Origin of the sequence: Acinetobacter sp. YH12094, from assembly GCF_013419295.1 — a bacterium.
Lineage (GTDB): Bacteria > Pseudomonadota > Gammaproteobacteria > Pseudomonadales > Moraxellaceae > Acinetobacter > Acinetobacter amyesii.
The window spans coordinates 1-57,671 of record NZ_VPAK01000021.1 but is presented as its reverse complement, the minus strand read 5'-3'; the positions used below and the strand labels follow the sequence as shown (position 1 = coordinate 57,671).

Genomic DNA, 57,671 nt, shown 5'->3' with positions numbered 1-57,671 from the left:
GGTCGTATAATTTGGCTTCAACACAAGTTCTGGGTAATGCTTCAATGTCTGACACCCACGCATCCCATACCTCATTGAATGCGGCATAATCCTGTTCAATATCTTTCAGATAAATGGTCACTGACATAATCTGGCTTTTATCTGTGCCGGCATCTGCAAGAAATTGATCAATGATCTCAAATGTTTGCTGTGTTTGTCCTTTGATGTCTAAATCAAGGTCTGTTGCCAATTGACCTGCCAAATGGATCAATTGACCGGAAATAGCGATTTCGGAGAAGCGTTTTGAAACATGCAGGCGTTGGATGGTCATGCGGAATATCCTGAAAGCAAAAAGGTCACTTAATCTTGAGTTTTAGGCATTGTAGCTGCAACTAAGGCCGTCAATAAACAGCCGACAGCAAGGTAAATTGCCACATAATGCCATGAACCATCACCCCAAATCACCAAAGCTGCTGCAATCATTGGGGTAAAGCCACCACCGATAATACTGGCCACTTGATAGCCGACACCTGCGCCACTGTAGCGATAGGCGGTACCAAACAAGGAGGTAAAAATCGGCTGGTGTACACTCACCACCATATCATGGGCAATATTGGCAAGGAAAATTGCACCGACAATAATCAGCCAAGTATTTTGAGCATCAAGGGCCATGAAGAATGGAAAGGCAGAAAGCGCACCAATTAAGCCACCCAGCACACACATCTTACGATGATCAAATCGATCTGCTAGCCACGCAAAGAGGGGAATGCTGAAGCAGCTAATTGCACCAACCATTAAGGTGATATTCAGGAAGAACTGCTTGTCCATACCCAATTGAGCGGTGGAATAATTCAGTGCAAAGTTCGTCACCAAATACATGGTGAGTAACTCGGTCAGGCGCAGCGCAATAATGTAAAAAAAGGCTTTGGGGTGTTGGCTAATCGCTTGCAGAATCGGTAATTTTTGCGGCGTTTGTCGAGCTTTGACCACATTGTCGATGAATTCTTGTGATTCGTCTTGATCACGTCGAATCCACATCGCGATAGCCAGCAAGACAATACTGGCAATAAAGGGAATTCGCCATGCCCAATCAGCAAAAGCATCTTCGCCCAAAGTGGCAATAATCAAAGACACAGCGCCTGTTGCCAGAACGAGTCCTACGCCATAGCCAATTTGTACACCACTGCTGTAAAAGGCTTTTTCGCCTTTCGGGGCATTTTCTACAGCCATCAGGGCAGCGCCGCCCCATTCTCCACCAACCGCAAAACCCTGTATTGCTCGAAGTGTCACGAGCAGGATCGGGGCCCACCAACCGATGGCCGCAAAATTGGGTAATAAACCAATGCCGACCGTCGAAATACCCATCAGGATGACGGTGAGCACCAACATTTTTTTCCGACCCAGTTTGTCACCAAAGTGTCCAAATACAATGCCGCCTAAGGGGCGGAACAGGAAGCCGACGCCAAAGGTCGCCAAGGCTGCCAAGGTTCCCATATTGTTGCCAATACTGGGGAAAAACTGATCTTTGAAAATGAGTGCGGCAACAATGCCATAAAGTAAAAAATCGTACCAATCGACTACGGCACCAATGAAGCTACTTAATGCGGCTTTACGCGCACGTTGTTCTTGATTTTGTGAAATATTTTGAGGATTTGGAGCAGATTTTGCAGAAGGCATACAGCGGGGTATTCCATGATTGACAACAGAGTTGCCCTGTAATATTCGGATTTGATCGTCACGCCAATCACAGGACAGCATGCTGAAAGTAAAGGTGATTTTCAGCATCTCAGCGCATACACGGATAATGTAGTGCGCTGATAGAGTACTCTAATTTTAGGCTTTGTGAATAGAAAATTGCTTTAAATTTGTTCTTCTGCCTAAATCTTAAGCAAATACGATCTTCATGAAGTTTTTAGAGCAGCGAAAGTTGTGTTTCTTGGTTTTGCGCACTTAATTGATAGACCCCTACGCCAATCAGGCGAAATTGATCTTCCTCAGAAATATGCATTTCATGCAGTAATTGCTGTAACACCTGCGCAAGGTCTTCACGATGATTCAGTGAAGTTTTAAAACTTTTACTGTGCTGTAGCACTTGGAAATTCTTCAGTTTTAATTTGGCCGATACACCGCGTGCGCTTAACTGCTTTTTTTCTAAACTAGACCAGACTTGATCAATCAGTTTGGGCCAATAGGGCTGACATTGGCTCAGGGTGAGATCATCATCAAAAGTGGTTTCTTTGGAGATCTGTTGACGTTCACGGCTAGATTGGACCGGTCGTTCATCAATCCCTTGTGCATACAGATAGAGTTGTCGGCCATATTTACCGAAATGATGAATCAGAACGGCTTCTTCAATTTGTTGTAAATCACCCAATGTATTGAGTTGCATGGCTTTTAATTTTTCTTGAGTGACTTTTCCCACACCAGGAATTTTTTTCAGTGCCAAGTCATGGATGAAATGCAGAACTTGTGAAGGTTTGATAATACAAATGCCATTGGGTTTGTTCCAATCAGAAGCGACTTTAGCCAAAAATTTATTGGGCGCGACACCTGCGGAGGCAGTTAAACCAGTGCTTTGTAAAATCTCTGCCTGAATTCGCATAGCGACTTCGGTGGCGCTCAGAATGTGTTGTAAATTTTCTGTGACGTCCAAATAAGCTTCGTCTAAAGATAGCGGCTCAATCAGAGACGTATAGCGTTGAAAAATGGCATGAATTTGCGCCGAAACAGCACGATATTTTTCAAAATTAGGTTCGATCACCACGACCTGTGGGCAGAGTTTACGGGCCTGTGCCATCGACATTGCAGAACGTAAACCAAATTCACGTGCAGGATAGGACGCGGCACAGATGACCGCACGAGGGTGATGTGAAGACACAACAACAGGAAGCTGTTTGAGTTCGGGGCGTTCCCGCAGCTCTACTGATGCAAAGAATGCATCCATGTCGATATGTATGATTTTCCTCATGCCTAGTTAGATCAGTGCCTAAAAATTGAATGTCAGTATCGCACAGTCAATCTAGCGCTTTCCTCAATTTTTTAACTCGAACGACACAGGTTGACTGAGTAAAACCACCTTGGTGTTTTGAGCTGCTGCCGACTGTATTAATAGATTTAGGCTTTGAGGGGTGTCATCGGCAAAGCGAGGCAAAAATTCGAGCTCTGGATTCAGTGGTTTGAAAAAATTATCCCAATGAATTGGAATCACGGTGCTGGGTTGAAGAGTCGCTAAGGTTTCTTTGAAATATTGCTGTTGAAACGCTGTCGTTTGCTTGGAAAGCTGAGCGATGCCTAAAAATAAGGTATCGACTTTTAGTTTTTGCAACTGTTTGGGCACAGCACCTGTACTGGCTTTGACTAAACTGTAATGCGGCCCATGTTGGATGAGATAGTCATATGATCCACCTTCTTTAAACTGACTAAAATGTGCAGGGAGTTGCAGTGGCTGCGAAATTTCTTCCCCCAAATCATCATTAACGGCCGTTGGCGGAGTATGTTGCGCGGGGATGGCAGTAATGGTGAATTTACCGATTTGCATCGGCTGCCAAGCTTGAACTTCGTGCAATTGTGATTCAGCGATTGGCATTGCCCGTGCGATATTTAAGGTGCTTTTAGAGCCGACAATCATGGCCTTGGGGAGCTGGTGGGCCAACATTGGAATATCGAGCGCATGATCATAATGTGAATGAGTCACGAAAATAGCACGAGTGCGTTTTAAGTCGTATTGGTCGATATAGTTGTGTAATAAAGGCTGATCACTTTGAATCTGAGTGAATATGGTCTGACTGAGCGATGGCCGACTAAAAAAGCCATCGATGAGGACTTGCTCTTGGCCATCGTCAAACAGTAAGGTCGAAACGCCAAAGAACTTTACGTGATAGGGCGCCGCTGAGTGAGTATCTGTAGTGCTTTGTGCGGGATGTTGATAATGCCACGTTTTAAACGCTGCCAAGGTCCCTGAAGGTTGGATCAAATAAGCCAATATCCCGATGGCGAGGATCATAAAGACTGAAAATATAATAAGAAAAGTTTTTAAAATACGCATCCTGCGACTCAGTTTTCATGGATTATTTGCTTCGATGTTGTCCTGAGTCGGAGAATAAATCAACGGGGTTTGATCGGGGAAACGCCATTTTTGTCTAAAAAATCAGTCCATGCCTTGGCATCACCTGAAAATACATTTAAATCGACAGTGGTCGAGATACCTTGAATTTGTCCTTGATTGGTATGTTGCCAAATCAGCCATTTCGGATTGTTTTTTAGATCGGGTGGGCCTTTATATTCACGGACCCACAGCGGCGTCTGTTTAAACTCGCCAGCTAAGACAATATTATAAAAAGACTTCGAGGTATAAAAAATCGGTTGTTTGCCATAATGGTGGTGCAAGCGATCATGCATATAAGTGATTTCTTTGAGTAACTGCTCTTTGCTGTAGGTGTTAATGCAGTTGGTGTCATATTCCAAATCAATCACTGGGGGAAGGGCATCGGCTTTTTTCGGCACGGAAGCAATAAAATTTTCTGCCTGAATCCTGCCATCACGGCACAGACGGTAAAAATGATAGGCCCCAACTAAAAAGCCGTTTTCCCGCGCTTGCAGCCAGTTATCTTGAAATTTCCGATCTTTAAAATCACCACCTTCTGTGGCTTTGAGATAAACGAATTGGTATTTTTTAGGTGAAATTTTTGACCATTGAATATCTTTTTGATGATGGGAAACATCAAAACCTTTGACTGGATATTCTTCTGCAGATGCAGGGCGATGCGGCATAACGGCTAAATAACCCAGTCCTGCCACCACCAAGACGCCGCTGATAGCGCTGAGTGCAATAATCGGGCTGTATTTTTTGAGTGAACTTTTTGTGGTACGTGATTTGGCTTTTTTAGGCATGAAAATGTATCCAAGTATCTCTTTTATCATAACCCTTTAATGGCTGATCTGTCATAGATTTGCCCGATGACACGGATTTAGACATCCACATGTTTAGGAATCTGCCAAAAAATCGCTGCGGTAATCAGGTTAATGCAGCCGAGTAAAATCAAGGTGCTATGGAATGCTGTTTCGATTTGTGCAGCACCATAATAGGCCGTAAACACGTTGACTAAAGTCCCAGCCAAAGCCACACCGATACTCATCGACACCATCATAATCATCGACAAGAAACTGTTGCCACTGCTGGCATCTTGTTGGGGTAAATCTTTGAGGGTTAAGGTATTCATCGAAACGAATTGCAGCGAATTTAAAATACCAAAAATAAAAAAGTGTAAGGCACGTAACCACGTGGGGGTCTCAGCCGTAGAGAGCGCAAAACTGCAAATACAAGCGCCGACCAAGAAGGTATTTACCAATAACACTTTGCGATAGCCAAAGCGTTGAATAATTTGACGAATAATCGGTTTAGATGCCAATGAGCCGAGTACAGTCGGTATCATCAATAACCCTGTGATAAATGGCTCAAAGCCAAAAGCCACTTGTAGCATTAAGGGAATCAAAAATGGCATGGCATTGCCGCCAAGGCGGGCAAAGAAGTTGCCGATAATGCCGATGGCATAGATCCGATTTTGAAATAATTTACTGCGAAACAGCGCATTGGCGTGGGTATGTGCATGAAAGGCATAGATCAAACTGGCGATGATCCCCGCAGCGACTAATAGCAGGCTCCACCATAGCGGCAGATGCGGGCTAGCAAAGTTTTCAATGCCTAACGATAAACCCACCATGGCGATGACCAATAAGAAAAAACCCATAAAGTCGAAGCGTTGTACGCTCGGTTCGGTCACATTGGGCATGGCTTTAAAGGTAATAAGTACTCCTAACAGTCCCATTGGAATGTTTATTAAAAAGATCCAATGCCATGTTGCGACTTCCACCATCCAACCGCCAAGGGTAGGACCAATTAAGGGGCCCATTAAACCAGCAAGGCTCATCAGACTCATAGCCGATAAAAACTGTGTCCGAGGAATCACTTTGAGCATCGCCAAACGCCCAACAGGCAGCAGTAATGCGCCACCTATACCTTGAATTACCCGATAAACCAGCAGCTCATTCAGGCTATTGGCCATGCCGCAGCCTAGCGATGCTAACGTAAAAATAATAATGGCTGTGAAATACGTATTTCGTACACCAAAACGATCGGCCAACCAACCACTTAAAGGAATACACGCCGCAACGGACAAGACATAGGCCACGACCACACTATGCATTTGTAGCGGGTCTTCGCCCAAACTTCTTGCCATCGCTGGGATTGCTGTATTGACGATGGTCGTATCCAGCCCTTGCATAAAAAAGCCAATAGAGACCAATAGCACAAGAAGTCTAAATTCGGGTTGTAAAGCCTGATGCGTTGGCGTGCTATTCATAAGTCAATAAAGCTGAGATTTTTAAACAGTTTAAATGAATATTGCCATTCGGATGTAGTAAAAGCTTTGCATAATTGAGCCAAAAAATTGCAAGAAAAATGCAATGAAAGTTTCATCTCTATGCAACCTAATGTTTATAAATTGGTCATATTTTAATAAAAGACGAATGAAAACATGAAACTACAAATTTCGGCGCTGATGTGTGCCATGTTGTCTGTGGGGCTAGTGGCGTGTAATGACAGCAATGATGATGCGCAAGTGCAAACACCTCCTCCAGTGGTCGAAGAAGTCACGCCAAACACTATCGTGTTGGAACAGATTGGGCGTTATGAATCGGGTATTTTTGGCGCGAGTGCAGCAGAAATTCCTGCTTATGATGCTCAAAGTCAGCGCGTATTTGTGGTCAATGCCAAAGCTGGTGTGGTTGATGTACTGGATTTAAAACAACCAGCACAGCCTACATATTTACAATCTTTAGATGCTAAAAAATATTTGGCCGATTCTGAAGTGAATAGCGTTGCTGTACACAATGGCATCGTGGCACTCGCGGTGCAAGCGGCCGATAAAACGCAGCCGGGCATCGTGGCCTTTTTTAAAGAACAAGATTTAAGTTTTATCAGTCAGGTCGAAGTTGGGGCTTTGCCAGACATGCTGACCTTTAGCCCAGATGGCAAAAAAGTATTGGTCGCTAATGAAGGCGAACCAAATGAAGGTTATGCAGTCGACCCTGAAGGTTCAGTCAGTATTATTGATCTTAGCCAGATTGAAAAGCCAACGGCGAAATTGGTGGATTTCCGTGCGTGGAATACACGAAAACAAGAGCTAATTGATGCGGGCGTTCGCATTTTTGGACCCGACACCGCACAGTATGCCGATGTGAAAACGCAAGGTGTACAAACCACGAGTGTGGCTCAAGACTTAGAGCCAGAGTACATCGCGGTGAGCCAAGATGGTCAAACGGCATGGGTGAGCTTACAAGAGAACAATGCGATTGCCGTGCTCGATCTAGTGAAAGCGGAATTTATCGATATTTTTCCGATGGGTTATAAAGATCACAGCTTGCCTGAAAATGCACTCGATGGCAGTGATCGTGATTGTGTGATTGGTGCGACAGACAGCTTAGGTCGTCAGGTCGAGAGCTGTGCAAAAGATGCAGGGATGATCAATATTCAGGCATGGCCTGAGCTGTATGGTATGTATATGCCTGATGCCATTGCACATTATCAAGCGGATGGAAAAAGTTATTTGGTCACCGCCAATGAAGGTGATGCCCGAGAGTGGTTAAAAGACGAAACGCAGTATTTTACTAGCGATGATTTAAGCCAAGGTTATGCTGAAGAAATTCGAGTTAAGCATTTGTTTAAAAAAGCCGGCTTTGATGCAAAAGGGGATTATGCAGCCCATTTACGACATCTAGTACCTGGTGTCGTTGGTGCAAAGCTCGACCCGAGTGTCTTTAAACCTTGTACCACCACAGCATCGACAGAAATTTGTGCGGATAACTTAATCAAAGATGCACAGATTGGCCGTTTAACCATCAGTTGGACACAAGGTTTTAAACGTGATGCTGCCGGAAAACCTGTATTGGAAGACGGTAAGTTGGTTTATGACAAACTGTACAGCTATGGTGGGCGCTCGTTCAGCATCGTCGATCCAATCAGTCGAAAAATTGTTTGGGATTCTGGCAGTGAGTTTGAACGCAAAATTGCTGAATTGTTCCCAGCCCAATTTAATAGTAATCATGAAGCCTTTAAATTTGATGACCGCAGTGACAATAAAGGCCCAGAGCCTGAAGGCATCACACTCGGTAAAATTGGCCAAAAAACCTATGCTTTTATCGGACTAGAGCGGGCTAGCGGGATCATGGTGTATGACATCACACAGCCGCAACAGGCGAAATTTGTTCAGTATTTTAATACACGGGATATTGCGCAAACCGATATAACTAAGCAGGGCGATTTAGGGCCTGAAGGTCTGATTTTTATTGCGGCCAAAGATTCGCCCAATGCTCAACCTTTGTTGGTGGTTGGAAATGAAGTGAGCGGTAGCACTGCGGTTTATCAGATTAAATTGAAATAATTAAAGTTTAAAGCATTTGTTTTATTTGAGGTTTTTATTTTATTGTCGAGAAAAGCACGGCACGAAATTGTATGAACGCCAGATAAACTGTCATAATGCGCTCAAGTCCTTCATTTATTGGAGGGCTTTTTCTTTATGGCAAAGGTGTTTTGTTTTCATGACAATCGAAATTCTGATGGTCATAGGCTTCTGTCTCGCGGCCTATTCTATTGTCGGTAATGATGTGCCACAGACATTGGGAACCTTTATTTCATCCAATGTACATCGCCCTTGGTGGCTGTTGTGGATCTATGTCAGCAGTATTTTAGCCATTGTATTGGTTTATGGTTGGTACAGTTCTGGCGTGGGGGATGCATCTTATGGTCGTTTAGAAACGATTCCATTTCCCGCAGAAGGGGTCACGTGGCTCTATATTGTGCCACCGATCTTACTGATCATTTTGACTCGCTACGGGATACCGGTCAGCACCACATTCTTAGTGTTGACGATTTTCTCTCCGAGTAGTCTCGGGTCGATGTTAACCAAGTCGATGATGGGTTATGCGGTTTCTTTTGTTGTCGCGATTATTATTTACCGTTTTGTGATTAAAGGCATTTCGGTTTATTTCAGTAAAACACGTGATGAAACACCCTCGAATATTTGGATTGGACTACAGTGGGTTTCGACGGCATTTTTATGGAGTCAGTGGCTGATTCAGGATTTGGCCAATATTTTTGTCTACGTCCCTCGTCAGGTACCGCTGGAGTTCCTGATTTTTGCAATTGTGGTGTTTATCGTACTGCTTGGGATCATTTTGTACCAACGTGGTGGGGCGATTCAGGGCATTATCGACACCAAAACGGGTGTGGCTGATATCCGCTCGGCAACCATTATCGACTTTATGTATGCCTTGATTTTATTGGTGTTCAAAGAGTGGAGTAATATTCCAATGAGTACCACTTGGGTGTTCTTGGGCTTACTCGCAGGACGTGAATTTGCCATGTCCATGCATTTACATGAAGTGAATAAATATCGAACTTCACGAAATGTCAGCAAAGATGCGATGAAATTGATGCTTGGTTTGTTGATGAGTATTTTCTTAGCGACAACATTGCCATGGTTCTATCGTGTGGTGTCGGGTTAAGTCGGCACGATCTCGATTTGAATTAGGACATCGAGCAATAAAAAAAGGGGAATAATTTATTCCCCTTTTTGACATCTAAAATACAGTTAAACCACGAAATTTTTCGGGCAATCTAAATTTTTCAGTGCACTAAAGATCTGCTTCGAAGAATTACATACGATCAGTTTGGCACGATGCTGCGGCGGCAAGAAACCTTCAGCGACCGCATGGTCTAATTGTGCAATCAGTGCATCATAGAAGCCATTGACGTTATAAAGCATCATCGGCTTTTGGTGTTGATTCAACTGTCCCCAAGTGGCGATTTCTAGAATTTCTTCGAATGTACCGAGACCACCGGGCAGGGCAACAAAGGCACTTGCACGTTCTGCCATCATGGCTTTACGCTCATGCATACTGCGCACGACGTGTAGTTCAGTCAAATGATTATGTGCAATTTCATAATCCAACATAAACTCAGGAATCACGCCAACGGCTTCGCCGCCATGTTCGACCACAGCGTCAGCGACTTGACCCATCAGGCCAATACTGGCTCCACCATAGACCAGACCAAAACCATGTTCAGCCAAGCCTTGCGCTAATGCGATGGCTTTTTCTTGATAAATTGGATTGTTACCAGAGCGGGAGCCGCAATACAGTGCGATTAAAGGTTGTGTTGTAGCAGGAGAAGGATTACCACGTTTTTCTGTCATTTTTAATCCGCTATTCATTACGTTTTAATTTTACCTTAGCATGTTATTTTTTATGACACTACATTGGCAGCTAAATATGACAATTTAATGTCATCACTGGGTTTAAATTCTTCCATACTGAGATTGTACTTTGGTAAAAAAGGGTGAATTTTTACCTTAACTTGCTATACTTAAAACTTCATTTCAAGCTAAAGAACCGTCATGGGTAGTGGTTGTTGTCACTCAGCACACATCAAAATATTAGAAAGAACGCCATTAAAAGCGTTTGCGCATGTCCAATGCATATCATCTTCAAATCAGCATGATCCACGTGTGAATAACATTCAGGAGATACAACCATGATCTTTGAATGGATGTCCGATCCTTCTGCATGGGTGGGTTTATTGACACTGGTGGTGCTTGAGATTGTTTTAGGTATCGATAACCTGGTTTTTATTGCGATTCTTGCGGAAAAATTACCGCCAGAACAGCGTAATACCGCACGGATTGTCGGCTTATTGCTTGCACTGTGTATGCGATTGGTCTTACTGGCCTCAATTGCATGGGTGGTGACTCTAACCAATCCACTGTTCCATATTTTCGACCATCCATTCTCCGGTCGAGACCTAATCTTACTGTTTGGTGGGGTGTTCTTGCTATTTAAAGGCACCATGGAACTGCGTGAACGTCTTGAAAACAAGCCTATGCTAAAGGAAGAAAATCCTGTGCATGCGACGTTTTGGATGGTGATTGTGCAGATTGTGGTGCTCGATGCCGTGTTCTCACTCGATAGTGTGATTACCGCTGTCGGGATGGTGAAACACCTGTCGGTCATGATGATTGCGGTCATTATTGCTGTCGGCATCATGCTGTGGGCATCTAAGCCGCTGATGAACTTCGTGAACCGTCATCCAACGGTGGTGATTCTGTGCCTGTGCTTCTTGATGATGATTGGTTTCTCGCTCTTAGTCGAAGGCTTTGGTTTCCACATTCCAAAAGGCTACTTATACGCAGCCATTGGTTTCTCCGTCCTGATTGAGTTCTTGAACCAAACCATGCGTCATAATCAGGAAAAAATGGTGACAACCACAGACTTACGTTATCGCACTGCCTCAGCGGTGATGCGTATGCTCGGTGGGAAAAATGTTGCAGACAATCAAAATGAAAATGAAGATGTGCTTGCAACACGTGCCTTTGCTGATGAAGTCTTTGATGAAGACAACGGGGTTTACCACAGTGTCATGGTACAAGGTGTACTGGGTTTATCTGAACGTCCAGTGAAGTCGGTGATGACACCTCGTCCTGAACTGGAATGGATTGACTTGGATGAAGCGCCTGAGGCGATTCGTGCTCAATTACTCAGTACCACGCATTCACGTTTGATTGTGGCACACGGTGAGTTAGACAATATCGCGGGTGCGGTACTGACTCATAAAGTCATGAATGACTATATTGAAACAGGCGTACTCGATTTTGAAAAGCATCTCCGTGAGCCTGTGGTGGTACATGAAAATGCACAAGTCTTGATGGTGATGGAACAACTGCGTCAAGCGCCGTTGCAAATGGCCTTGGTGTTGAACGAATACGGTTCAATTGAAGGGATTGCAACACCAATTGATGTCTTAGAAGCGATTGCTGGTGAGTTTCCCGATGAAGATGAACCGGAGACAGCAGCAGAAAGCCTCGATGATGGTTCATTGTTACTCGATGGCTCAACTGACATTCGTCATGTGTCTTTATTGTTGGGGCGTGACTTGGTGGATGATGCTGAACAGTATTCGACACTGTCTGGATATATCTTATTCCATTTGGGTCGTTTACCGGCCAATGGTGAAAAATTCAAAGCGGATGAACACATTTTTGAAGTGGTCACGATGGATGGTCATAAGATTGAAAAAGTGCATGTCATTCCCATGCCAACTGAAGATTAAGTTGCGTATCGGGGGGTAATCTATATAGATCACTGATGTTACGCACGTAAAAGTAATTACGCATTTTTAAAATGATTTTTAAGTCTATTCGACGGAGTCTTACATCTAGGGTTTAAATAAAGGGATTAGCCTTCGGCTGGAGGTACTTTTGTTTCGGCAAAAGTACCCAAAACCATTGTCATCCGCAAAACTCGTTCACTACCGTCAAATTATTCAAAGCATTGCAAAAACATTTTTGATTAGAAGTAGTCCTGTCTCAAACACTTGCGGATGACCTTACCGTGTATCATTCTTTTATTTGAATCGATACGGATCTACTGATGAAAATTGTGTGGAAAGATCCGTTAAAATAGCCTGCATTGTCAGGCTATTTTTTTATGGAAACAAACATGTCACAAGTCCAATGTCCATGTGGCAAAGGTGAGTATGCCAACTGTTGTCAGCCCTTACATGCGGGGCGTGAAAATGCACAGACTGCAGAGCAATTGATGCGTTCACGTTATAGTGCATTTGCACAACATGAGATTGATTATATTGTACAAACAACTGCGCTTGGACAGCAGCAAGCCTTGGATGTGAGTGCCATTGCAGCGTGGAGTCAGGCCAATCAATGGTTAAAGCTCGAGGTTGTTCAAGCCCAAGAAAAGCTCGATAAAAACCATGCTCAAGTTGAATTTAAAGCGCATTATCACGATGGGCAGCAAGCGCAAGTACATCATGAAATTTCACACTTTGTGAAGTTCGAGCAGCGCTGGTATTTCCTTGATCCGACCACAGAGATGCTAATCACCATGAAGCAGCCGTGTATTTGTGGTTCTGGACGAAAATTTAAACAATGTTGTGCGCAATTTTTATAACATTTGAGCAGATTTAGCTTAGAATAGCGCGCATCTCAACCCTCAGTGGAAGAAGGGCGATGTTACTTACCGTTATTTATATTATCGCAATCACGGCAGAAGCAATGACAGGTGCATTGTCTGCGGGTCGGCGGAGTATGGACTGGTTTGGGGTAACATTGATTGCCTGTGTCACGGCACTGGGGGGTGGTTCGGTTCGTGATGTGCTACTTGGGCACTATCCACTGACGTGGGTTAAGCATCCCGAATATCTCATGCTGACCTGCTTTGCTGCATTTGTCACCATCCTGATTGCAAAGTGGATGCGTCATCTTCGTAATATCTTCTTGGTTCTCGATGCCCTTGGTCTCATTGGTTTTACCATTATTGGCTGTCAAATCGCTTTAGAAATGGGACATGGTTTTGTGGTTTCTGCGGTAGCAGGGGTACTAACTGGTGTCTCTGGCGGTATTTTACGAGACATTCTATGTAACGATGTCCCGCTGGTGTTCCGTCGTGAACTTTATGCCAGTATTTCTTTTGTGTCCGTGATTTGTTATTGGCTCTGTATTGAGATTGGCTTATCGCTAGAATTGACCGTCATTGCGACGCTCATTTTCGGTTTCACCTTACGTCTGATCGCCATTTACTTTGGCTTAGAAATGCCTAAATTTATTTATAAAGATGATGATGATCAGTCAGTATCTTCAAAAGATTTGTCGTAGCCGCGTTGCTATAACATCACATTAAAATGCTAAAAAGACGGATCAATGGTCGGTCTTTTGCATGGATCTATACTAAAAAACGCAAAATCATACATCCTGTTGGGAAAGCAGTGTTCATCCTTCCACCAGTTCAGAGATCTTGTTATGGACTTAGTCTCACGTATACAACGCTTACCCATCGGTAAGTTTCACTACACTTTACTTTGGGTTATTGGCCTTGGCTGGATGTTTGATGCCATGGATACGGGACTCATTTCCTTTATCTTAGCGAAAATGGCTGAAGATTGGGCCATGACGCCAAATGATAAAAGTTGGGTGGTTTCGATTGGTTTTGTTGGGATGGCGATCGGCGCGGTGTTTTCTGGAGGACTGGCAGATCGCTTCGGCCGAAAAACAGTCTTTGCATGGACATTGGTGATTTATAGCTTAGCCACCGCTGCATGTGCGTTTGCACCTAATCTAACTTGGTTGTTGGTATTTCGTTTTATTGTCGGCTTAGGTTTAGGTGGACAACTCCCAGTCGCGGTGACTTTGGTCAGTGAATATATTCCAGCGCATGTGCGTGGCCGTTTTATTGTCTTACTAGAAAGTTTTTGGGGACTGGGCTGGTTGGTTGCTGCATTGGTCTCACGCTTTATTATTCCTGATTTTGGCTGGCATGCAGCGTTCTTGATTGGCGGTATTCCTGCGTTATATGCGATCGTGATTTGGAAAATGGTGCCCGAATCGGTGCCTTATTTGATTAACCGTGGACGTTTTGATGAAGCACACGCATTGGTGAAAAAGATTGAAGCCAAATGTGGTGTGCAAGTTGTTGAAATTTTTGAGGTCAAACCGGTTGCAGAAAAGCACAACATCAGTTTTTCACAGCTTTGGTCAGGCATTTTTGCACGTCGTACTTTAATGCTTTGGCTCATTTGGTTCGGTATCGTCTTTTCTTACTACGGTATTTTTACGTGGTTACCAAGTTTATTGGTCAAAGAAGGCTACACCATTGTTCAATCCTTTGAATATGTCTTGGTCATGATTTTGGCACAATTGCCGGGTTATATTGCAGCGGCATGGTTGGTCGAAAAATTGGGTCGTAAAGCTACTTTGGCGGGCTTCATTGGGATGTGTGCCATTTCGGCATATTTCTTCGGTCAGTCTGGCAGTGTGACAGAGATTGTGATTTGGGGCTGTTTAATGTCTTTCTTTAATCTCGGTGCTTGGGGCGTACTTTATACCTATACACCAGAACAATATCCGGCCAATATTCGTGCCTTTGGTTCGGGCTGGGCGGGTGCCATTGGTCGGATTGGGGGCATTGCAGCACCTTTTGCCGTGACACATATGATGGATATGGATCATGGTTTTAGCTATGTCTTTATGATGTTTACAGCAGTCTTAATTGCAGTTGCCGTGGTGATTTTGGTTTTAGGTGAAGAAACTAAGGGCAAAACTTTAGAATCCATCGGTCTATAAAGACTGTTAAATTTTTAGTTGATCATGGTGAATAAAATGGATATTTTTACGCCATAAGACACAATTTGTCGCAGAGTGTTAGATCATCCCCTTGTATAGGGGACACCTGCGACATAGCATAAGAACCCAATAAAGAACGAACAATTTAGGATTACAGGTTGTTATGACAAGCCTTGCGCATCATGCGACAGAAAACCGTTCCGTAGCAGAATTTACCGAACAAGCATATCTCAACTACGCCATGTACGTGATTATGGATCGTGCATTGCCACATATCAGTGATGGTTTAAAACCCGTTCAGCGTCGTATCGTCTATGCGATGAGCGAACTCGGGCTAAAGCCAACGGGTAAGCCAAAAAAATCTGCACGTACGGTTGGTGATGTACTGGGTAAATACCATCCTCACGGTGACTTAGCTTGTTATGAAGCCATGGTCCTCATGGCGCAGCCGTTTAGTTATCGCTATCCATTTATTGAAGGTCAGGGAAACTGGGGCTCACCAGATGATCCGAAATCCTTCGCAGCGATGCGATATACCGAAGCAAAACTGTCTGCGTATAGTGATTTATTATTGTCTGAGTTAGGACAAGGAACCTGTGATTGGCAGGATAACTTTGATGGTTCGATGAAAGAGCCAGTGAATTTACCGGCACGTGTTCCGAATATTTTACTCAACGGCACAACGGGTATTGCTGTGGGTATGGCAACGGATATTCCACCGCATAACTTACGTGAAGTGGTGAAGGGCACCATCGCCTTAATTCGCAATCCAAACTTAACCGATGAGAAAGTCGCAGAATATATTCCTGCACCTGATTTGCCGACACGTGCGGAAATTATTACTTCTCCAGAAGAATTACTCAAAATTCAAACCACGGGTCGCGGTAGTTATCGAACTCGTGCAGTGTACAGCATTGAGAAAAATGAAATCGTGATTACGGAGCTGCCGTATCAGGTTTCAGGCTCAAAAGTGATCACGCAGATTGCAGATCAAATGCAGGCGAAGAAGTTGCCATTGGTCACGGACTTACGTGATGAGTCAGATCATAAAAACCCAACACGTTTAGTGATTGTCCTGCGCTCGAATCGTATTGATGCTGAATCGGTGATGAGTCATTTATTTGCAACCACTGACTTAGAGTCGAGCTATCGTGTCAATATGAACATGATTGGCGCTGACGGTCGTCCGCAAGTGAAATCGATCCGCCGTATTTTGTTGGAATGGATCGAAATCCGTAAAAATACCGTGACACGTCGTTTGACTTATCATCTGAATAAAATTGAAAAACGGTTACATATACTTGCAGGCTTGATCATTGCCTATCTGAATATTGATGAAGTGATTCGTATTATTCGCGAAGAAGATCAGCCTAAACCGGTGTTAATGACGCATTTTAATATCGATGAAATTCAAGCCGAAGCGATTTTAGAACTCAAGTTACGTCATTTGGCAAAACTTGAAGAAATGGAAATGCGCCGTGAACAAGAAGAATTGGAAGCCAAAGCTGCCATTATTCGTGAACAATTGGCGAATCCTGAATCATTAAAAGCCTTGATCATTAATGAACTTAAAGAAGATGCGAAGAAATTTGGTGATGACCGCCGTTCTCCAATTGTGAAACGTGCAGAAGCCCATGCGATTAATGAACAAGATATGCTTCCTGCAGATCCTGTGACTGTGGTGTTGTCTGAAGCGGGTTGGATTCGCTCGGCGAAAGGTCATGAAGTCGATGCTGAGAACTTAAATTTCCGTGCAGGTGACCAATATCTCAGCCATGCGCAAGGTAAATCGAATCAACGTGTTTATGTATTAGATGATGCCGGTCGTAGCTATGCTTTGGGCATCAATACCTTGCCATCTGCGCGTGGTTTAGGTGAGCCTCTGAGTTCTAAGCTTGCACCTGCAAGTGGTGTTGGCTTTAAACAAGTGTTTATTGCTGAAGATGAAACAGAAGTCTTGGCAATGAGCAGTAAAGGCTATGGCTTTAAAACCCAAGCGAAAAATCTCGATACCAATGCCAAAGCGGGTAAAGCCTTCCTTAGCTTGTCTGAAGGGGCGGCGGTTATGAATTTAACGGCAATTGAGAATGCAACACATCTTGCACTCCTCAGTTCTGCGGGGCGTTTGCTGTTGGTTGAGCTTGATGAATTACCAGTCCTGAATAAGGGTAAAGGTAATAAATTGATACAACTTGAGGCAAAAGATCAAATTGTATCCATGACAACTTTGAATTTAGATGAAATAATTCAAGTGCTTGCAGGTAATCAACAATTAAAGCTTAAAGCCGACGATCTGCAAAAATATGTGGGCAAACGTGCATCGAAAGGCGTGTTGTTACCACGTGGATATCAAAAAGCAAATAAACTGTTCATTCAAAGATAATACTAGCATCCATGGAACGAAATACGTTATATATGCTGTTATTCGTGAAATGGATGCAATATTAAGCACAAACAAGTTAAATAATGACCGCTTAATATTGAAAAAAAACAGTTGGATTATTAAGGATTACGACAGGAGAATTGGGCGTTATGGAAAAGATTTGGTTCGCTGAATACCAAAAGACAGGGATTCCAGAAACTGTAGAATTACCCGCAGAAAATACCTCATTGGTCGATATTTTTGAGCGTAATTTCCAGAAGTTTGGCTCAAGAGATGCCTTTATCTTTATGGATAAAGTCTTAACTTTTAAAGAACTTGATGACGCTAGCCGTAAATTTGCAACTTATTTGCAAAGTTTAGGTTTAGCTAAAGGTTCACGCGTTGCAGTCATGATGCCGAACGTTCTTCAATATCCTGTTGTCGCATTGGGTGTATTCCGTGCTGGCCTGGTATTGGTCAACGTGAATCCACTGTATACCTCTCGTGAACTTGAACATCAATTGAATGACTCTGGTACAGAAGCTCTTGTTATTATTGAAAACTTTGCATCTGTTTACCAAGCTATTATTGGTAAAACCCCAGTAAAACACGTGATCGTGGCATCTGTGGGTGACATGCTTGGTACGCTGAAAGGCACATTGGTTAACTTTGTATTACGTTCAGTACGTAAACAAATTCCAGCTTGGAACATTCCAGGTCATATTCGCTTTAATGCAGCAATGTCTAAAGTGAGTGCAAACAATTACAAACGTCCAAACTTAACTTTAAGTGATACTGCTGTACTTCAGTATACCGGTGGTACAACTGGCGTATCTAAAGGCGCAGAATTGACCCATCGTAACCTTGTGTCAAATATGTTGCAGTGTGATGGTATTTTCCAAAGTAAATTTGGTCAGAAAGATGGTCAGCCAGATGATCGTATCTTCTGTGCATTACCGCTGTATCACATCTTTGCATTTATGGTGTGTGCACTTTACGGTATGTACAAAGGTCAGGCAAACGTATTGATTCCTAACCCGCGTGACCTACCTGCGGTAATGAAAGAATTACGTAAATACCAACCTTCATTCTTCCCAGCAGTGAACACATTGTTCAATGCTTTGGTGAACAATGAAGAGTTCAAGCAACTTGACCACAGTAAGCTAAAAATGGCGATGGGTGGTGGTATGGCAGTGCTTCCTTCGACTGCAGAAGCGTGGAAGAAAGTTACAGGTACCAATATTATCGAAGGTTATGGTTTATCAGAAACTTCACCTGTTGCAACCGCAAACCCTCCAGCATCAATGGAATTCAGCGGTACGATTGGTATTCCATTGCCACTGACTGAAGTTGCTATTTTAGATGATGATGGCAATGAAGTTGCTCAAGGTGAGCAAGGTGAAATTTCGATTCGTGGTCCTCAAGTCATGAAAGGCTATTGGAACCGTCCAGATGAAACTGCCAAAGTAATGACGGCGGACGGTTTCTTCCGTACAGGTGACATTGGTGTCATGGATCCACGCGGTTATGTGAAGATTGTAGACCGTAAAAAAGACATGATTTTGGTGTCTGGCTTCAACGTTTATCCTTCTGAAATTGAAGAAGTTGTTGCAAAACATCCAAAAGTACTAGAAGTTGCTGCGATTGGTGTTCCTGATGAAAAATCAGGTGAAGTACCTAAATTATTCGTTGTGAAAAAAGATCCATCTTTAACAACTGAAGAAGTTTTGGCATTCGCAAAAGAAAACTTAACTGGCTATAAGCGTCCACGTTATGTTGAATTTATGGATGAATTACCAAAATCGAACGTTGGTAAAATTCTACGTAAAGATTTGCGTAAAACCGCATAATACGATGCATAAAAAAAGCGCCTTCGGGCGCTTTTTTTATCGCTTTAAATTTAGATCATTAAATTTTACCTTTATTCATCGACCAGCGATCAAAGTAGCGACGTCCTACACCAAAAACACCCAAGAAAATAAACATCGCGCCGAACTGACGACTAAAGCCGGATTGGTTATAGCTGCCATAGGTTAAAATATTGTCGACTAAGCAATATAGGGCAATGACAATGACCCAATGCCAAAGGGGAAGTTGCTTGATGGAAACTGCATAGAATGCAATCCACATGATGACAAAGCTGAAAACAGTCGACCAGACATTTAAGTTGGCGCAAATCACAGCAAGTAAAAATGCAGTCACAGGAATGACGATTTTTAAGGCACGATCGACGCGAAGCTGATGGCGTTTTTGCTCTTCAAGAACTTCAAATAATTGATCTTGATCAGAAGTACTCATAGAGGATCCTTTCATCTGCCGATTATAAAAACACTATATTTAACAAAAATTATTCACGAAATGCCATGGTATTATAGCAGCCATAAAATCTTCCTGAGAAAAAACACATGCACAGCATCAGTGGGATCATCTATCTCATTTTGGCCGCTTGTTTACTGCCATATGTATTTACATTTATTGCGAAGCGAGCTGCAGGTTTTAAGTCGAGTGATAATCAAAATCCACGTGAAGTTTTAGCGCGCTCTACAGGATTGGCGAGCCGCGCACATGCAGTGCAGCAAAATAGTTTTGAAAGTTTACCTTTATTTATTGCGGCTATTCTAATGGCTGAATACATGGTGATTCATCAACAATACATCATGACCTTTGGGATTGCCTATCTTGTTTTACGCGTCATTTATGGGCTATGTTATTTAGCCAATTGGGCAACTTTACGTTCAATCATTTGGACCTTGTCGATGTTATGCCCGATTTGCCTGATGTTATTGGTCATTAAATTAAGCTAAATGTTCTGCTTGATGATTAAATTATCAGCATGATCGCTAAAATCACAAAAAAAGCGATAAAACCGTTATAATTGTGCCGGATTAAAAGATTTAACTTGTTTAAAGAGTGATGCTATGAGCTACAGCAATATCCCAGCGGGTAAAGATGCACCAAACGACATCTATGTCATTATTGAAATTCCTGCAAATGCAGCACCAATCAAATACGAAATCGATAAAGATTCTGATGCGTTATTTGTAGACCGTTTCATGGGTACTGCAATGTTCTACCCAGCGAACTATGGTTATGTTCCAAATACATTATCTTTGGATGGTGACCCACTAGACGTACTTGTGGTAACTCCACATCCAGTAGAGCCAGGTTCTGTAATTCGTTGCCGTCCTGTTGGTAAATTGAACATGGAAGATGACGGTGGTGTTGACGCAAAACTCATTGCTGTTCCACACGACAAATTGACTCCGCTTTATAAAGATGTTCAAGAATATACCGATCTTCCTGCATTATTGATCAATCAAATTGAACATTTCTTCCAACACTACAAAGACTTAGAACCTGGTAAATGGGTTAAGTTAAGTGGTTGGGAAGGTGCTGATGTTGCGAAACAAGAAGTACTTAGCTCAATTGAAGCTTACAAAGCTGCGAACAAATAATATTTATTGTTTTAAGCTGAGCATCGTTTTTATATGAAATCGATGCTCATAAAAAAAACCTGCACAGTGTGCAGGTTTTTTTTCGCTATCTTAGAGTAGCTGCGAAATTAAAATAATTTCACAGGGATGTCTAACCAAATACGCCATTCATTGGTATCACCAATATAGTTGTTTTGGTAGTTATTACTAGCGCGGTAGTAAGAATGACGAAGGCGTAAGCTTGCATCTTTGGCAAAACCAGATTGAACGGTATATTTCACTTGGTTAAAGAATTCGCGTTCTTCTTCATTGTCGCTAATCATTGTGCCAGCATTATTAGTGGCTTTAATATCCCAACCGTAAACAAATGCTGAAGTCCAAGATAGGCCTGGAACATTTAATGCGCCAAAGTCATAGGTATATTGAAGTTGTACAGACTTTTCATCATTACCAATAAAGTCAGATAGATACGAGTTTGGCATGTAAATAGATTGTTTACCATCACCAACGTTTGTACCTAAGCCATAGTCGTAACCGGTATTACCAAAGTTTTGTTGGTAAGCAACCATGACATTGTGTGGACCACGATTATATGTTGTAGAAAGGGCAGCGATTGAGTTATCGAATGAGTCGTTGCTTTCACCAATTTGAGAATATAAGTATTGATTAGCATCTTTATCCCATTTTGTGTGATAAGCGCTTAAATCATAAGTCAATGAGCTTTTATCAACTAAACCTTGAGTAAAATTGGCATTGATATAATGACGATCTAAACGATCTTTAATATCTGTACCATAGTAAGCAAGATTTAATTGATCATTTGCTTTATATTTTGCACCCCAAACAATTGCGCGGTCTAACTTAGCACCATCAGAATTAATTTGATTTGATAATTGATTTTCAGTGAATTTACCAGCGATCAGGTTAAGATTATTAATCTCATTACTTTCAACCAAAACACCTGTGTAGTATTCAGGTACTAGTCGTGCAGTATTACTTGCTAAAACAGGGATGTCGAGAAGTTGTGTACCGTAAGTTGCAGTCGTATTTGAAATACGTGCTTTTACATATGCACCGCCACGCGCCCAGTGATCATAAGCATCAACTTTACCATTCGCATCTTTGCTACCATGCGTTGGAATCATATCGTTATCGGTATGAGCATTTTCACCAAGTTTGATTGATGCATCGCCTATGATACCCGCTGCAAAACCAACAGTGCCTTTGGTAAAACCTGAATCAAGATTTACGATAGCAGTTTGCGCAAAAGAGCTAGTATCATCTACGCCATTTTTTTTATCACGATGTAAATAACCTGTACGGAACAATACAGAGCCTTCGGCATCTTCCACAAAGCCTTTAGATTCACTTTGTTCGCTAGCAAAAGCAGTAGAAATAAGAGCAGTGTTTACTAATACTGCAAGTGTTAGTTGTTGAGCTTTAAGCATTGGGAGAGAGCCTCATGCAAATTTGGTTAATATGTAGTGCGATTGTATATTTTTTCTTAAAAAAATCACTATTTTTAATGCGCTTATTACACTAAAGTTAGAAAACATTCAGATCATCGGTCAATCTGTAATAAGCAAATGTTTCGTATGTTATTGTTGTTTAACAGATAGTTTATTTAAATTGAATATATATTAAGCTAAAGAGAAGTTTCTTCATTGCTTATCATAAAAAAATATAAAAAATGGTAAAAACTTTCATTTAACTTGCTGATTTATCATCACTCTTCGCGACAAATTGTGCTGAATCTAAATTCGTATTTTGATCAAAAAGTATAACAATGGTTGAGGTGCATGGCATCTATATTCAGGCACAGTAAGCACCGTTGGCGTGTTTTTTGTAAATAGAGAATGACTTTTAGCGAAGTCGTCAGAAATGTTTTCCTTAAAAATCTAGCTCAATAAAAGATGATATTAATCGTGATAAATACATATAAATGAATGCATTAAATCATTGTTAAAGACTAGAACAAGATAAAAGATATTTTATGAATCAAAAGCTTATTTTTTACTATTTTATATAATCTTACCTTTGTTTTTAAATGATTTAATTTATCAAAATAAGAAAAAAGGGGCTATACAGTGCCGTAAAATCGATTAAAATCGGCGCTAAATTTTACTCAACCCAATCCACGATCGATCCGATGTGGGGACTAAACATGATTCAATTTTATAAAAAAGCAATTTTAAGTATTTTAGTGACCCTAGGTACAGTCCCTGCATTTGCAGAACAAACTGAACAAGCCACAACTGCACAAGGGAATTGGTCTGGAAGTTTGGGCGTGGTAAACAAATATGTGTACCGTGCGAGTGAAGAAAATGATCAAGCGGCATTACAAGCCGGACTTGAATATGCACACAACAGTGGGCTGTTCGCTGGCTATTGGGGTTCTACACTCAACTATGACCCTACGGACGACAGTCAGTCACATGGTTTTGAACATGATTTCTATGTTGGATATGGACGTGAACTGAATGAAGATTGGAGCTATAAGTCACAAGTGATGGCCTATGTCTATCAAGGTGGCGGTTCTGTTTATAACGACGACCGATCTGAAAAGCGTCGCACGACAGGCGTCGAATTTATTCAGGACATTAGTTATAAAGATTTAACTGCAAGCATGGCTGTATTGTTGTCTGATGTTAATTATGGCAACGCAGGTGATGTATATCTGAATGCTGCTTATAGCTATGCATTACCTTATGATGTTTCATTAAATTCATCGCTCGGCGTTTCTGTTTTTAATGACAGTCGTGATGATAGCCTATTAACAACCACAGAAGATGTGGTGTTCACTGAAGCACGTTTAGGCTTGAGTAAATCGATTGCTGATACTGGATTTGAAATTGCTGCTGACTATGTATGGGGCGGTAAAGATCGTGAAGGCGAGCAATTAGATGATAACGTTGTGGTTGGATTGACCTATTCTTTCTAACATTAACGAGTTGACCTTATTCGGTCATATTCTTGAAAGTGCATAATGGTGATTGTGCACTTTTTTTATGCATTTTTGAGATCGGTGTTGAAAAAATATACTCAAAAAAGCGCATTTTTAAAATCCTGTTACATCTATCAACCTGAAGATTTAAATAATCTAAATAGATGAAAATCTGCATTCTAAAATAAATTAAAGAGAAAAAAGGCCAAATAGGATAATTAAAAAATAATAAATAAAAACAGTAATATATTGGTTTTTCATAAACCAAAATGGTGACTTTTATAAAAAAAATATGCGCTTATTTTTAAACATGGCACAGCGCTTGCTAATACCTCATTGAGTTCAACGAAATAACCAAAAAATACGTCGTCGCACGATGTGGGGGAACAAACCATGAAATTTGCACTTAAAGCTTTATCAATCGCTGTATTAGGAGCAGCATCGATGTTTACTTTTGCTGAAGCACCTGCTTCTGAGCATTCTGTATCCGGAAATATCGGCGTACTGTCTAGCTATAATTTACGTGGTATTACCAATGTGCCTGAAAATAGCGGCGCAACTATTCAAGGTGGTTTGGACTATAGCCATGCGTCAGGCTTCTATGCAGGTTACTGGGGTTCAACCTTAGATTATGCACTTGGTGAAGAAGGGCGTGATTCTTTTGAACATGACTTTTATGCAGGTTATAACGGCAAAATTACTGAAGATTTAGGTTATACCGTCGGTGGTACGTATTATTACTACTATGAATCGGATGTTGATTCCGATGGTTTCGAAACTCTCTTAGGATTGAACTACAAAGACTTTAGCGTAACTGCGCAAACCTTAACTCAAAATACGACTTGGGGTAACAAGGGCGATACGTATATCTTAGGCAGCTATAGCTATGCATTGCCAAAAGATTTCACGCTAAATACTTCATTGGGCCTATATACATATGGTGATGATGACGAATTTGTAAAAACCACTGAAGACTTTGGCTTCCGTCATTTTACAGCAGGTTTAAGTCATCCATTGGGTGACACTGGTGCGAGCGTAAATATGGATTATATCGTGGGTGGTTATGACCGTCTGGATGAAAAACAAAAGAATAAAGTCGTATTTGGCTTGAAATACGAATTCTAATTTTAAAAAGCATTAAAAATGGCGACCTTAGGTCGCCATTTTTTTAAGTATTGAGCTGGCTTCGATAGGACAGTGCTTCAGAAACGTGTTGAGCTTGAATGTGTTCACTTTGAGCCAAGTCAGCAATGGTTCTGGCAACACGTAATACGCGATGATAAGCACGCGCAGATAAATTCATTCTCTGCTGGGCTAAGTGTAAAATATTCTGTGCAGTAGCATCCAAAACTGCTTGTTGCTCCAATTGCGTCGGCGTCAGTGCCATATTGGATTTTTGCTGACGCTCTATTTGTAACTCATAAGCTTGAATGACACGATGCCTAACTGTACTTGAGCTTTCAACCTCTTGCGAACTTTGTAATTCATGTGCTGCTAGTGGCGGGACATCTATATGTAAATCAATACGATCTAATAATGGACCTGAAATACGGTTTTGATAGCGTTTAATACTTTCAGCACTACATTGACAGCGGCTGTCTTGGTTGAAGGCATAGCCACATGGGCAAGGATTCATTGCTGCGATCAATTGAAAATTTGCAGGGAAGGTGATTTGACGAGAAGCCCGTGAAATCACAATTTCCTTGGATTCGAGTGGTTGCCGTAACACCTCCAACACCTTTCGATCAAATTCAGGCAGCTCATCTAAAAATAAAACTCCTAAATGTGCCAAGGTGATTTCACCCGGTTTAGGATTTGATCCGCCTCCGACGAGGGCAATCGCAGATGCGGTATGGTGCGGCGCACGAAATGGACGCTGCCCAAAATGATGATTTGCACCTGCAATGGAATAAATACTCGCGACTTGCAAATTTTCTTGCATATCTAAGGGCGGAAGAATGCTGGCTAAACGCGAGGCGAGTAGAGTTTTACCTGTGCCTGGAGGGCCACGAAATAGCAGGGAATGACCGCCAGCCGCCGCAATTTCTAAAGCACGACGTGGTCTCAGTTGACCTTTCACATCAGATAAATCAAAAGGGTAACTGTGTTGATTGGCTGACGATGTCGAGGGGTGGCTGCTGATTAAGGCTGAACGACTCAAATGTTCACATACATCCTTAAAATGCTGCGCAGGAAAGACTTGGAACTCCGGCAGTTGCGCCGCTTCATCGGCATTGAGTGCCGGTAGAATCAGATGATGCCCGATATGCTGACAGGCAATGGCTATACTTAAGATGCCACTGACAGGTCGTAAATAACCATCAAGTGCCAATTCTCCAATAAATTCAAAACCATCTGCTGCATTTTCAGGAAGTTGTCCCGACGCGATCAGAATCCCTAAAGCAATGGCGAGATCTAAACGTGAACCATCTTTGGGTAAATCTGCGGGTGCTAGATTAATGGTCAGACGTTTGGTCGGAAACTGAAAGCCGCTATTAATAATCGCAGAGCGGACACGGTCTTTACTTTCACGGACGGCGGCCTCAGGTAGGCCAACAATGGTCAATGAAGGCAGACCTTGGCTGACATGGACTTCAACTTCAATTTGGGGTGCATTTAAGCCGAGCAAACCCCGAGTATAGATTTTGGCAAAAGACATATTATTGTTCCGTTATGGTGCATTATTTTTAATCGTTATGCGTCTTTTGTTGCACTAAAAAGGTGCTTATTTTTTGTTCTGAATTTTTTGTTCGAGTTCTTCGACGTGTTTCAACAATTCATTTAAACGTAAATTGGCATTATTCAGTGCAGTACGTTGGCGTTCGATTTCTTCTTTCGACACGAGATCCATTTTGCTCACAGCTTCATTGAGTAAGCTGCGAAGATTATGTTCGACGTCTTTTTTCGGCTGATCGATTTGTTCTAATATCGCTTGTAATAAGGTTTCAATCATTGTTTAGACCATCCTCAGTGATTTGGTGGCAGCAGTTTAACATCGCCACATTCATGACCATAGTGCTTTCATTCAAATATGCGTTTAATCGATCAGTAAAATCGTAATTCTTCTAGTAAAAACGTCTATTTTTATAAGCATACGCAAGATTATCCGTATAAAATAGGTTATAAAGAAATCTCATGCTGGGCTGACTATTTTCCCCCGACTGTAGTCATATTGGCATGAAAATTGAACATAAAACCTTACAGGTGAAATAAGCCGAAGGAAAACAAAACATGAAGCTCGTAACTGCAATTGTAAAACCTTTTAAATTAGATGACGTGCGTGAAGCACTCTCTGAAAATGGTGTTCAAGGGATCACTGTCACTGAAGTTAAAGGCTTCGGTCGCCAGAAAGGTCACACTGAACTTTATCGTGGTGCTGAATATGTGGTTGATTTCTTACCAAAAGTAAAAATCGAAATCGCAATCAGTGATGAAATGGTCGATACCGTAATTGAATCAATTACTCGTGTTGCAAGCACAGGAAAAATTGGCGACGGTAAAATTTTTGTAAGCAATCTGGAACAAGTCATCCGTATCCGTACTGGTGAAACAGGTGCAGATGCCGTTTAAAAAATTGGCATGAAGTTTGCTGAGTAGCTAATAACTCAGAAAATCAGGTCGGGGGATACGAATGAAAAAGATGCTAATTGCACTCGGCTTGTCCAGTGCACTTTTAGGTGGTTCTGTTGCGTGGGCTGAAGAAAGCGCAACAGCACCTACAGAAGAAGTCACAGTAGTTGATACTGCAAATACAACAACGCTAAATACAACAGAAGCTGCAGTTCCAGTTGAAGCAGCGCCAGCACCTGCAGAACCAGCACCTACAGAAGAAGAACCTAAGCTCGATACAGGTGATACAGCATGGATTTTAGTATCCACTGCACTTGTTTTACTCATGACAATTCCCGGTTTAGCATTGTTTTACGGCGGTATGGTCCGTAAGAAAAATGTACTCAGCACCATGGCACACAGTTTTGTTGCTGCGGGTGTCGTGAGTTTAACGTGGGTGATTGTGGGTTATACCTTAGCATTTGGTGAAGGCAATGCCTTTATCGGTAGCTTAGACAAATTTATGTTGTCGGGCATCACCACAGAAGCCTTGTCCGGTACGATTCCAGAGATTCTTTTTGTTATTTTCCAAATGACATTTGCCATCATTACCGTTGCCATTATTAGCGGTTCGATTGCAGAACGTATGAAATTCGGTGCTTTCGTTGCGTTCATCGCAATTTGGAGTGTCGTGGTTTATGCACCAATTACCCACTGGGTATGGGGCGGTGGTTGGTTAGGTAACGACGGTGCGCTTGATTTTGCGGGTGGTACGGTTGTTCACATCAACTCAGGTGTTGCGGGTCTCGTTGCAGCGTACATGCTTGGTAAACGTATGGGGCTTGGCCGTGAATCTATGGCACCACATAACCTAACGCTAACTGTCATCGGTGCAAGCCTTGTATGGGTAGGTTGGTTCGGTTTCAACGGTGGTTCTGCACTGGGTGCAAATGGTTCCGCTGGTTATGCATTGGTGGTAACACAAGTTGCAGCAGCGGCAGCAGCAGTGGCATGGTTAATTACTGAAAAAGTGGTTCGTGGTAAAGCGTCTGTCTTGGGCGGTGCTTCTGGTGCGGTAGCAGGTCTTGTGGTGATTACACCTGCGGCAGGTTTCGTAACCGTTGGCGGCGCTTTAGCGATGGGTCTGATCGGTGGTGTGGTTTGCTTCTGGGGGATTACTGCGCTGAAACGTGCGTTGAAAGCGGATGACTCTTTGGATGCGTTTGGTCTACATGGTGTAGGTGGTATCGTGGGTGCGATCCTTACAGCATTCTTTGCCAGCGAATTCATCATGGGTGATAAAGCACCGAGCAACTTAATGCATCAATTATGGGTTCAAGTCGAAGGTGTACTAGCGACAATTGCTTACTCAGCTGTGATGACATTCATTATCTTGAAAGTGATTGATCTAGTGATTGGCATCCGTGTTGAAGCTGATGACGAACGTATGGGTCTAGACTTAAGTCAACATGGCGAACGTGTAGAATAATAAGATCACAGTAAATCAATATATTGTGTAAAACAGCCCGAAAGGGCTGTTTTTTTTCCATATCTAGCGTAAAGCTCTACAAATTTCAAAATTTTTGCTACACTCTAAATCCATTCGGATTTGTTCAATTTAACCGCTATGCATTGTCCATTTTGCAACGCTGAAGACAGTAAAGTGATTGACTCACGTCTTGCTGCTGAAGGCTGTCAGATACGCCGCCGCCGTGAATGTATTAGTTGCGGTGAACGTTTTACAACTTTTGAAAGCTATGAAGTGGTGATGCCGCGTGTCATCAAGTCTGACTCAAAGAGCGAACCTTTTGATGAAGCCAAGCTCCGCCGCTCGCTCATGCATGCCTTGCAAAAGCGTCCAGTAACGCAAGAGCAAATTGAAACGGTACTCAGTGATATTCAATTGCAAATTCGCCGTTTGGGTGAACGTGATGTGAAATCACGCACCATTGGTGAAATTGTCATGCAGTCATTGTTCGCTTTAGATCATGTGGCTTATGTACGTTTTGCTTCTGTGTATCAAGACTTCCAAGATGTAGAAGCTTTTCGTCGTCAAATTGAACAAATGCAGCAGCGTGAGCACTAATGCACATCTGCTTCCATTTTTATCATGAGTGATTACATGTCTGAGTTAGATCAAGTGACGTTGCAGCAGCATCAACAGTGGATGCGGCGTGCAATTGCATTGGCACAGCAGGGGCAATACAGCACGCGTCCTAACCCCAATGTAGGCTGTGTGATTGTCAAAGACGGTCAATTGGTTGGTGAAGGCTTTCATCCAAAAGCGGGTCAGCCGCATGCAGAAGTCTTTGCAATGCGTGATGCAGGTGAGGCCGCACGTGGCGCAACCGCTTATGTGACTTTAGAGCCATGCGCACACTATGGACGTACGCCACCTTGTGCCAAAGGCTTGGTAGAAGCAGGTGTTGCTCAAGTCGTTGTGGCCTGTCCCGATCCGAATCCATTGGTTGCGGGTAAAGGTGTACAAATCCTACGTGATGCTGGCATTGAAGTGATTACGGGTATTTGTGAAGCAGAAGCGCATCAATTGAACTTGGGTTTTTTAAAAGCCATGGCGAGGGGCATGCCTTATGTCCGCCTCAAAGTCGCATCGAGCCTTGATGGGCGAACAGCCATGGCTTCAGGTGAGTCTAAGTGGATTACGGGTGCAATGGCGCGACAAGATGTACAGCATTGGCGTGCGATATCAGGTGCTGTGATTACTGGGATTGAAACAGTATTAGCCGATGATTGCTTACTCAACGTACGTCAGCTCGATGACGCTGTTGACATGCGTAACGTGGTTCAGCCGAAACGTATCGTGCTAGATCGTCAAGGCCGCTTGCCATTAAGCGCAAAAATATTGCAGCAACCTGAAACCGTGATGGTCATGGGGCCATATCGTCAGGAACTTGCTGACTTGGGCGTGGTACAATTTGAAATTCAGCCTTTGGCCGATCTGTTAGCAGCATGCGTTCAACAGTTTCAAATTTATGATGTACTTGTGGAAGCTGGTGCGACACTTTCGACCGCTTTCTTACAAGAACATTTGATCGATGAAATGATCAGTTATGTTGCACCGACCTTGTTGGGTCAGTCAGCACGTGCGATGTTTAATGCGGAATTTGACCGCATGGCAGAGCAGCTTCGATTTAAGCTGAAAGATGTCACTCAATTGGGTGATGACATCCGCTTAAGGTTAATCCCTTCTCAAGAGACGCTATGAATTCAGAGTCTACGGTTTATCACAAACGTCGTCATGCGGCTCGTACCACAGACGAATATCTTTTCCATCAGTTGGTTCCTTATTTGGGAAACAAACGCCGCCTATTACATCTGATTTTAGAAGCACTTGAGCAAACGGGAACCTTAAAACGCGAAGATGGTCGTGCGCCGATATTTGCAGACTTTTTTGCAGGTTCGGGTGTGGTATCACGGTTGGCTCGTCAAAACGGCTATCGTGTTATTGCCAATGACTGGGAACCCTACAGCCATGCCTTGAACAGCGCGATTCTCTCTTGCGTTGAAGCACCTGCTTTTAAAGAGTTGGGTGGCTATCAGAAAGCGATTGATTATCTGAACCGTTTGCCAGAAGTTAAAGGTTGGGTGACCCATAACTTGTGTCCACGTAATGATGAAATCTACGATCCGGCACGTGACCGTTTATTCTTTAAACGTCGTAATGGTATGCGTATCGATGCGATTCGTCAGCAAATTGCAACTTGGCAGGCTCAAGGCGCGATTGATGATGTGGAAATGAGTGCTTTGTTGGCACCGTTATTGTATTCAGCAAGTTTTGTCAGCAATACCAGCGGTGTATTTAAAAGCTTTCATCATGGTTGGGGTGGTAAAACCCAAGCAGCCTTAGATCGTATCGGTTCATTGTTATGGCTGACCCCAAGTCGTTTTTGTGAAATTGGTGATCCGAAAAAACCCGCTGCTGAAATGTGGTGTGTCGACGCACAGCATTTGGCCAATCAAATGAGCGGCTTTGAAGTAGATGTGGCTTATCTCGATCCACCATATAACCAACATGCTTATAGCAGTAACTACCATGTGTTGAATGCCTTAACGTTATGGGATCAGGTGGATTTACCAACACCAGACACCAAGGGTTTTAAGAGCGGAATCGATCGTGCATGGCGAAAAGAGCGTCCAAGTCCATATAATTCTTCGAAGCATGCGAAAGAAGCTTATGAAAAATTATTAGAAACCATCAATGCACGTTACATCCTGACGAGCTATTCAACCGATGGTAATATCAGTGCCACAGATTTGTTACAAGCCAATTTAAAACGTGGTCGAGTAAGCTTATTGACGCAAGATGTGCCACGTTACCGTGTGAGCAAGCAGCGTCAGTCTGAACGTGCGCGCGTACTAGAGTTTATTGTCATCACGGATACGCATGCCAAATCAGGTCCACCGATCCGTCAGTTGTTGAGTCAATTGCACCATTTTGCAGAATTAGGTGGTGTCGATACCTCTGGTGTGAGTACGCAACTTGATTTGTGGTAAAAATCATCGCCCCATATTTTTCAGGGATTGAACATGTTTACAGGCATTATTGAAAGTCTAGGTAAAGTTGAAAGCATTCAAAACGTGGGTGGCGATGTCCGCTTGCGTATCCAGACAGATTTAGACATGTCGGATGTGCATTTGGGAGATTCTATTGCCACCAATGGCATTTGCTTAACCGTGATTGACTTTGGCAGCAATTGGTATGCAGCTGATGTATCACGTGAAAGTTTAAATCGGACCACCTTGGAACACTGGAAAGCAGGGCAGGTAGTAAATGTGGAAAAAGCCATGTTGCCGACCACGCGTTTTGGTGGACATATTGTCAGTGGTCATGTCGATGCAGTGGGTGAAATCACTCAAGTTCGTTCAGATGCACGTTCAATTTATTTTGAAGTGACCGCACCGAAAGAAATTGCACGCTATTTAGCAGAAAAAGGCTCTGTGACCGTGGATGGTATTAGCCTGACGATTAACCATTTACGTGGCAATGTGCTGAGCTTAAATTTAATTCCGCACACGGCTGAACGAACCAATATCGGTACGTGGAAAGCTGGGGCTAAAGTGAACTTGGAAGTGGATGTTTTAGCACGTTATATTGAGCGTTTATTGCTCGGAGATAAAGCCGCTGAGACCACGGCGCAATCTAAAATTAGCTTAGATTTTCTCGCTGAAAATGGCTTCTTGAAATAAGTTGATACCGAAGAAAACCAAACAGTCTGATTGAAAAATTAGACTGTTTTTTTATTTTTGGTGATAATGCGTCGCGGTATTTCAAATACGATGAATAATCAGACAGGTGATAATGATTGATTTCTTACTGAATCTGGAACAGTGGTTACCCATGTTATTGGAAAATTATGGTGTGTGGATTTATGCCATTTTATTTCTGGTGATATTTTCAGAAACGGGTTCAGTATTTATGTTCTTCCTGCCAGGAGACAGCCTGTTGCTTGCCATCGGCGCATTATGCTCAACAACGGAAGTGGTGCATTTACACACCATGGGGCTGATGTTATTTGTCGCATCGGTCTTGGGCTACTGCGTCAATTACTATACGGGCAGCGTGTTAGGCATTAAGTACTTTAATAAGCACACACGTTACTTTAAGCCCGAATATATGGTCAAAACCAATAAATATTTTATGAAGCATGGCGGTAAAACGATTTTAGTCGCACGCTTTGTACCTTTTGTACGTTCTTTTGCGCCTTTTGCCGCTGGGTCTGCGCGCATGAGCCTCGGTACATTTATGTTCTATAACGTGCTGGGTGGTTTCATCTGGATTGGATTATTACTTGGTATTGGTTATTTCCTAGGACATACCGTTTCTGCAGTTGCAGATTTGGTCTAAGCCAAACTTAGACATAAAAAAAGCCCACTGTTGTGGGCTTTTTTTATGGAGTCGATGACAACTTAGTGTTTTGTAACGGTCACCACATCAAGGGTTTGAAAAATCGAGCTGCGGGGCAGTTGCTGAATGCTAAAACCACCTTTTTCTGATTCACGGCTGAGATACACCGAAATACTATGAAAGTCTGAATGACTCAGCCAAAGATCTTTGGCACGAATGTCCCATTGTTCTCCAGCAGATAGAGAGGATATTTTCTGGGTAATCTGGTGAATGATGTCCATATTGAATTCCCATCTGGATGCATGATTATATTTTTAGGATGCCTGAAGCATTGTATTTTGAGGGACAATGCTTCAGCCATATGAACATCATGTTGCAAATACATGTCAGTTTAATGACAGTGACCAGATTTCGATCGACAGCTTACGATGCTTGGGATGATGTAGATTCTGTCGAAAAATTGGAGTTTTCTAAGATATAGTCAATTTCTTCTTGTGCTGCAGCTTTCAATTTTGCACGGAAATCACTGACTGCCATTTCGATTTGCGTTTCTGCCTCAAGTTCCAAACGCACGCGTACACTTTCAAGTTCTGACAACATTTGTCCTTCGCTGACCGATAAGCTTTGGCTTAATCCTGCTAAACCCGTTTCAGGATTTTTATGATAGCGAGCGGCATAGTGTTGTACTTCACGATCAAGATTATGCTGCATCATGGTGAGCGCTTGCGTTTGTGCAGCAAAGCGTAACTCTTCGTCACGTTTCAGTTGTTCTGCATAGGCTTGTTCAGCTTCACGTTTTTCTTCTAAGGCTTTTTCTAAAGCCAATTGTTTACGAATGCGAGCATCTTCAATCAGCTGTGCTTTCAAATCTGCATAGGCAGACTCAATTTTGTCAAAAGACACTTGCTGCTGCTGTTGGTCATTGACCAGCCATTGTTGAATGTCTGTACTGGGATTGAGTACATCGCAAACGCGACCAAGGTCATCAATAAAGGTCTGACGAATAGCTTCAGGTACTTTTAACCAGCGCTGTTTAAAGTCTGGACCGACATTCAATGCCATGGTGCATCTCCTTGCAAATAGGGTAAAACCAATATCACGTTAAAGTTTGTGGGTCTGTGGTTGAACGCCCAAACGTCGATATTGTTTATATTTTTCACGCCCGATAATTTTAGCGGGTTCGTTATTTTCAATAATTTCGATAATGTGACTAAAACTTGCGAACTGTTCAAGTGCTTGATCGTTAAAATTAAACACAATCCAGTCGGCTTGCTCAGGCAATTGGGCAGAAATACAGACCGTTGCCTCGGCTTGATCGATACCATGGGGAATGAAACCTGTGTGATCGAAACTCCACAGGCGTTCATCAAGTTGTTGCTGTAAGTCTGGGTCAGCACAATGTAGCCAAATACGTACAGGCTGACGCAGAATCTTACGGCATAAACGACAAGTGCTTTCGACTTGTCGTTCAGGACTTTTTTCAAATAAATAAAAGCTAACTTTAGCCATTCGATTGAGCACGATTCGCTAAGAATTGCATTAATAATGGTACAGGACGACCTGTTGCGCCTTTATTTGCACCTGAGTTCCATGCAGTCCCAGCAATGTCTAAATGCGCCCAACGGTATTCACGCGTAAAGCGTTGAAGGAAACATGCAGCGGTCACAGAACCTGCTTTTGGACCACCAATGTTGGCAATATCTGCAAATGGAGAATCAAGTTGTTCTTGATAATCTTCAATCACTGGCATGCGCCATACGCGGTCAAAGCTATGTTGACCCGCAGCAGTCAATTCAGCCGCAAGTTCATCATCCGGAGTGAACATACCGGTAAGGACTGAACCTAATGCCACAACACATGCACCAGTGAGGGTTGCAATATCAATCACCAGTGCAGGATTAAAGCGTTTTACATAGGTCAAGGTATCGCACAGAACCAAACGACCTTCGGCATCGGTATTTAAAATTTCAACGGTTTGACCGCTCATGGTTGTCACGATGTCGCCCGGGCGAGTGGCATGACCAGACGGCATGTTTTCTGCAGCAGCAATTGCGCCGACCACATGAATCGGTAATTTCGCTTCACACAGCGCACGGATGGTACCCAAAACTGATGCAGAACCGCACATGTCGAATTTCATTTCGTCCATGCCCGCACCTGGTTTAAGTGAGATACCACCCGTATCAAAAGTCACGCCTTTACCAACAAGCACTACAGGGGCTTCTTCACGATTTGAAAGGTATTCGATGGTAATAATACGGCCTGGACGGTCAGAACCTTTACTCACAGCAAGGAAAGCACCCATACCGAGATCAGCCATTTGCTGTTCATCGAGTACAGTCACTTTGAGTTGATCCGGAAATTCAGCTGCAAGTGCTTGAGCTTGTTCGGCCAAATATTCAGGGAAACAGATATTGCCCGGACGGTTACCTAAGTCACGAGTAAAACTTTGACCTGATTGAACTGCAGAAATTAAGTCAAGCTGTGCAGTGGTTAATGGACTTTCAGCAGCGATTAAATGGATCTGCTCCAAAACAAATTCATTTTTCTTTGATTTGTATTCATCAAAGGCATAAGCCGCTTGGGTCAGGCTAAGTGCAAATAAATAATGTTGTTCTTGTGGTAGGGCAGAGATATCGACACTGATCTGTTTGAATTTTTTTTGTGACGCTTTAATAATAGTTTGTGCAATTTTTGCAAATTTATTGACTTGTAATTCAGCAACTTTGCCGAGGCCTAAAAGAGCGCTATTGCGACAAGCGGCAATGTTCGCCACCAAAGGCAGGCTTTCATTGAGTGCTGCTTTAAATTGAGTTGCTTCAATTAAATTATCTAAATCATTGATTTGATATGAAGTAGCTGCATTTGTAACGTGCTCAGAATCTACTAATATCAACAAATATTGGCTGGACGCATTCGCTTGGAATGACGTATTAATAGAAAGTTTCATGTGCGGTATTTATGCCTTTTTAAATTTATAAACCATTAAACCATTGAAACATTTATATGAATAGAGTTTCAATGAGCAACAAGGGTATAGGTTTTATATTTTCTACATTCGGGTAAACTAACGCTAGTTTTTATTGGCCCTATTTTTGGAAGAATTAATTTGATTATTCGGCGTTATCTGGTCAAGCAAGTGGTGTCGACATCACTGGTTGTGATTGCCTTATTGACCTTGATCATGATGGGTGGTCGTTTGATCAAGTACTTTGGTGTGGCGGCGCAGGGTCGTTTAGATGCAAGTATTTTATTTAGCATCATTGGCTACCGTTTGCCTGAATTTTTAACCTTAATTCTTCCGCTCGGTTTCTTTATTGGTCTGATGTTGGTCTTTGGTCGTCTGTATGTCGATCATGAAATGGCTGTGCTCAATGGTAGCGGTGTCAGTCGTAATCAATTGTCACGTTTATTGGTGCCGATGACCGTGGTCTTTATGGCTGTTCAAGCATTTTTGATGCTGTGGGCGTCGCCTTGGGGCATCCGTCAGTTTGAAGCATTAACGACTTCGCAAGCGGTACGAACAGGCTTTGACTTGGTTCGACCGAAAGAGTTTATTTCCTCTGGGCCCTATACCATTTATGCAGGGGACTTGTCAGAAGACCGTAAAAACTTAAAAGATATTTTCTTTTATCAGCGTGCAGAAAAAGAGGGCAAGCCTGATGTCATTATTTTGGCAAAAGAAGCGACCCGCGTCGAAGTGCCCGATGACAATGCCAATGTGGTTGATTTGGTTGAAGGCCGCCGTTACGAAATCTATCCGGGGCAACCGCGTTATTCTCAAGCTGAATTCCAAAGTTATCGTTTACGTTTAGAAAATGATAAAGAAGCAAAATTTGAAAGTACCGAAGTAGAAGCTTTACCAACCTCGAAGTTATGGGATAACCGTCATGATCCTGTGGTTGCCAGTGAACTTGGTTGGCGAATCTTTGTGCCGTTCGCTATTTTGGTGGCGTTATTGCTTGCCACTGCTTTGTCTGAGGTAAGTCCTCGTCAAGGGCGTTACCTAAAACTGTTCCCAGCCTTACTTATTTTTGCCAGTTTAATCGTGGCTTTAATGGCGATCAAAACGCGGATCAGTAAAGAAGAAATGGGCATCTGGGCTTATCCACTTGTTTTGGTAATTTACGGCATTGCAGCGGCATTGTTCTCGCGTAAACAAAAATTAGCGCCCAAAATTAAGAAACAAATTCAGCGAGTGAGGTCTTAAAATGTTGGCACGTCGTATAGTTGCAAAACATGTGACCAAAACTACTGCTTTAGCCATGCTTGGTGCGACCGCGGTATTGGCTGGCTTACAAGTGCTTTTTACTTATTTAGGTGAATTGGGCTCGCTGAAAGAAGGCTATAACGCATGGAATGCTTTGCAGTATGTGTTATGGAGTTCACCGAATTATTTATATGAAATTTTGCCGATTTCAGCCTTGATTGGTGCAGTACTGGGTTTAGGGACTCTAGCTTCAAACAGTGAATTGATTGTGATGCGTTCGGTCGGCATCAGCCTATGGCGGATTGTGGGCTGGGTGATTCGTTCGGCACTCATTTTGGTGGTTTTATCCTTTGCATTAAGCGAATGGGTCATTCCCTATACCAATGAACAAGCCAAAAGCGTCAAAAGTCACCGCACTGCGGCTGAACTGGGCGAAGTCAAAGGCTATTGGTCACGTGAAGGCCAGCGCTTTATTTATATTGACTATGCTAATTCGCAAGGTCAAATTAAAGATGTTCAGGTTGTTGATTTTGATGAAAAATATCGTTTGCGAGGCACTTTGGATGCGGAGCAAGGGAATTTTGTCAAAAATGGCTCTTGGTCGCTGCAAAATTCAACCCAAGTCGATCTCTTAGCGACGGGTGATGCCGTGGCGAAGCAAAATGCTGAACAGCCGCTTTCATTGGCCTTGCAACCCAAATATGTGCATATGGTTACCATTGATCCTGAAGACCTATCACCGAGTCAATTGGTGAGCTTTATGAGCTATATGCATGAATATAGCCAAGTCCCGAAGACTTACCAATTGGCGTTTTGGCAAAAGTTTGGTTCACCCTTTACTTTAATTGCCTTGGTGGTGATCGCGTGTTCTTTTATTTTTGGACCTTTACGTCAACAGTCGATGGGTTTCCGCTTGGTGATTGCCTTATTTGCTGGACTGGGCTTTTACTACTTACAAGATTTCTTAGGTTATGCAAGTTTGGTGTACGCACCATCGCCTGCATGGTTCGTCTTTATACCAATTATTTTGATGTTTGTAGCGGGTGGCTATCTGCTGCACCGCGCACGTTAAGTGCATGCAAGATTGAGTAAAACAATGTTGATGACCTAGATAAACCATGGTTGTCACATAGAGTCTTCACCGAAAATTCGGTAAGATAGTATGATTAATTTATAAACGAAAGAGTGTTCATTATGACGGATGCAACTGCTGGCAAAATCCCACACGTATTGGTAATTATGGATGGTGTGGGTCATCGCGAAGCGGTCGAGGACAATGCCTTTTTAGCAGCAAAACGACCTAACTTGACTGCAATGCAGGAAAAGCATCCGCATGGATTGATTTCAGGCTCTGGCGAAGACGTTGGTTTACCTGATGGACAAATGGGTAACTCTGAAGTGGGCCACATGAACCTTGGTGCAGGACGTGTGCTGTATCAAGACTTTACTCGTATTACCAAAGATATTCGTACCGGTGCATTCTTTGAACATGATGTTTTAGTTGATGCGGTTGAAAAAGCCAAAGCTGCCAATGGTGCAGTGCACATCATGGGCTTATTGTCTGAAGGTGGCGTGCATTCACATGAAGATCACATTGTGGCGATGGCTGAATTGGCATTAAAACGCGGTGCAAAAGTTTATCTTCATGCATTCCTTGATGGTCGTGATACACCGCCAAAAAGTGCACAACCTTCGCTTGAAAAATTAGATGCACTGTTTGCTCAGTATCCGGGTCAAGGTCGTATTGCCACCATGATTGGTCGCTACTTTGCAATGGATCGTGACAACCGTTGGGATCGTGTTGAGCAAGCCTATCGTCTTTTAACTGAAGGTGAAGCAGTGCGTACAGCAGCGACTGCTGTTGAAGGTCTAGAGCAGGCTTATGCTGCTGAAGAATCAGATGAATTTGTGAAAGCGACGCGTATTGGTGATTTAGCACCGATCCAAGATGGTGATAGCGTTGTCTTCATGAACTTCCGTGCTGACCGTGCGCGTGAAATTACCAAAGCTTTTGTGGAAAAAGATTTTGCAGGTTTTGAACGTAAAGTGGTTCCCGCTTTATCAAAATTTGTCATGTTGACACGTTACCAAGCAACAATTGATGCACCTGTGGCTTATATGCCAGAAGCGTTGCATAACTCGATTGGTGAATACCTGTCTAATTTGGGTAAAACACAACTGCGTATTGCTGAAACTGAAAAATATGCACACGTGACCTTCTTCTTCAGTGGTGGTCGTGAAGATGAATATCCGGGTGAAAAACGTATTTTAATTCCATCACCAAACGTTGCGACTTATGACTTAAAACCAGAAATGAGTGCTTATGAAGTCACTGATGAGTTGGTTGCCGCAATTAACTCAGGTGAGTACGACTTACTCGTGGTGAACTATGCCAATGGTGATATGGTTGGTCATACTGGTGTGTTTGATGCAGCAGTCAAAGCAGTTGAGGCCGTAGACACGTGCTTAGGTCGTGTATATGAAGCTGTGATGGCAAATAAAGGTCACATGTTAGTGACCGCCGATCATGGTAACGTAGAGCAAATGCAAGATTACCAAAGTGGTCAGGTGCATACTCAACATACCACTGAACTTGTGCCGTTTATCTATGTTGGCCCGACCAATGCAACAATTGCAGAAGGTGGTGTTTTGGCTGACGTAGCACCGACACTTTTAACGCTTATGCACATTCCTGTACCAACAGAAATGCAAGGTCGTAACTTGATTACTCTTGAAGCTTAAAATGTAAGGAAGCATGAATGACTAAAGCACACTGGACGTCAGTTGTAAGCCTTACAGCCTTGCTGCTGTGTTCTAGTCATTCGACATGGGGAGCCGATAAAGCAAAGTCGGCTTTCGATGAGTTTGATGGCAGCTATGAACAAAGTTATGCCGAAGTACCTGTCGAATCGATCCAACAATTTGTTCAAATCTATGGCATTGTCAAAGAAAATTATGTAGTTGAAAAAAATGACGATGCATTATTCCAACAAGCCATCAAAGGCATGGTCAGTGGTTTAGACCGTTATTCACGATATCTTTCACCTGAAGACTATAAGCAGCTTTTGCAATACACCGAAGGGGATATTGCGAGTGTCGATTTCAATTTGCGCTTTGATGTAGGTTTACAGCAATGGGTCATCACCAATTTAAAGCCTGATGCCGATTCAGCGAAGCTAGGTCTGAAAAATGGCGCAGCGGTGTTTAAAATTGATGATCAAGAACTCAAAAAACTCAATCAAGATCAAGTGCGACACCTGCTTACCGGCAGTATCGGCTCGACGCTGAATCTACAGTTGATAACTGCAAGTCAACCGATCAATTTGGTCAGAAACACTAAAGTTGAAACAGATATAGAATCTAAATTATTAAATAATCAGGTTTTAGTTTTACACGTTAAAGTTTTTCAACAAGATACAGCCAATGAAATAAAGCGTTTGATTGAAAGTCATGGTTCGCGTGTCAAAGCGGTATTGTTTGATTTAAGAAATAACCCTGGGGGGTTACTGTCCGCAGCAGTAGAGTCTGCCGATTTATTTTTGAATCAGGGCATTATTGTGTCGACTCGAAGTCGATCTGAGGGTGACCAACAGTTTCAGGCTTTACCGAGTTTTGAATTTCAAAATATGAAAGTTGGTATTTTAATCAACAATCGTTCTGCTTCTGCCGCAGAGGTCTTTACCGCAGCATTAAAAGAGCATAAACGTGCATGGGTAGCGGGTGAGAAAAGTTATGGTAAAGGTGTGGTTCAAAAACTATTTCCATTGAGTAATGGTGCGGCTTTACAAATGACTGTGTCGCAATATCTGACACCGAATGGCAAAATGATTGAAGGAATTGGAGTGCAGCCAGACTATAACTATCCGCTGCAACATGATGCACGTGAAGATCACTATGTCGATCATGTTGCAGAGTTATTGCTGAATCAAAAATAAACAGCAATACGCTGGAAAACTTTTACTCTTCGTCTTCGGTATCTAAACCGAATTTTTTCAAACGATAGCGCAATGAACGGAATGACATGCCTAATTTTTTTGCGGCAAGGGTTCGGTTCCAGTGGGTGATGTTCAACGCATTCATGAGCACTTCTTTTTCGATATTTTCTAAAAAGAGCTCTAAGCCTTCTTCAGGTAGTTTGCGAGGGACCACACTCTGTTCGTTGCTGTTTGCACCTAGCTGAGCGGATTCATTCGTTGTTGGAGCGGAATTGAACTGAGCACTTGGTTGTCTTAATGGCGCACTTTGCAGATGTTGAAGATCAATCTGATCATCATCGCAGAGGGTCATGGCACGTTCGATAATATTGCGGAGTTCACGGACATTACCCGGATAATATTGGTTGAGTAGGAAGTTTTTCGCTCGTTCAGTCAGAGGCTTAGTGGCAATTTCCCATTCATGGCTAATTTTTTGAATAAAATGTTGAGCCAATAAGAGGATATCGTCGCCACGTTCACGTAAGGCAGGCAACACTAAATCCATCACATGGATGCGGAAGAATAAATCTTGGCGGAAGCGACCTTGTTGGACGAGTGCTTCTAAGTCCTGATGGCTGGCGCTGATCACACGGAAATCAACGTCAATTTCACAGTCTGAACCTACAGGACGAATACGTTTTTCCTGTACTGCGCGTAGCAATTTAACTTGCATGGCTAAAGGTAGTTCGGCAATTTCATCCAGAAATAAGCTACCGCCATGTGCAGATTGAATCAGACCTTGTTTGTCTTGGGTGGCACCACTAAAGCTGCCTTTTTTATGGCCAAAAAGTTCACTTTCCATTAACTCTGTGGGAATTGCCCCACAGTTAATAGCAATAAAGGGCCCTTCATTACGGTTGCTTAAACGGTGAACCAGATTGGCTACGACCTCTTTACCCGTACCAGATTCACCCGTAATAAAAACAGGTGCTTGTGAACGTGCAATTTTCTTTAGAGTTCGACGCAATTGCTGGATTGGAAGCGATTCACCAATTAACATTTTATGCTCTAAAGCATCTTGCGAAGTAATGTCTTCAGCCAATGGCTTATTCAGGGCTTTTTGTAGCAGTTGTTCAAGATGTTTGGGATTGATCGGTTTGCTGACAAAATCGAATGCTCCCGCCTTTAATGCGGCAATGGCAATGTCCATGTTGCCATAGGCAGTAAGCACAGCAACGGGCAGGGCAGGACAGTGTTCATTCATCCAATCTAAGAGCTGTAGACCATTACCATCGGGTAAGTTGAGATCGGTTAGGCAGGCATCGTAGCTATAGGTAGACAAGGCTTTTTTAGCTTCGTCGAGGCGATGTGCAACATGCGTTTTAACCCCCATCCTTGATAAAGACATCTGCATCAGCATACATAAGTCTTCTTCGTCATCAACTAACAATACCAGTGGTTGTGAATCCACAGTTTTCCCCTAAAAACAATTAAATAACAGCTTGTAAGCACTCAATCCTAAAGCAAGCTCCCTGTTTTTTTTCTACATAGGAAAGCTGTGCTTGATTCGCTTCACAGAAGCTATGAGCAAGATATAATCCTAAACCAGTTCCAGTAATTTCGGTACTAAAAAATGGTTGAAATAACTGTGCGCGGTTTTGTAAAGCAACCCCATGACCGAAATCTCGGACATCGATCTGGACTTTTTTCTGATCCGTACGCGCCACCACTTCGATATACGACATGTCCGGATTGTTATGGCGAATCGCATTACGAATCAGGTTGATTAAAATTTGTCTAAACTGTGCCTCATCAAAATCGATCAAGGTTTTGGCCTGTACATTGAGCCGAATGTTCTGTTGAATGTCTGCCAGATCTTCGTGCAGGAACAGCGGTAAAAATTGTTCTAAATTCAGACGAGTAGGGTGGGTTTCTTTATTACGCACCATATTTAGGGTGTCTTGAATAATTCGGTCAATCCGCACCGCTTGACGTGAAATCATATGATTCAACATGTGCTGTTGTTCGGTATCACTTTGCGGATATAAATCATTGGCATGCACAATTGCGGCTAAAGGATTGCGAATTTCATGTGCAATACTGGCGGAGAGTTGCCCTAAAGCGGCTAATTTTAGTTGTTGCACTTGCTGATTGAGTTTTTGTGCATCTTGTAAAATCAGCAAGGTCAGCATTTGATGCGGCACAACGAGTTTTTGTACGAGTACCTGAATGTGGTATTGGCTTTGTTGGGATTCAAATTGGAATTTTTCACCGCTTTTTAAATCTTCAAATTTGAGTAATTCAAATAAATCGGGCTGCGTGGTATACAGTGGATATTGATCATGATGATAAAAATTTGGCATGCCGAGTAAATGGCAAGCAGCAGGATTACTCAGCACCACATGACAGTTTTCATCCAACACCAAATAGCCCGTATCAATCTGCTCCAAGATATAGCGGTTAATGTTTTGTAGTCGATGTAGCTCTAAGGATTGCGAAAAATTCAGATTTTCTAGTAACTGGAAACGTTTCACGGCAATTTGCGCACTGCCATACACCACACAAAATAAAAAAGCCAAAATCGCACTGTTGGTTAAATTTTTGAGTGAGGTAAATTCAAGAATTGAACCTAAAAACAGTTGATACACCACGCAAATCACAGCGATGAGGGTGATGGCCAAAGCTTTTTGGGCATCTAATAACAGGGATGCTGCAAAAATCGTAATCACAAACAGCAAACTCAAATGTAAATTGGGTCCATCGATGGCTAAGGTCAGTAAGCTCAGCGAAATCACATCTACGATGAATAACAGCAGTAGCTGGTTTGGAATACGGACTTTGAAGCGTCCAAGTGACATGAATTGAATGCTGGTAAACAGCAAATAAATCGTCAATACATATAGGTATAAACGTGGGTATTCATAATCTGAAGTGAATTGAGTGTAGGTCAGTAAAAAGACCAGTAACAGACAGGCACTGATGATAAAGCGATAAGCACTGTACCAAAGACCCAAATGATACTGGTTCAATTCACTATGAATTGAACGCTGTGTCATAAGTAACAGGATGTACGTTGTGTTAAGGTTTGATTAACCCGTAGCGAATCGCCAAGTGAGTTAGTTTGACATCACTATCAATATTCAGTTTTTCAAAAATGCGGTAACGGTAGGTATTCACTGTTTTAACACTAACGAATAATTTATCGGAAATTTCTTGTGCACTAATACAATTGACCACCATCATGGCAACTTGCATTTCACGCTCAGACAGGGCGTCAAAAGGCGATTGTTGTGTATCAGACAAATATGAGCTGGCCAGTTGTTCTGCAATGTCTGCACTGAAATATTTGCCGCCTTGCATCACTTTATTAATCGCACGGACCATTTCAGTAACTGGTGCACCTTTGGTGATATAGCCTTTGGCACCTGCTTTTAACAATAAAGACGGATAGGGTTCTTCAGCAAGTCCACTGACTGCGAGGACTTTTGTATCTGGCGCTGTTTGAAGTAGGCGACGTGTAGTTTCTACACCCCCGATACCTGGCATATTGACATCTAATAAAACAACATTTGGATGGTGTTGGCGAACAAGTGTAATCGCATCTTCACCCGATTCGGCTTGTCCAATGACTTGGACATCTGCATGGTCTTCGAGCATACGGCAAATACCAGTACGGACTAATTCATGGTCATCTACCACCAAAACTGTGATCACCTACACTCTCCCTCAAATCAAAATCTGTTTTTTTTGTTACATAAAGCAAAATAAGCTTGCAATGAAACGACAAAATTAGCAATCCTATTCTTATATGAAATGAAAAACTTCATACACAATGTGTGAGCAAAAAATGTTCGTAGTTGTGACCAATGTACGGCATATTGCTGGTCTTGCGCAAATGTTTAGTATCCTGAGTTGAGTGAGCAATGGTGAAAAAATTAAATAAATCCTTCATGCACGTTTTGGGCATGTCAATTTTATTCAGTATGAGCAGTTTCAGTTCTGCTGAAATTGTGATGAATAGTGCTGCAAATCAGCAGTCAAATATTAGCTGGTCATCTGAAGATGCAAACCAGTTACTCAACGGTGACGTGTCTTATAGCGCTGAAGAACCATCTCCTCAAGGGTCAACGAAAGTGACTACTTCTGTACGTAGTACAGGCGGTGTGGTACAGACAGCACCATCGAAAACGGTCCGTATTATTGATACCAATCAATACGCAGGACAGCCCTCTGTAAATGCGCGTGCAGCACTGGTTATGGATGGTCAAACTGGTGAAGTGCTATATAGCAAAAATAGCAATACCGCTTTACCGATTGCATCAATTACCAAACTCATGACAGCAGTAGTGATTTCAGATGCCCGATTAAACATGTCTGAAAAGATTACCTTACAACAGTCTGATTTCTCATGTTCAGGCTGTAAAAGCTCAAGTTCAACGCTGCGTGCTGGCGACAGTATGAACCGCGCAGAAGCTTTGCTATTTGCTTTGATGAAATCTGAAAACCCAGCGGCTTCGGCATTAGCACGTACTTATCCAGGTGGTCGTTCTGCATTTATTTCAGCGATGAATGCGAAAGCACGCTCATTAGGGATGAACTCGACTCATTATATGGAATCGACTGGCTTGCACCCAGGCAATGTCGCTTCGGCACGTGACTTGGGGATTTTGGTGAATACCGCTTCGCAGTATGGTTTGATTCGTCAATTTTCAACCACACCAAGTTATGACTTTAATTTGGGCTACCGCGTGTTGAAATCAAACAATACTAATGCTTTAGTGCGTAATGGTGGTTGGAATATTAATATTTCAAAAACAGGATTTATTAATGAAGCAGGGCGCTGTGTTGTGATGCATACCACACTGAATAACCGTCCAGCGGTGGTGGTGTTATTGGGTGCGGATTCTTCAGTGGCACGAACCAATGATGCGACTCGTTTAATGAACTGGGCGAGCCAGTTACCAAAACGTATTTAACAAGATTTCAGATTTTTCATTCTTTCAGTATTTAGATTTACTCAACGTTTAAATGCTGAAGTGAATGCAAGATATAAAAAAAGCCCTGCAAGAGCAGGGCTTTTTTTTATTCAGTCAGCATATAAATTACATATTTGACAGAATTGAATCACGAACTTGATCCATAGTTGCATCAATCGACAACATTACGGCATCTTGGCATTGCTTGATGGCAGTGTCAGGATCTTTTAAACCGTTACCTGTTACAGTACATACGATCACAGAACCTTCAGCAATTTTACCTGCTTTGATGTCACGAATCGCGCCACCGATAGACGCTGCAGAAGCAGGTTCTACGAATACACCTTCGTACATAGATAGTAGACGCTGTGCTTCTAAGATTTCAGCATCTTGCAGTTCGTCAAACCAACCTTCTGAGTCGCGGACTACGGCTTTAGCATGGTTCCAGCTTTGTGGATTACCAATACGGATCGCAGTTGCTACAGTTTCAGGGTTTTCTACAGGTGCACCGCGTAGGAATGGTGCCGCGCCAGCAGCTTGGTAACCCACCATTGTTGGTAGACCCGCAGGTTTTGGACCTGTGAATTGATCAGTTTCAGGATCATAAACTACTTGTACAAATTCTTCTTTAGGCTGATTCGCCACAGCTTCGGTATAACCCATCCAATGTGCTGTGATGTTACCCGCATTACCTACAGGTAGGCAGTGGTAGTCTGGTGCACGACCTAACTCATCCACGATTTCGTAAGCAATGGTTTTTTGACCTTGCAGACGGTATGGGTTGATTGAGTTTACAATCGTAACTGGTGCTTGATCCGCAACTTCTTTTACAAGACGCATACCGTCATCGAAGTTACCGTGGATTTGCATCGTTACCGCGCCATACATCATCGCTTGTGCCATTTTACCCATGGCAATTTTGCCTTCTGGGATTAACACGAATGCTTTAATACCCGCACGTGCAGCATACGCCGCTGCGGCAGCAGATGTATTACCTGTAGAGGCACAAATAATCGCTTTTGAGCCTGCTTCCACTGCTTTTGTTACGGCCATGGTCATACCACGGTCTTTAAATGAACCAGTCGGGTTTAAGCCCTCGTACTTCACATAAATTTCAACATTTTTGCCAATAATGCGTGGAATGTTCTCAAGCTTAATCAGTGGCGTATTACCTTCGCCCAAAGAAATTGCGCGAGTAGTTGCAGATACGGGTAAACGGTCGCGATAGCGGTCAACTAAACCAGTATAACGATTGGCATTAGACATGATGATGTTCCAATTGTGTGTAGAGCTTGGCGAGAGGAACTGAAATATTCCCCTCGACCCGATTAATTATCAAGCGATTCTAAACGAATTCGTACAATTTCGCCATGAATGACAGGCAATGCTTGAATTTGTTGAAGGGCTTCATCCATTTTAGATTCTTTGACTGGATCAGTCAGAATCACGATAGGAATAAGGTCTTTTAAGCGCGGCTGTTGCATGATCGCATCGATGCTGATTCCTGCACGGCTTAAAATCGTAGTGACATCAGCAAGAACGCCAGTTTGATCTTCGGCATTAATACGGATGTAGTATCCTGTGGTCATTTCTTCACGTAGAAGAATTGGTAAATCGGTCAGTGCTTCAAAAGCAAGCTGTGGAATTGTACCTGCGCCATCTTCGGTATATGAGATGTCACGGACAATATCGACAACGTCAGCAACCACCGCTGATGCTGTCGGGCCTGCACCTGCGCCTGCGCCATAGTAAAGCGTTGGACCAACAGCATTGGCTTGAACCAATACAGCATTTTTAACGCCATTTACATTGGCAATCAGTTGGTCTTCAGGGATCAGCGTTGGATGAACACGAAGCTCAATACCCGTTGCAGCACGACTTGCAATACCTAAATGTTTAATACGGAAACCAAGGTCTTCTGCATATTTGACATCTTGCGCAGTGACTTTGCTGATGCCTTCAGTGAAGACTTTGTTAAACTGGAGTGGGATACCAAAAGCAATAGAAGCCAGCAATGTTAACTTGTGCGCTGCATCGATTCCTTCGACGTCGAAAGTTGGATCTGCTTCGGCATAACCGAGTTCTTGCGCTTCTTTGAGAACGTCTGCAAAGGCACGACCTTTTTCACGCATTTCAGTCAGGATAAAGTTACCTGTACCGTTAATAATACCTGCAAGCCAGTCAATTTTATTGGCTGCCAAACCTTCACGGAGGACTTTAATAATTGGGATACCGCCTGCGACAGCTGCTTCATAAGCAATCTGAACGTGATGATCATCGGCCAATTTAAATAATTCATTGCCGTGTTCAGCTAATAAAGCTTTGTTGGCTGTAACCACTTGTTTGCCATGAACGATTGCTTCACGAATTACTTCATACGCAGGGTGAATGCCGCCCATAACTTCAACCACAACGTCTACATCGGGTTGACGGACGATATCTAATAAATCAGCACTTTGCTTCACTGAAGCAGGTAGTTCTAAATCAGGACGAGGGCGACGCGTACCCACATGGGTAATTTCAATTTCACGACCGGTGCGACGTTTAATCTCAGCAGCATTTTCTTTTAGTAGTTTAAGGGCACCACCACCCACAGTACCAAGACCGAGGATTGCCAGACGAACTGGTTTCACGTCACACTCCATTTATTTCATCATTGCTTTAAGTGAGTTTAGATCATAGCTAAAAAAACGTTCGGACTCTAGGGTAGAAATCACTTTATTCCCACCCATAAAAAACATTCATTTAGCCTATAAAAATTAGTTATTTAAGCGCACTTTCAAGTTCGGAAGCCGACATGTACGCACCGATGTGTTTACCTTCTGCGTTATAGATCGCTGGCGTACCATTCACACCAATATTTAGACCCATTTCATACATGCTGCGCACTGGGTTTTTACATGATGCAGGCTCGATTTGCTCACCGGCAATAGCTTTATCAAATGCGGCACGACGGTCTTTGCTACACCAGATATTTTCCATCATTGGCATGTGTTGTTCACCACGTGGCCAAGCGATGTAACGGACTTCAATGCCACGGGCATTAATATCATCCATTTGTTCATGTAATTTATGGCAATAAGGACAGCTGACATCGGTAAACACATAAACTACGTGTTTGGTTTTACCTTTGGCTTTATAAATCAGTAGGTCTTCAGTTTTTAATTGATCAAATAATTTTTTGTTGGCCTCTGCTTGTAGTGTATCGCCTACATTAAAGAGTTGTTTTTCACCTAAACGAACCACGTCGCCTTGGAAAATGTATTTACCATCAGCTGTAGCATAGACCGCAGGCATGCCTTCAAAGCTTACCCAAAACAAATTAGGAACTTCAGTCGCTTTCACCCCAGTGACTTTGGCATTGATATTGGCTTTTTGCAGATTGGATTGCAAAGTATCAATTAAACGCTGCTGAGCATTACGTTCAGATAAATTCGAAGCTTCACCAGTTGCAGGCGTACTTGCCGTTAATGTCGCATCTTTCTTTTCGTCATTATTTGAATTAGAACAAGCCACTAACGCCATACTGGCAACAAGTGTCGATGCGAGAAAAATTTTTGAACGGGTAAATAACATAAACAACCCTTTTCTTTTAGCTTTATCAAACAGGTGAGTAAGCATAGCAAAAAATATCGGCCACGATAGAACTTCTTGGTCTGATATTTCCTGCCGTTAAGCTCTCGGATGATAGTCTGCATGTAATTTTTGCATACGAATCTGCGCGACATGGGTATAAATTTGCGTGGTAGACAAGTCACTGTGGCCGAGCAGCATCTGCACTACACGTAAGTCGGCACCGTGGTTGAGCAAATGCGTGGCAAAGGCGTGGCGTAAGGTATGTGGTGATAATTCGGCTTGAATGCCTGCAATGAGCGCATAGCGTTTAATCGCGTACCAAAAGTTTTGGCGACTCATCATTCCACCGAGTTGAGTGAGAAATAAAGCATCGGTTGCGCTTTTGTATAAGACGGGGCGCGCTTCGGCTAAATATTTCTCGATCCATTCCACCGCCATTTGACCTAAAGGAACTAAGCGTTCTTTATTGCCTTTACCGGTAATTCGTAAATAGCCTTGTTTAAGATTGATCAGTTCTAATCTTAAATTTAATAACTCAGAGACACGTAAACCACAGGCATACAGCACTTCGAGCATGGCACGATCACGTAGACCCAATGCGGTGCTGAGGTCTGGGGCATTAATCAGGGCTTCAACATCTGCTTCAGATAAATCCTTTGGTAGGGCACGACCCAATTTGGGTGTTTTATGGATTGCAACAGGATTGTCACTGCGTATTTTTTGTTCACGCAAGAACTTGAAAAATGAACGCAGTGCAGAAAGTGAGCGGGCGATCGAGCGTGGGCTTTTTCCTTGTTTAGTCAGGCTGAGCAAGACATCTGAAATGTCGTCACTACTCCAATCTGTCATGATATGCGTATGACACTCACTGCATTGAATTAAATCAGATAAATATGCATTTCGAGTGTGTGGACTGACGGTTTGAGCAATTAAATCATCACGATATCCGTGTAAAAAACTGAGTGATTCTGGAATTTGGACTGGGGTTGGAATACGTGGTTTTTTATTTAACATGTGCCGCTCATTTTCGAAATTAAACCAAGAAATCACAATGGTTTAATGCAATGTAATTTAAAAAAATAGTCGTGTCGATGCTAGATTGTTAAATGAGAATTGAAATCGAATCCGATTTGTTAATTATTCTCATTTGTTTGTATAATATTCAAAATTTTTTAGGGTTAGTTGCGTGCGATTATCTGATTTGAAAGTGAAACAAAGCGCAGTCATTCATAAGGTACATCGTAACCAGAATGGCAACAATGCTCCGGCTGATTTAGTCGCTAGCCGTTTAGAGACTTTGGGTTTTGTTCCCGGAACAAAAGTACAGGTGATTACCAAAGGTATTTTTGGTGGTGACCCGATTTTAATTCAAGTTGGGTTTACTCGTTTCGCACTGCGAAAAATAGAAGCTGAAAAAGTGGAAATAGCAATGGAAGGTGCATCAGCATGAGTGATGCGTTACGTATTGCCCTCGTTGGTAATCCAAACTGTGGTAAAACTTCATTATTCAATCATTTAACGGGTACACGTCAGAAAGTTGCGAACTATGCTGGGGTAACGGTTGAGCGCAAGGTTGGTCAATTTACGTTGCCATCGGGTAAATCTGTTCGAGTTTTGGATTTGCCGGGGACGTATAGCTTAGAAGCGACGAGTCCTGATGAAGCGATTACGCGTGATGTCGTGCAAGGTAAAATTGCAGAAGAAGGGCATCAAGATGTCTTTTTATGTGTAGTTGATGCGACAAACTTAAAATTGCACCTCGGTTTGGTCATGGAAATGATCGATTTGGGTCGTCCAATTTTACTTGTCCTCAATATGATGGATGAAGCACGCCGTCGTGGCATGCAAATCAATACCCAAAAGCTGTCTCAGCGTTTGGGCGTTCCTGTTGTAGAAACCGTTGCTGTACGTAATGCGGGTATTGAAAACTTAATGGGTGCTTTGGATGCTGAAGGTTTCAGAAAACCAGATGCGTCATTAAGTGATACCAATCTTTCTGGAACTAACCACGAAAAAATTGAACAAATTTTAAAAGACGTGGTGATGTTTGTTGATCATGAAGATAAACGCTCAGACTTCCTTGATAAAATTTTTCTACATCCAGTCTTTGGTTTAATTACCTTAGCGGTGATGATGTTTATTATCTTCCAAGCGGTGTTTGCATGGGCTGCGCCGTTTATGGACGGTATTGAAACCTTCTTCGGTTGGTTCGGTGAATTGGTTGGTGAACACATTTCACATCCACTACTGAACAGCTTGGTGGTTGATGGGATCATTGCGGGTGCAGGTGGTGTGGTGGTGTTCTTGCCGCAGATTTTAATTTTATTCTTCTTTATTTTGGTTTTAGAGGAATCAGGTTATTTACCACGTGCAGCATTCTTGCTAGATAAGCTGATGTTTAAAGCCGGACTGAGTGGTCGTGCTTTTATTCCTTTGCTGTCGAGCTTTGCCTGTGCTGTACCGGGCATCATGGCAACTCGGAGTATTCAAGACCCCCGAGATCGTCTGGTAACGATTTTAGTTGCGCCATTGATGACCTGTTCGGCACGTTTACCGGTTTATGCCTTGCTGATCTCAGCATTTATTCCACAGCAAATGGTCTGGGGCGTCTTTAACTTACAAGGCTTGGTGCTATTTGCATTATATGCAGCAGGGATTGTGAGTGCCTTAATTGTGGCAACAGTGCTGAAATTCTTCCAAAAAGATAAATCACAGCATGCCTTATTGATGGAACTTCCAAGCTACCGTTTCCCAGATATTAAGAGTGTTTGGATTGGTTTACTGGACCGTGCCAAGATTTTCTTGAAACGTGTCGGTGGCATCATTTTCGCTTTATCGATTTTGTTATGGTTCTTGTGTACCTTCCCGCAACCGCCAGAAGGCGCAACCTTGCCGGATATTGATTATTCATTGGCAGGTATGCTTGGGCATGTATTACAACCGATTTTTGCACCATTAGGGTTTAACTGGCAGATCTGTATTGCCTTAATTCCAGCGATGGCGGCACGTGAAGTCGTTGTGGCGGCATTGGGTACGGTGTATGCCTTGTCTGCAACAGATGAAGATGCCATGTCTCAAGGTCTGGCAAATTTAATTAGTAGCGATGGGTCATTGGGTTGGTCATTGGCAACCGGTCTATCATTATTGGTATGGTTTATTTATGCGCCACATTGCTTGGCGACACTGGCGACAGTTAAACGTGAAACTGGCTCCTTGAAAACGGTGAGTTTCATGACTATCTATTTATTTGGTTTGGCTTATCTAATGGCATTCATCACGTATCAAATTGCAACACGCTATTTTGGATCGTGAATTGTGAATGGCAAAAGCTGAACAAAGGAGAGAGACATGCTTGAATCAATAATTATTGCGGTATTGGTGATTTGGAGTGCTGTCGTGGTGTTTAAGAAGGTATTTCCAAAAACATCGAACTCAGTCTTCACAACTTTTTCTGAGCACTGTGCAAACCGTGGTTGGAACAGTTTAGCCAAATGGTTAAAGCCCAAAATGGCCGCAGGCTGTGCAGGCGGTTGTGGATGTTCAGCTTCGGATAATCCATCTGCAAAAAAAGCTGAAGTACAAGCGGTGAAATGGAAATAAGCTCACCGTCAATTGCTTGAAGAAACCGCCCAAGATGGGCGGTTTTTTTACGAGCGGACACAAAAAAACTGCGAGAAAGTGAAAACATAAAAAGCATTCAAAACAGCAAAGTGCTAACATTTTGTCAGATTTAAAAACCGACCAAAAAATGGGGCGAAAATGTTAATACAGCGTGGTGGATTGAAGGTTGTTGCCGGATTAGGGATTTCTGGTGTTTCCGCAGTGAATTTCTTACATAGCCATGGCTACCGCGTTGCAGTCACCGATTCACGAGCAGTCCCACCGGGTCATGATCAAATTCCAAGTGATGTACAAACTAGTTTCGGTCAGTTGGATCAAGATTTATTACTCCAAGCAGAAGAAATTATTATCAGCCCGGGGCTAGATCCAAAATTACCGCAAATTCAGGCGGCCATTGCAGCCAACATTCCTGTGGTTTCAGAAATTCAAATTTTACGTCGTGCGACAGATAAGCCAATTGTCGCGATTACAGGTTCGAATGCGAAAAGTACCGTAACGACTTTATTTGGTCTTATGGCAGCAGATGCAGGCAAAAAAGTGGCAGTGGGTGGAAACTTGGGCCGTCCAGCTTTGGATCTCACCAAAGATGATCCTGAGCTTTATGTTTTAGAGCTTTCAAGTTTTCAATTAGAAACCACGTCGAACTTGGCAGCAGAAGTGGCTGTTGTGTTGAACATGAGTGAAGACCATTTGGACCGTCATGGCGATATGATGGGCTATCACACTGCGAAGCATCGTATTTTCCAAGCGGTGAAAAAAGTGGTGTATAACCGTGATGACTCATTAACACGTCCATTGGTTCCAGATGCTACTCCAATGCAAAGCTTTGGCTTAAATGCACCAGATATGAATCAGTTCGGTATTTTACGCGATACTGATGGCACAATTTGGTTGGCACGTGGTCGTGAGCGTTTACTGAAAAGTGCAGACATGTATATTCAAGGCACTCATAATGTGGCAAATGCCTTGGCATGTTTGGCTTTGGGTGAAGCGATTGGTTTACCACTCGAAGGCATGTTGGAAACTTTGAAAACCTTTAAAGGCTTAGAGCACCGTTGTGAATTTGTCAAAGAAGTGCATGGTGTTCGTTATTATAATGACTCTAAAGGCACCAATATTGGTGCGACTTTAGCTGCAATTGATGGTCTTGGTGCTGCGATTGAAGCCAAAGGCGGTAAAGTGGCGATTATTTTAGGTGGTCAAGGCAAAGGGCAGGACTTTACTGCGCTGCGTGATTCACTTTCAAAATATGCCAAAGTTGCGGTATTGATTGGTGAAGATCGTCCAATTATTGAAAAAGCGATTGAAGGGACAACCACGCTGATTCATGCTGAAAGTTTGAAACAAGCGGTTGAGCTGTGCCAACAAAATGCGGTAGCCAATGATGTGGTGTTATTGTCTCCAGCGTGCGCAAGTTTTGATATGTTTAAAGGTTACAGTGAGCGTGGACACCAATTTGTTGATTGTGTGAATGCACTCGTTTAAAAGAACGATAAGGAAAGTTGTATGGCTGGGTTAGCTCAGACGACCATAAATAGAATAAATGAAGTTGTAGAGCGTTGGATTCCTCGGTTACCTGCCGAGGTCAACGTGCGCAATGTTTTAATGTTCTGTGTTTTGGCATTGTTGTGTATTGGGTCGATCATGGTGGCATCTGCTTCGATGCCTTATGCAGAGCGCATGCATGAAAATGCCTTCCATTACATTTCACGACACGGGATTTCGATTGCCGCTGCCGCCATGGCTGCGTATATCGCCTATAAAGTGCCGTTAAATGTGTGGTTTAACAACACCTTCTTTTTATGGATTGTGACCATTGTCCTGTTAGCTGCCGTTTTGGCGGTAGGTACTGAAGTCAATGGTTCTAAGCGTTGGATTCGGATCGCAGGTTTTACCTTACAGGCTTCGGAAGTCGCCAAAGTCATGATGGCGATATTTACCGCAGACTATGTGGTACGGCGTGCCGAAGAAGTCCGCAATAACATCAAGGGCTTGGTACGTTTGGCAGTGATTATGGCTGCAACTGTCGGTTTGGTCATGGCTGAGCCCGATTTAGGGGCGACGGTGGTGATTGCCTTAACCATGCTAGGGGTATTCTTCCTCGCAGGAGCACCGTTGATTCAGTTCGCAATTGCCTTTGGTGCGATCATCATGGCCTTTGTGTTCTTGATTTTATTTGAACCTTATCGTTTAGAACGTTTGATGTCCTTCTCAAATCCATGGAATGATCCATTAGGCGCAGGCTACCAGTTGTCGAATGCATTAATGGCTTTTGGTCGCGGTGAATGGTTTGGTGTCGGCTTGGGTCATAGTATTCAAAAAATGTCGTATTTACCTGAGGCTCATACTGACTTCATGTTGGCGGTTTTGGGCGAAGAATTTGGCTTCTTTGGGATTTTGACCGTATTGACGCTGTCATTTGTGATGTTGATCTGCTGTATTCGCATTGGTCATCGTGCTTTACGTCATCAATACTTACGTGCAGGCTACTTGGCTTATGGCATTAGTATTATCTTCTTGCTGCAAATTTTGGTGAATGCCGGCATGAACATGGGCATGCTTCCTACCAAGGGTTTGACCTTACCGTTTATTAGTTATGGAGGGTCTTCTCTGATTATCTGTGCGGTTATGGTGAGTCTGATCTTAAAGATCGATGCGACGACCAAAGAAGTGAACCCAAGTAAAGAAGAATCAAGCTTCTAAATTCGTATCTCGTTGCGGATCGGGAGATGCATGGTGCAGTACACTCGCCGGCATCTCCGTTCCACAATGGAGACATTTGACCAAGCTCGCCTTGGCTTTAGATAGTGGAATCAATGGAATAAAAAATAAAGAAAAATAATTACGTTGCTGTTTCAACTCATACTGAGTTCTGCTGCGGCAGACAGGGCAAGTAAATTGGCTCTTTTCAATGACTTTGGTTTTCGGACCAACTCCAAAAATAAAAAACATTAGGCTCTCCAATGGTCAATTGATCACTTTATTAAAGCATAATTCAATTGAATATCGAGTGATTGGCTCAGATAGGGATGTGGGTTTATTGATAGATTTGAGGCAATGCTGTGCCATGGGGAATTTGTTGAATATCCCACTGCGCAATCGCCTGTTGTAGCATAATGCGCGGCGTGTCTAAGTCGACTGGCGGTTGATGTAGGGCCTGCAATGCTTGTTGCAATAAAGGTGCTGCTTGGTTTAAATCAAGAGCTTGAGCCATATTCTGTTTTGACAGTTTTTGTCCCTGATTATTCATTGCCAATGGCAAGTGCATGTATTCAAGGCGTGGATAACCCAAAACCTGTCCGAGCCAAATTTGACGTTCGGTATTGTCCAAAAGATCAGCTCCACGTACGACATGGGTCATCCCTTGTAGGTAGTCATCCACCACGACAGCAAGTTGATAATTGATAATGCCATCACGGCGTTTTAAGACGAAGTCGCCCAAATCTTGTTGCAGATTGGAGCAATGCGTCCCTTGTAAGCGGTCGGTAAAACAAATGTTCTGTGCATCGACTTTGATTCGAATGGCCTGATCCTGAAGGGGAAGGCCAAGATTACGACATGTGCCTTGATAGATATGATTTGAACCAAGCATTTTTCGGGTGCATTGACAGGCATAGATCAAGTCTTGGGAATACAAATGTGCAATGACTTGCTCATAGATTTCGAGGCGGTCTTTTTGGAAAATGATCTCGGTATCTGGTTCGAATTGAAATGCATCAATACAACGTAAGATGTGTTCTTCGCTGCCGGGAAATATACGTGGAATGTCGGTATCTTCGATACGAACCACCCATTGCCCCTGATGGGCACGGGCATCGCAGTAGCTTGCGACTGCTGTAATTAAAGAGCCAAAATGCAAAGGGCCGGTTGGCGATGGCGCAAACCGGCCCACGTAATGCTCTGCAGCTTTCCCTCCCTTATCTAAAGGCATAGGTATCTACACATTTTTTATAAATTGAATGCGATCTGAGCAATCGCATTCAGCTCATCAGACGAATACTCTGACAACAACTGAAGAGTGTTCAATAGTATTGAAAGCCCTGCCAGTATGGCAG

At 42.8% G+C, this 57,671-nt stretch carries 53 protein-coding genes (1 of these 53 running past the window's edge); 29 read left to right on the top strand and 24 right to left on the bottom strand.

The annotated features are described in order from the left end of the window. The 6 genes from FTU34_RS13785 to mdtD form a co-directional block, all read right to left on the bottom strand. A protein-coding gene (locus FTU34_RS13785) for a RidA family protein (RefSeq protein WP_180005213.1) crosses the window boundary here: on the bottom strand, positions 1-310 show its 5' portion. It extends 47 nt beyond the left edge of the window; the window shows 310 of its 357 coding nt (coding positions 1-310); the start codon lies at positions 308-310; the stop codon falls past the left edge of the window. A gap of 29 nt (positions 311-339) precedes the next feature. Beyond that, positions 340-1,656 carry a shikimate transporter gene (gene shiA / locus FTU34_RS13780; protein ID WP_180035959.1) on the bottom strand — a complete coding sequence of 439 codons (1,317 nt, stop codon included), beginning with the start codon at positions 1,654-1,656 and terminating at the stop codon, positions 340-342. Positions 1,657-1,891: 235 nt separating this feature from the next. Continuing rightward, complete coding sequence (gene dinB, locus FTU34_RS13775) at positions 1,892-2,947, bottom strand: DNA polymerase IV (RefSeq protein WP_180035936.1); 1,056 nt, start codon at positions 2,945-2,947, stop codon at positions 1,892-1,894. 63 nt (positions 2,948-3,010) lie between these two features. After that, on the bottom strand, positions 3,011-4,024 hold the full coding sequence (locus FTU34_RS13770) for an MBL fold metallo-hydrolase (protein WP_180035937.1): 1,014 nt from the start codon (positions 4,022-4,024) through the stop codon (positions 3,011-3,013). A gap of 59 nt (positions 4,025-4,083) precedes the next feature. Further along, positions 4,084-4,869, bottom strand: coding sequence for a GH25 family lysozyme (locus FTU34_RS13765; RefSeq protein ID WP_180005210.1), 786 nt, complete (start codon positions 4,867-4,869; stop codon positions 4,084-4,086). Between the two features lie 77 nt (positions 4,870-4,946). Beyond that, entirely contained in the window at positions 4,947-6,338 is a 1,392-nt protein-coding gene (gene mdtD / locus FTU34_RS13760; protein ID WP_180035938.1) for a multidrug transporter subunit MdtD, read from the bottom strand. A 174-nt stretch (positions 6,339-6,512) separates the two neighbouring features. Here mdtD and FTU34_RS13755 point away from each other — a divergent pair, with 174 nt between their 5' ends. Both FTU34_RS13755 and FTU34_RS13750 read left to right on the top strand, forming a co-directional pair. Next, a complete protein-coding gene (locus tag FTU34_RS13755; RefSeq protein WP_180035939.1) occupies positions 6,513-8,417 on the top strand; it encodes a choice-of-anchor I family protein in 1,905 nt (634 codons plus the stop codon). 157 nt (positions 8,418-8,574) lie between these two features. After that, a complete protein-coding gene (locus FTU34_RS13750) occupies positions 8,575-9,540 on the top strand; it encodes a hypothetical protein (protein WP_180035940.1) in 966 nt (321 codons plus the stop codon). Positions 9,541-9,626: 86 nt separating this feature from the next. Here FTU34_RS13750 and FTU34_RS13745 read toward each other — a convergent pair whose 3' ends face one another. Continuing rightward, a complete protein-coding gene (locus FTU34_RS13745; RefSeq protein WP_078189478.1) occupies positions 9,627-10,247 on the bottom strand; it encodes a TIGR00730 family Rossman fold protein in 621 nt (206 codons plus the stop codon). Positions 10,248-10,567: 320 nt separating this feature from the next. On the opposite strand from FTU34_RS13745, the gene FTU34_RS13740 reads away from it, so the two are divergent. The 6 genes from FTU34_RS13740 (at position 10,568) to FTU34_RS13715 (ending at position 19,376) form a co-directional block, all read left to right on the top strand. After that, the gene (locus FTU34_RS13740) at positions 10,568-12,139 is read left to right on the top strand and encodes a TerC family protein (protein WP_168378245.1); all 1,572 of its coding nucleotides are present in this window, start codon (positions 10,568-10,570) and stop codon (positions 12,137-12,139) included. Positions 12,140-12,528: 389 nt separating this feature from the next. Next, positions 12,529-12,996, top strand: coding sequence for a YchJ family protein (locus FTU34_RS13735; RefSeq protein WP_180035941.1), 468 nt, complete (start codon positions 12,529-12,531; stop codon positions 12,994-12,996). Between the two features lie 59 nt (positions 12,997-13,055). Further along, the gene (locus FTU34_RS13730) at positions 13,056-13,700 is read left to right on the top strand and encodes a trimeric intracellular cation channel family protein (RefSeq protein WP_078189475.1); all 645 of its coding nucleotides are present in this window, start codon (positions 13,056-13,058) and stop codon (positions 13,698-13,700) included. Positions 13,701-13,844: 144 nt separating this feature from the next. Continuing rightward, positions 13,845-15,164: an MFS transporter gene (locus FTU34_RS13725; protein WP_168378243.1), complete on the top strand. Its 1,320-nt coding sequence runs from the start codon at positions 13,845-13,847 to the stop codon at positions 15,162-15,164. Between the two features lie 163 nt (positions 15,165-15,327). Then, the gene (parC, locus tag FTU34_RS13720; protein WP_180010706.1) at positions 15,328-17,547 is read left to right on the top strand and encodes a DNA topoisomerase IV subunit A; all 2,220 of its coding nucleotides are present in this window, start codon (positions 15,328-15,330) and stop codon (positions 17,545-17,547) included. A gap of 149 nt (positions 17,548-17,696) precedes the next feature. After that, positions 17,697-19,376, top strand: a complete 1,680-nt coding sequence (locus FTU34_RS13715) for a long-chain-fatty-acid--CoA ligase (protein ID WP_180022082.1) — start codon at positions 17,697-17,699, stop codon at positions 19,374-19,376. Positions 19,377-19,434: 58 nt separating this feature from the next. Here the strand turns inward: FTU34_RS13715 and FTU34_RS13710 are convergent, their stop codons facing one another. Then, positions 19,435-19,824 carry a hypothetical protein gene (locus tag FTU34_RS13710; RefSeq protein ID WP_180035942.1) on the bottom strand — a complete coding sequence of 130 codons (390 nt, stop codon included), beginning with the start codon at positions 19,822-19,824 and terminating at the stop codon, positions 19,435-19,437. A 107-nt stretch (positions 19,825-19,931) separates the two neighbouring features. Between FTU34_RS13710 and FTU34_RS13705 the strand changes: the two genes are divergently transcribed. Continuing rightward, on the top strand, positions 19,932-20,330 hold the full coding sequence (locus tag FTU34_RS13705) for an MAPEG family protein (protein ID WP_078189470.1): 399 nt from the start codon (positions 19,932-19,934) through the stop codon (positions 20,328-20,330). A gap of 114 nt (positions 20,331-20,444) precedes the next feature. Next, positions 20,445-20,981 (top strand): inorganic diphosphatase, encoded by a 537-nt coding sequence (ppa, locus tag FTU34_RS13700; RefSeq protein ID WP_180035943.1) that lies wholly within the window; start codon positions 20,445-20,447, stop codon positions 20,979-20,981. Between the two features lie 107 nt (positions 20,982-21,088). Here ppa and FTU34_RS13695 read toward each other — a convergent pair whose 3' ends face one another. Beyond that, positions 21,089-22,408 (bottom strand): OprD family outer membrane porin, encoded by a 1,320-nt coding sequence (locus FTU34_RS13695; RefSeq protein WP_180035944.1) that lies wholly within the window; start codon positions 22,406-22,408, stop codon positions 21,089-21,091. 716 nt (positions 22,409-23,124) lie between these two features. Between FTU34_RS13695 and FTU34_RS13690 the strand changes: the two genes are divergently transcribed. Together FTU34_RS13690 and FTU34_RS13685 are read left to right on the top strand one after the other, a co-directional pair. Then, positions 23,125-23,901 (top strand): TorF family putative porin, encoded by a 777-nt coding sequence (locus tag FTU34_RS13690; RefSeq protein WP_180035945.1) that lies wholly within the window; start codon positions 23,125-23,127, stop codon positions 23,899-23,901. A gap of 396 nt (positions 23,902-24,297) precedes the next feature. Then, a complete protein-coding gene (locus tag FTU34_RS13685; RefSeq protein WP_180035946.1) occupies positions 24,298-25,029 on the top strand; it encodes a TorF family putative porin in 732 nt (243 codons plus the stop codon). Positions 25,030-25,072: 43 nt separating this feature from the next. Here FTU34_RS13685 and FTU34_RS13680 read toward each other — a convergent pair whose 3' ends face one another. Both FTU34_RS13680 and FTU34_RS13675 read right to left on the bottom strand, forming a co-directional pair. Beyond that, positions 25,073-26,563: a YifB family Mg chelatase-like AAA ATPase gene (locus FTU34_RS13680; RefSeq protein WP_180022079.1), complete on the bottom strand. Its 1,491-nt coding sequence runs from the start codon at positions 26,561-26,563 to the stop codon at positions 25,073-25,075. 66 nt (positions 26,564-26,629) lie between these two features. Continuing rightward, on the bottom strand, positions 26,630-26,857 hold the full coding sequence (locus tag FTU34_RS13675; RefSeq protein ID WP_078189551.1) for an accessory factor UbiK family protein: 228 nt from the start codon (positions 26,855-26,857) through the stop codon (positions 26,630-26,632). Between the two features lie 278 nt (positions 26,858-27,135). On the opposite strand from FTU34_RS13675, the gene glnK reads away from it, so the two are divergent. From glnK to FTU34_RS13640, 7 genes are all read left to right on the top strand, one after another. Beyond that, on the top strand, positions 27,136-27,474 hold the full coding sequence (gene glnK, locus FTU34_RS13670) for a P-II family nitrogen regulator (RefSeq protein WP_067763174.1): 339 nt from the start codon (positions 27,136-27,138) through the stop codon (positions 27,472-27,474). A 61-nt stretch (positions 27,475-27,535) separates the two neighbouring features. Then, positions 27,536-28,942 carry an ammonium transporter gene (locus FTU34_RS13665; RefSeq protein WP_180022078.1) on the top strand — a complete coding sequence of 469 codons (1,407 nt, stop codon included), beginning with the start codon at positions 27,536-27,538 and terminating at the stop codon, positions 28,940-28,942. A 138-nt stretch (positions 28,943-29,080) separates the two neighbouring features. Continuing rightward, entirely contained in the window at positions 29,081-29,539 is a 459-nt protein-coding gene (gene nrdR, locus FTU34_RS13660) for a transcriptional regulator NrdR (RefSeq protein ID WP_067763170.1), read from the top strand. A gap of 36 nt (positions 29,540-29,575) precedes the next feature. Further along, positions 29,576-30,679 (top strand): bifunctional diaminohydroxyphosphoribosylaminopyrimidine deaminase/5-amino-6-(5-phosphoribosylamino)uracil reductase RibD, encoded by a 1,104-nt coding sequence (gene ribD, locus FTU34_RS13655; RefSeq protein WP_180022077.1) that lies wholly within the window; start codon positions 29,576-29,578, stop codon positions 30,677-30,679. After that, positions 30,676-31,968 carry a DNA adenine methylase gene (locus FTU34_RS13650; protein WP_078189462.1) on the top strand — a complete coding sequence of 431 codons (1,293 nt, stop codon included), beginning with the start codon at positions 30,676-30,678 and terminating at the stop codon, positions 31,966-31,968. Before ribD ends, FTU34_RS13650 begins: the two co-directional genes overlap by 4 nt. Before the next feature lie 33 nt (positions 31,969-32,001). Beyond that, positions 32,002-32,661, top strand: a complete 660-nt coding sequence (locus FTU34_RS13645) for a riboflavin synthase (RefSeq protein WP_180035947.1) — start codon at positions 32,002-32,004, stop codon at positions 32,659-32,661. A gap of 112 nt (positions 32,662-32,773) precedes the next feature. Further along, positions 32,774-33,319 carry a VTT domain-containing protein gene (locus FTU34_RS13640; protein ID WP_078189460.1) on the top strand — a complete coding sequence of 182 codons (546 nt, stop codon included), beginning with the start codon at positions 32,774-32,776 and terminating at the stop codon, positions 33,317-33,319. Positions 33,320-33,381: 62 nt separating this feature from the next. Here FTU34_RS13640 and FTU34_RS13635 read toward each other — a convergent pair whose 3' ends face one another. The 4 genes from FTU34_RS13635 to FTU34_RS13620 all read right to left on the bottom strand — a co-directional run bounded on the left by FTU34_RS13635 (position 33,382) and on the right by FTU34_RS13620 (position 36,269). Then, positions 33,382-33,600 carry a hypothetical protein gene (locus FTU34_RS13635; protein WP_180035948.1) on the bottom strand — a complete coding sequence of 73 codons (219 nt, stop codon included), beginning with the start codon at positions 33,598-33,600 and terminating at the stop codon, positions 33,382-33,384. A 142-nt stretch (positions 33,601-33,742) separates the two neighbouring features. Continuing rightward, positions 33,743-34,381: a hypothetical protein gene (locus FTU34_RS13630; protein ID WP_078189458.1), complete on the bottom strand. Its 639-nt coding sequence runs from the start codon at positions 34,379-34,381 to the stop codon at positions 33,743-33,745. A gap of 39 nt (positions 34,382-34,420) precedes the next feature. Next, the gene (locus FTU34_RS13625; protein WP_078189457.1) at positions 34,421-34,828 is read right to left on the bottom strand and encodes a DNA polymerase III subunit chi; all 408 of its coding nucleotides are present in this window, start codon (positions 34,826-34,828) and stop codon (positions 34,421-34,423) included. After that, on the bottom strand, positions 34,821-36,269 hold the full coding sequence (locus FTU34_RS13620; RefSeq protein ID WP_180035949.1) for a leucyl aminopeptidase: 1,449 nt from the start codon (positions 36,267-36,269) through the stop codon (positions 34,821-34,823). The genes FTU34_RS13625 and FTU34_RS13620 overlap by 8 nt, the downstream gene beginning before the upstream one ends. A gap of 159 nt (positions 36,270-36,428) precedes the next feature. Between FTU34_RS13620 and lptF the strand changes: the two genes are divergently transcribed. The 4 genes from lptF to FTU34_RS13600 all read left to right on the top strand — a co-directional run bounded on the left by lptF (position 36,429) and on the right by FTU34_RS13600 (position 41,464). After that, on the top strand, positions 36,429-37,529 hold the full coding sequence (gene lptF, locus FTU34_RS13615; protein ID WP_180004700.1) for an LPS export ABC transporter permease LptF: 1,101 nt from the start codon (positions 36,429-36,431) through the stop codon (positions 37,527-37,529). Position 37,530: 1 nt separating this feature from the next. Continuing rightward, entirely contained in the window at positions 37,531-38,601 is a 1,071-nt protein-coding gene (lptG, locus tag FTU34_RS13610; protein WP_180035950.1) for an LPS export ABC transporter permease LptG, read from the top strand. A gap of 122 nt (positions 38,602-38,723) precedes the next feature. Next, the gene (gene gpmI / locus FTU34_RS13605; protein ID WP_078192590.1) at positions 38,724-40,271 is read left to right on the top strand and encodes a 2,3-bisphosphoglycerate-independent phosphoglycerate mutase; all 1,548 of its coding nucleotides are present in this window, start codon (positions 38,724-38,726) and stop codon (positions 40,269-40,271) included. A gap of 17 nt (positions 40,272-40,288) precedes the next feature. Next, on the top strand, positions 40,289-41,464 hold the full coding sequence (locus FTU34_RS13600; protein ID WP_180035951.1) for a S41 family peptidase: 1,176 nt from the start codon (positions 40,289-40,291) through the stop codon (positions 41,462-41,464). A gap of 22 nt (positions 41,465-41,486) precedes the next feature. Here the strand turns inward: FTU34_RS13600 and FTU34_RS13595 are convergent, their stop codons facing one another. The 3 genes from FTU34_RS13595 to FTU34_RS13585 are packed head-to-tail and all read right to left on the bottom strand — an operon-like array spanning position 41,487 to position 45,157. Beyond that, positions 41,487-42,914, bottom strand: a complete 1,428-nt coding sequence (locus FTU34_RS13595) for a sigma-54 dependent transcriptional regulator (protein WP_180008063.1) — start codon at positions 42,912-42,914, stop codon at positions 41,487-41,489. A gap of 19 nt (positions 42,915-42,933) precedes the next feature. Next, positions 42,934-44,499 carry a PAS domain-containing sensor histidine kinase gene (locus FTU34_RS13590; protein WP_180035952.1) on the bottom strand — a complete coding sequence of 522 codons (1,566 nt, stop codon included), beginning with the start codon at positions 44,497-44,499 and terminating at the stop codon, positions 42,934-42,936. Between the two features lie 22 nt (positions 44,500-44,521). After that, entirely contained in the window at positions 44,522-45,157 is a 636-nt protein-coding gene (locus tag FTU34_RS13585) for a response regulator (RefSeq protein WP_078189449.1), read from the bottom strand. A 212-nt stretch (positions 45,158-45,369) separates the two neighbouring features. Between FTU34_RS13585 and FTU34_RS13580 the strand changes: the two genes are divergently transcribed. Next, positions 45,370-46,419, top strand: coding sequence for a serine hydrolase (locus FTU34_RS13580; RefSeq protein WP_180004717.1), 1,050 nt, complete (start codon positions 45,370-45,372; stop codon positions 46,417-46,419). Between the two features lie 126 nt (positions 46,420-46,545). Here the strand turns inward: FTU34_RS13580 and thrC are convergent, their stop codons facing one another. From thrC to xerD, 4 genes are all read right to left on the bottom strand, one after another. Further along, a complete protein-coding gene (gene thrC, locus FTU34_RS13575; protein ID WP_078189447.1) occupies positions 46,546-47,685 on the bottom strand; it encodes a threonine synthase in 1,140 nt (379 codons plus the stop codon). A 62-nt stretch (positions 47,686-47,747) separates the two neighbouring features. Beyond that, positions 47,748-49,052 (bottom strand): homoserine dehydrogenase, encoded by a 1,305-nt coding sequence (locus FTU34_RS13570; RefSeq protein WP_180035953.1) that lies wholly within the window; start codon positions 49,050-49,052, stop codon positions 47,748-47,750. Positions 49,053-49,182: 130 nt separating this feature from the next. Continuing rightward, a complete protein-coding gene (locus FTU34_RS13565) occupies positions 49,183-49,995 on the bottom strand; it encodes a DsbC family protein (protein WP_180008060.1) in 813 nt (270 codons plus the stop codon). Positions 49,996-50,091: 96 nt separating this feature from the next. Continuing rightward, positions 50,092-51,009 (bottom strand): site-specific tyrosine recombinase XerD, encoded by a 918-nt coding sequence (gene xerD, locus FTU34_RS13560; protein ID WP_180035954.1) that lies wholly within the window; start codon positions 51,007-51,009, stop codon positions 50,092-50,094. A 172-nt stretch (positions 51,010-51,181) separates the two neighbouring features. Between xerD and FTU34_RS13555 the strand changes: the two genes are divergently transcribed. The 5 genes from FTU34_RS13555 (at position 51,182) to ftsW (ending at position 56,319) form a co-directional block, all read left to right on the top strand. Further along, the gene (locus FTU34_RS13555; RefSeq protein ID WP_111884859.1) at positions 51,182-51,445 is read left to right on the top strand and encodes a FeoA family protein; all 264 of its coding nucleotides are present in this window, start codon (positions 51,182-51,184) and stop codon (positions 51,443-51,445) included. Then, on the top strand, positions 51,442-53,307 hold the full coding sequence (feoB, locus tag FTU34_RS13550; RefSeq protein WP_078192582.1) for a ferrous iron transport protein B: 1,866 nt from the start codon (positions 51,442-51,444) through the stop codon (positions 53,305-53,307). The genes FTU34_RS13555 and feoB overlap by 4 nt, the downstream gene beginning before the upstream one ends. A gap of 36 nt (positions 53,308-53,343) precedes the next feature. Then, positions 53,344-53,595 carry a DUF6587 family protein gene (locus FTU34_RS13545; RefSeq protein ID WP_180035955.1) on the top strand — a complete coding sequence of 84 codons (252 nt, stop codon included), beginning with the start codon at positions 53,344-53,346 and terminating at the stop codon, positions 53,593-53,595. Positions 53,596-53,754: 159 nt separating this feature from the next. Next, entirely contained in the window at positions 53,755-55,101 is a 1,347-nt protein-coding gene (murD, locus tag FTU34_RS13540; protein WP_180035956.1) for a UDP-N-acetylmuramoyl-L-alanine--D-glutamate ligase, read from the top strand. Between the two features lie 21 nt (positions 55,102-55,122). Then, positions 55,123-56,319 carry a putative lipid II flippase FtsW gene (ftsW, locus tag FTU34_RS13535; RefSeq protein WP_180035957.1) on the top strand — a complete coding sequence of 399 codons (1,197 nt, stop codon included), beginning with the start codon at positions 55,123-55,125 and terminating at the stop codon, positions 56,317-56,319. Here the strand turns inward: ftsW and FTU34_RS13530 are convergent. After that, positions 56,308-56,568, bottom strand: coding sequence for a zinc-ribbon domain-containing protein (locus FTU34_RS13530; protein ID WP_078189439.1), 261 nt, complete (start codon positions 56,566-56,568; stop codon positions 56,308-56,310). The two genes, ftsW and FTU34_RS13530, sit on opposite strands and share 12 nt — an antisense overlap. A gap of 85 nt (positions 56,569-56,653) precedes the next feature. After that, positions 56,654-57,547 carry a tRNA glutamyl-Q(34) synthetase GluQRS gene (gluQRS, locus tag FTU34_RS13525; RefSeq protein WP_180035958.1) on the bottom strand — a complete coding sequence of 298 codons (894 nt, stop codon included), beginning with the start codon at positions 57,545-57,547 and terminating at the stop codon, positions 56,654-56,656. Positions 57,548-57,671 lie beyond the last annotated feature (124 nt).

Bases quoted from the DNA above. Each gene is read 5' to 3' on its own strand.
- shiA (WP_180035959.1), bottom strand. From the start codon at position 1,656: ATGCCTTCTGCAAAATCTGCTCCAAATCCTCAAAATATTTCACAAAAT.
- dinB (WP_180035936.1), bottom strand. From the start codon at position 2,947: ATGAGGAAAATCATACATATCGACATGGATGCATTCTTTGCATCAGTA.
- FTU34_RS13770 (WP_180035937.1), bottom strand. From the start codon at position 4,024: ATGCGTATTTTAAAAACTTTTCTTATTATATTTTCAGTCTTTATGATC.
- FTU34_RS13765 (WP_180005210.1), bottom strand. From the start codon at position 4,869: ATGCCTAAAAAAGCCAAATCACGTACCACAAAAAGTTCACTCAAAAAA.
- mdtD (WP_180035938.1), bottom strand. From the start codon at position 6,338: ATGAATAGCACGCCAACGCATCAGGCTTTACAACCCGAATTTAGACTT.
- FTU34_RS13755 (WP_180035939.1), top strand. From the start codon at position 6,513: ATGAAACTACAAATTTCGGCGCTGATGTGTGCCATGTTGTCTGTGGGG.
- FTU34_RS13750 (WP_180035940.1), top strand. From the start codon at position 8,575: ATGACAATCGAAATTCTGATGGTCATAGGCTTCTGTCTCGCGGCCTAT.
- FTU34_RS13745 (WP_078189478.1), bottom strand. From the start codon at position 10,247: ATGAATAGCGGATTAAAAATGACAGAAAAACGTGGTAATCCTTCTCCT.
- FTU34_RS13740 (WP_168378245.1), top strand. From the start codon at position 10,568: ATGATCTTTGAATGGATGTCCGATCCTTCTGCATGGGTGGGTTTATTG.
- FTU34_RS13735 (WP_180035941.1), top strand. From the start codon at position 12,529: ATGTCACAAGTCCAATGTCCATGTGGCAAAGGTGAGTATGCCAACTGT.
- FTU34_RS13730 (WP_078189475.1), top strand. From the start codon at position 13,056: ATGTTACTTACCGTTATTTATATTATCGCAATCACGGCAGAAGCAATG.
- FTU34_RS13725 (WP_168378243.1), top strand. From the start codon at position 13,845: ATGGACTTAGTCTCACGTATACAACGCTTACCCATCGGTAAGTTTCAC.
- parC (WP_180010706.1), top strand. From the start codon at position 15,328: ATGACAAGCCTTGCGCATCATGCGACAGAAAACCGTTCCGTAGCAGAA.
- FTU34_RS13715 (WP_180022082.1), top strand. From the start codon at position 17,697: ATGGAAAAGATTTGGTTCGCTGAATACCAAAAGACAGGGATTCCAGAA.
- FTU34_RS13710 (WP_180035942.1), bottom strand. From the start codon at position 19,824: ATGAGTACTTCTGATCAAGATCAATTATTTGAAGTTCTTGAAGAGCAA.
- FTU34_RS13705 (WP_078189470.1), top strand. From the start codon at position 19,932: ATGCACAGCATCAGTGGGATCATCTATCTCATTTTGGCCGCTTGTTTA.
- ppa (WP_180035943.1), top strand. From the start codon at position 20,445: ATGAGCTACAGCAATATCCCAGCGGGTAAAGATGCACCAAACGACATC.
- FTU34_RS13695 (WP_180035944.1), bottom strand. From the start codon at position 22,408: ATGCTTAAAGCTCAACAACTAACACTTGCAGTATTAGTAAACACTGCT.
- FTU34_RS13690 (WP_180035945.1), top strand. From the start codon at position 23,125: ATGATTCAATTTTATAAAAAAGCAATTTTAAGTATTTTAGTGACCCTA.
- FTU34_RS13685 (WP_180035946.1), top strand. From the start codon at position 24,298: ATGAAATTTGCACTTAAAGCTTTATCAATCGCTGTATTAGGAGCAGCA.
- FTU34_RS13680 (WP_180022079.1), bottom strand. From the start codon at position 26,563: ATGTCTTTTGCCAAAATCTATACTCGGGGTTTGCTCGGCTTAAATGCA.
- FTU34_RS13675 (WP_078189551.1), bottom strand. From the start codon at position 26,857: ATGATTGAAACCTTATTACAAGCGATATTAGAACAAATCGATCAGCCG.
- glnK (WP_067763174.1), top strand. From the start codon at position 27,136: ATGAAGCTCGTAACTGCAATTGTAAAACCTTTTAAATTAGATGACGTG.
- FTU34_RS13665 (WP_180022078.1), top strand. From the start codon at position 27,536: ATGAAAAAGATGCTAATTGCACTCGGCTTGTCCAGTGCACTTTTAGGT.
- nrdR (WP_067763170.1), top strand. From the start codon at position 29,081: ATGCATTGTCCATTTTGCAACGCTGAAGACAGTAAAGTGATTGACTCA.
- ribD (WP_180022077.1), top strand. From the start codon at position 29,576: ATGTCTGAGTTAGATCAAGTGACGTTGCAGCAGCATCAACAGTGGATG.
- FTU34_RS13650 (WP_078189462.1), top strand. From the start codon at position 30,676: ATGAATTCAGAGTCTACGGTTTATCACAAACGTCGTCATGCGGCTCGT.
- FTU34_RS13645 (WP_180035947.1), top strand. From the start codon at position 32,002: ATGTTTACAGGCATTATTGAAAGTCTAGGTAAAGTTGAAAGCATTCAA.
- FTU34_RS13640 (WP_078189460.1), top strand. From the start codon at position 32,774: ATGATTGATTTCTTACTGAATCTGGAACAGTGGTTACCCATGTTATTG.
- FTU34_RS13635 (WP_180035948.1), bottom strand. From the start codon at position 33,600: ATGGACATCATTCACCAGATTACCCAGAAAATATCCTCTCTATCTGCT.
- FTU34_RS13630 (WP_078189458.1), bottom strand. From the start codon at position 34,381: ATGGCATTGAATGTCGGTCCAGACTTTAAACAGCGCTGGTTAAAAGTA.
- FTU34_RS13625 (WP_078189457.1), bottom strand. From the start codon at position 34,828: ATGGCTAAAGTTAGCTTTTATTTATTTGAAAAAAGTCCTGAACGACAA.
- FTU34_RS13620 (WP_180035949.1), bottom strand. From the start codon at position 36,269: ATGAAACTTTCTATTAATACGTCATTCCAAGCGAATGCGTCCAGCCAA.
- lptG (WP_180035950.1), top strand. From the start codon at position 37,531: ATGTTGGCACGTCGTATAGTTGCAAAACATGTGACCAAAACTACTGCT.
- gpmI (WP_078192590.1), top strand. From the start codon at position 38,724: ATGACGGATGCAACTGCTGGCAAAATCCCACACGTATTGGTAATTATG.
- FTU34_RS13600 (WP_180035951.1), top strand. From the start codon at position 40,289: ATGACTAAAGCACACTGGACGTCAGTTGTAAGCCTTACAGCCTTGCTG.
- FTU34_RS13590 (WP_180035952.1), bottom strand. From the start codon at position 44,499: ATGACACAGCGTTCAATTCATAGTGAATTGAACCAGTATCATTTGGGT.
- thrC (WP_078189447.1), bottom strand. From the start codon at position 47,685: ATGTCTAATGCCAATCGTTATACTGGTTTAGTTGACCGCTATCGCGAC.
- FTU34_RS13565 (WP_180008060.1), bottom strand. From the start codon at position 49,995: ATGTTATTTACCCGTTCAAAAATTTTTCTCGCATCGACACTTGTTGCC.
- xerD (WP_180035954.1), bottom strand. From the start codon at position 51,009: ATGTTAAATAAAAAACCACGTATTCCAACCCCAGTCCAAATTCCAGAA.
- feoB (WP_078192582.1), top strand. From the start codon at position 51,442: ATGAGTGATGCGTTACGTATTGCCCTCGTTGGTAATCCAAACTGTGGT.
- FTU34_RS13545 (WP_180035955.1), top strand. From the start codon at position 53,344: ATGCTTGAATCAATAATTATTGCGGTATTGGTGATTTGGAGTGCTGTC.
- murD (WP_180035956.1), top strand. From the start codon at position 53,755: ATGTTAATACAGCGTGGTGGATTGAAGGTTGTTGCCGGATTAGGGATT.
- ftsW (WP_180035957.1), top strand. From the start codon at position 55,123: ATGGCTGGGTTAGCTCAGACGACCATAAATAGAATAAATGAAGTTGTA.
- FTU34_RS13530 (WP_078189439.1), bottom strand. From the start codon at position 56,568: ATGTTTTTTATTTTTGGAGTTGGTCCGAAAACCAAAGTCATTGAAAAG.
- gluQRS (WP_180035958.1), bottom strand. From the start codon at position 57,547: ATGCCTTTAGATAAGGGAGGGAAAGCTGCAGAGCATTACGTGGGCCGG.